This window comes from Pseudomonas sp. NPDC098747, assembly GCF_044760045.1.
Taxonomy (GTDB): Bacteria; Pseudomonadota; Gammaproteobacteria; order Pseudomonadales; family Pseudomonadaceae; genus Aquipseudomonas.
In genome coordinates, this window is sequence record NZ_JBIWAL010000001.1 from 126,878 (window position 1) to 183,203 (window position 56,326).

At 59.9% G+C, this 56,326-nt stretch carries 52 protein-coding genes, 1 pseudogene and 1 riboswitch (1 of these 54 only partly in view); of the genes and pseudogenes, 24 read left to right on the forward strand and 29 right to left on the reverse strand.

Annotated elements, in window-relative coordinates; all coding sequences use genetic code 11:
- From ACIQVE_RS00555 to ACIQVE_RS00570, 4 genes and pseudogenes are all read left to right on the forward strand, one after another.
- Positions 1-169, forward strand: a pseudogene (locus tag ACIQVE_RS00555) (ArsR family transcriptional regulator); the annotation flags it as partial.
- Positions 170-187: 18 nt separating this feature from the next.
- Complete coding sequence (metK, locus tag ACIQVE_RS00560) at positions 188-1,378, forward strand: methionine adenosyltransferase (RefSeq protein WP_042561496.1); 1,191 nt, start codon at positions 188-190, stop codon at positions 1,376-1,378.
- A gap of 209 nt (positions 1,379-1,587) precedes the next feature.
- The gene (gene ligB, locus ACIQVE_RS00565; protein ID WP_402803510.1) at positions 1,588-3,255 is read left to right on the forward strand and encodes an NAD-dependent DNA ligase LigB; all 1,668 of its coding nucleotides are present in this window, start codon (positions 1,588-1,590) and stop codon (positions 3,253-3,255) included.
- 96 nt (positions 3,256-3,351) lie between these two features.
- On the forward strand, positions 3,352-3,747 hold the full coding sequence (locus ACIQVE_RS00570) for a DUF1090 domain-containing protein (protein WP_402803512.1): 396 nt from the start codon (positions 3,352-3,354) through the stop codon (positions 3,745-3,747).
- 182 nt (positions 3,748-3,929) lie between these two features.
- Here ACIQVE_RS00570 and ACIQVE_RS00575 read toward each other — a convergent pair whose 3' ends face one another.
- Positions 3,930-4,379 carry a c-type cytochrome gene (locus tag ACIQVE_RS00575; protein ID WP_402803514.1) on the reverse strand — a complete coding sequence of 150 codons (450 nt, stop codon included), beginning with the start codon at positions 4,377-4,379 and terminating at the stop codon, positions 3,930-3,932.
- Between the two features lie 128 nt (positions 4,380-4,507).
- On the opposite strand from ACIQVE_RS00575, the gene ACIQVE_RS00580 reads away from it, so the two are divergent.
- The gene (locus ACIQVE_RS00580) at positions 4,508-5,686 is read left to right on the forward strand and encodes a murein transglycosylase A (protein WP_402803515.1); all 1,179 of its coding nucleotides are present in this window, start codon (positions 4,508-4,510) and stop codon (positions 5,684-5,686) included.
- A 75-nt stretch (positions 5,687-5,761) separates the two neighbouring features.
- On the opposite strand, the gene ACIQVE_RS00585 is transcribed toward ACIQVE_RS00580, so the two are convergent.
- Together ACIQVE_RS00585 and ACIQVE_RS00590 are read right to left on the reverse strand one after the other, a co-directional pair.
- The gene (locus ACIQVE_RS00585; RefSeq protein ID WP_402803517.1) at positions 5,762-6,145 is read right to left on the reverse strand and encodes an MAPEG family protein; all 384 of its coding nucleotides are present in this window, start codon (positions 6,143-6,145) and stop codon (positions 5,762-5,764) included.
- 38 nt (positions 6,146-6,183) lie between these two features.
- Positions 6,184-7,017, reverse strand: coding sequence for an EamA family transporter (locus tag ACIQVE_RS00590; RefSeq protein WP_402803519.1), 834 nt, complete (start codon positions 7,015-7,017; stop codon positions 6,184-6,186).
- Positions 7,018-7,216: 199 nt separating this feature from the next.
- Here ACIQVE_RS00590 and ACIQVE_RS00595 point away from each other — a divergent pair, with 199 nt between their 5' ends.
- Both ACIQVE_RS00595 and ACIQVE_RS00600 read left to right on the forward strand, forming a co-directional pair.
- Positions 7,217-8,386 carry an MFS transporter gene (locus ACIQVE_RS00595; RefSeq protein WP_402803520.1) on the forward strand — a complete coding sequence of 390 codons (1,170 nt, stop codon included), beginning with the start codon at positions 7,217-7,219 and terminating at the stop codon, positions 8,384-8,386.
- 289 nt (positions 8,387-8,675) lie between these two features.
- Entirely contained in the window at positions 8,676-9,938 is a 1,263-nt protein-coding gene (locus tag ACIQVE_RS00600) for a cation:proton antiporter (protein WP_402803522.1), read from the forward strand.
- Between the two features lie 52 nt (positions 9,939-9,990).
- Here ACIQVE_RS00600 and ACIQVE_RS00605 read toward each other — a convergent pair whose 3' ends face one another.
- The gene (locus tag ACIQVE_RS00605; RefSeq protein WP_402803525.1) at positions 9,991-11,274 is read right to left on the reverse strand and encodes an amidase; all 1,284 of its coding nucleotides are present in this window, start codon (positions 11,272-11,274) and stop codon (positions 9,991-9,993) included.
- A gap of 57 nt (positions 11,275-11,331) precedes the next feature.
- Complete coding sequence (locus ACIQVE_RS00610; protein WP_402803527.1) at positions 11,332-11,745, reverse strand: VOC family protein; 414 nt, start codon at positions 11,743-11,745, stop codon at positions 11,332-11,334.
- Between the two features lie 112 nt (positions 11,746-11,857).
- Here ACIQVE_RS00610 and ACIQVE_RS00615 point away from each other — a divergent pair, with 112 nt between their 5' ends.
- The gene (locus ACIQVE_RS00615; protein ID WP_402803528.1) at positions 11,858-12,733 is read left to right on the forward strand and encodes a LysR family transcriptional regulator; all 876 of its coding nucleotides are present in this window, start codon (positions 11,858-11,860) and stop codon (positions 12,731-12,733) included.
- Here ACIQVE_RS00615 and ACIQVE_RS00620 read toward each other — a convergent pair.
- On the reverse strand, positions 12,730-13,611 hold the full coding sequence (locus ACIQVE_RS00620) for a formate/nitrite transporter family protein (protein ID WP_402803530.1): 882 nt from the start codon (positions 13,609-13,611) through the stop codon (positions 12,730-12,732). The genes ACIQVE_RS00615 and ACIQVE_RS00620 overlap by 4 nt on opposite strands.
- Before the next feature lie 176 nt (positions 13,612-13,787).
- Positions 13,788-14,195: an acyl-CoA thioesterase gene (locus ACIQVE_RS00625; RefSeq protein ID WP_123454248.1), complete on the reverse strand. Its 408-nt coding sequence runs from the start codon at positions 14,193-14,195 to the stop codon at positions 13,788-13,790.
- A gap of 197 nt (positions 14,196-14,392) precedes the next feature.
- Positions 14,393-14,491, forward strand: a riboswitch (S-adenosyl-L-homocysteine riboswitch).
- A gap of 23 nt (positions 14,492-14,514) precedes the next feature.
- Here ACIQVE_RS00625 and ahcY point away from each other — a divergent pair.
- The 4 genes from ahcY (at position 14,515) to ACIQVE_RS00645 (ending at position 19,973) form a co-directional block, all read left to right on the forward strand.
- Positions 14,515-15,897 carry an adenosylhomocysteinase gene (gene ahcY, locus ACIQVE_RS00630; RefSeq protein WP_402803533.1) on the forward strand — a complete coding sequence of 461 codons (1,383 nt, stop codon included), beginning with the start codon at positions 14,515-14,517 and terminating at the stop codon, positions 15,895-15,897.
- 159 nt (positions 15,898-16,056) lie between these two features.
- On the forward strand, positions 16,057-16,902 hold the full coding sequence (gene metF / locus ACIQVE_RS00635; protein WP_402803534.1) for a methylenetetrahydrofolate reductase [NAD(P)H]: 846 nt from the start codon (positions 16,057-16,059) through the stop codon (positions 16,900-16,902).
- A 144-nt stretch (positions 16,903-17,046) separates the two neighbouring features.
- Positions 17,047-17,859: a substrate-binding periplasmic protein gene (locus ACIQVE_RS00640; RefSeq protein ID WP_402803536.1), complete on the forward strand. Its 813-nt coding sequence runs from the start codon at positions 17,047-17,049 to the stop codon at positions 17,857-17,859.
- A gap of 221 nt (positions 17,860-18,080) precedes the next feature.
- Entirely contained in the window at positions 18,081-19,973 is a 1,893-nt protein-coding gene (locus ACIQVE_RS00645; protein WP_402803538.1) for a DEAD/DEAH box helicase, read from the forward strand.
- A 250-nt stretch (positions 19,974-20,223) separates the two neighbouring features.
- Here ACIQVE_RS00645 and ACIQVE_RS00650 read toward each other — a convergent pair whose 3' ends face one another.
- Together ACIQVE_RS00650 and ACIQVE_RS00655 are read right to left on the reverse strand one after the other, a co-directional pair.
- Complete coding sequence (locus ACIQVE_RS00650; protein ID WP_402803539.1) at positions 20,224-20,802, reverse strand: YceI family protein; 579 nt, start codon at positions 20,800-20,802, stop codon at positions 20,224-20,226.
- A 31-nt stretch (positions 20,803-20,833) separates the two neighbouring features.
- Positions 20,834-21,385 carry a cytochrome b gene (locus ACIQVE_RS00655; protein ID WP_402803541.1) on the reverse strand — a complete coding sequence of 184 codons (552 nt, stop codon included), beginning with the start codon at positions 21,383-21,385 and terminating at the stop codon, positions 20,834-20,836.
- 310 nt (positions 21,386-21,695) lie between these two features.
- Between ACIQVE_RS00655 and ACIQVE_RS00660 the strand changes: the two genes are divergently transcribed.
- Positions 21,696-22,193, forward strand: a complete 498-nt coding sequence (locus ACIQVE_RS00660; protein WP_402803542.1) for a hypothetical protein — start codon at positions 21,696-21,698, stop codon at positions 22,191-22,193.
- A 369-nt stretch (positions 22,194-22,562) separates the two neighbouring features.
- On the opposite strand, the gene ACIQVE_RS00665 is transcribed toward ACIQVE_RS00660, so the two are convergent.
- Positions 22,563-24,326 (reverse strand): flavin monoamine oxidase family protein, encoded by a 1,764-nt coding sequence (locus ACIQVE_RS00665; protein ID WP_402803544.1) that lies wholly within the window; start codon positions 24,324-24,326, stop codon positions 22,563-22,565.
- A 221-nt stretch (positions 24,327-24,547) separates the two neighbouring features.
- Between ACIQVE_RS00665 and ACIQVE_RS00670 the strand changes: the two genes are divergently transcribed.
- Both ACIQVE_RS00670 and ACIQVE_RS00675 read left to right on the forward strand, forming a co-directional pair.
- Complete coding sequence (locus tag ACIQVE_RS00670) at positions 24,548-25,954, forward strand: adenosylmethionine--8-amino-7-oxononanoate transaminase (protein WP_402803546.1); 1,407 nt, start codon at positions 24,548-24,550, stop codon at positions 25,952-25,954.
- Between the two features lie 219 nt (positions 25,955-26,173).
- Positions 26,174-26,893: a 16S rRNA (uracil(1498)-N(3))-methyltransferase gene (locus tag ACIQVE_RS00675; protein WP_402803548.1), complete on the forward strand. Its 720-nt coding sequence runs from the start codon at positions 26,174-26,176 to the stop codon at positions 26,891-26,893.
- 121 nt (positions 26,894-27,014) lie between these two features.
- Here ACIQVE_RS00675 and ACIQVE_RS00680 read toward each other — a convergent pair whose 3' ends face one another.
- The 3 genes from ACIQVE_RS00680 to ACIQVE_RS00690 are packed head-to-tail and all read right to left on the reverse strand — an operon-like array spanning position 27,015 to position 29,549.
- Positions 27,015-27,917, reverse strand: coding sequence for a transporter substrate-binding domain-containing protein (locus ACIQVE_RS00680; protein ID WP_402803550.1), 903 nt, complete (start codon positions 27,915-27,917; stop codon positions 27,015-27,017).
- A gap of 30 nt (positions 27,918-27,947) precedes the next feature.
- Complete coding sequence (locus ACIQVE_RS00685; protein ID WP_402803551.1) at positions 27,948-28,298, reverse strand: RidA family protein; 351 nt, start codon at positions 28,296-28,298, stop codon at positions 27,948-27,950.
- Between the two features lie 12 nt (positions 28,299-28,310).
- Positions 28,311-29,549: a D-amino acid dehydrogenase gene (locus ACIQVE_RS00690; RefSeq protein ID WP_402803553.1), complete on the reverse strand. Its 1,239-nt coding sequence runs from the start codon at positions 29,547-29,549 to the stop codon at positions 28,311-28,313.
- A 108-nt stretch (positions 29,550-29,657) separates the two neighbouring features.
- On the opposite strand from ACIQVE_RS00690, the gene ACIQVE_RS00695 reads away from it, so the two are divergent.
- On the forward strand, positions 29,658-30,563 hold the full coding sequence (locus ACIQVE_RS00695; RefSeq protein WP_402803555.1) for a LysR family transcriptional regulator: 906 nt from the start codon (positions 29,658-29,660) through the stop codon (positions 30,561-30,563).
- Positions 30,564-30,581: 18 nt separating this feature from the next.
- On the opposite strand, the gene ACIQVE_RS00700 is transcribed toward ACIQVE_RS00695, so the two are convergent.
- Positions 30,582-31,199: a hemolysin III family protein gene (locus ACIQVE_RS00700; RefSeq protein WP_402803557.1), complete on the reverse strand. Its 618-nt coding sequence runs from the start codon at positions 31,197-31,199 to the stop codon at positions 30,582-30,584.
- A gap of 141 nt (positions 31,200-31,340) precedes the next feature.
- On the opposite strand from ACIQVE_RS00700, the gene ACIQVE_RS00705 reads away from it, so the two are divergent.
- The gene (locus ACIQVE_RS00705; protein WP_402803558.1) at positions 31,341-32,261 is read left to right on the forward strand and encodes a LysR substrate-binding domain-containing protein; all 921 of its coding nucleotides are present in this window, start codon (positions 31,341-31,343) and stop codon (positions 32,259-32,261) included.
- 221 nt (positions 32,262-32,482) lie between these two features.
- On the opposite strand, the gene madM is transcribed toward ACIQVE_RS00705, so the two are convergent.
- The 15 genes from madM to pilG form a co-directional block, all read right to left on the reverse strand.
- Positions 32,483-33,247 carry a malonate transporter subunit MadM gene (gene madM / locus ACIQVE_RS00710; RefSeq protein WP_402803560.1) on the reverse strand — a complete coding sequence of 255 codons (765 nt, stop codon included), beginning with the start codon at positions 33,245-33,247 and terminating at the stop codon, positions 32,483-32,485.
- 5 nt (positions 33,248-33,252) lie between these two features.
- Positions 33,253-33,645: a malonate transporter subunit MadL gene (gene madL / locus ACIQVE_RS00715; RefSeq protein WP_402803562.1), complete on the reverse strand. Its 393-nt coding sequence runs from the start codon at positions 33,643-33,645 to the stop codon at positions 33,253-33,255.
- A 65-nt stretch (positions 33,646-33,710) separates the two neighbouring features.
- Positions 33,711-34,631, reverse strand: coding sequence for a malonate decarboxylase subunit epsilon (gene mdcH / locus ACIQVE_RS00720; protein WP_402803564.1), 921 nt, complete (start codon positions 34,629-34,631; stop codon positions 33,711-33,713).
- Complete coding sequence (locus ACIQVE_RS00725; RefSeq protein WP_402803565.1) at positions 34,628-35,248, reverse strand: malonate decarboxylase holo-ACP synthase; 621 nt, start codon at positions 35,246-35,248, stop codon at positions 34,628-34,630. Before ACIQVE_RS00725 ends, mdcH begins: the two co-directional genes overlap by 4 nt.
- Complete coding sequence (gene mdcE, locus ACIQVE_RS00730) at positions 35,242-36,027, reverse strand: biotin-independent malonate decarboxylase subunit gamma (protein WP_402803566.1); 786 nt, start codon at positions 36,025-36,027, stop codon at positions 35,242-35,244. The genes ACIQVE_RS00725 and mdcE overlap by 7 nt, the downstream gene beginning before the upstream one ends.
- A complete protein-coding gene (locus ACIQVE_RS00735) occupies positions 36,024-36,875 on the reverse strand; it encodes a biotin-independent malonate decarboxylase subunit beta (protein WP_402803568.1) in 852 nt (283 codons plus the stop codon). The genes mdcE and ACIQVE_RS00735 overlap by 4 nt, the downstream gene beginning before the upstream one ends.
- Entirely contained in the window at positions 36,868-37,167 is a 300-nt protein-coding gene (locus ACIQVE_RS00740; protein WP_056786420.1) for a malonate decarboxylase subunit delta, read from the reverse strand. The genes ACIQVE_RS00735 and ACIQVE_RS00740 overlap by 8 nt, the downstream gene beginning before the upstream one ends.
- Positions 37,167-38,039: a triphosphoribosyl-dephospho-CoA synthase gene (locus tag ACIQVE_RS00745; RefSeq protein WP_402803570.1), complete on the reverse strand. Its 873-nt coding sequence runs from the start codon at positions 38,037-38,039 to the stop codon at positions 37,167-37,169. The genes ACIQVE_RS00740 and ACIQVE_RS00745 overlap by 1 nt, the downstream gene beginning before the upstream one ends.
- The gene (gene mdcA / locus ACIQVE_RS00750) at positions 38,039-39,709 is read right to left on the reverse strand and encodes a malonate decarboxylase subunit alpha (RefSeq protein ID WP_402803572.1); all 1,671 of its coding nucleotides are present in this window, start codon (positions 39,707-39,709) and stop codon (positions 38,039-38,041) included. Before mdcA ends, ACIQVE_RS00745 begins: the two co-directional genes overlap by 1 nt.
- A 321-nt stretch (positions 39,710-40,030) precedes the next feature.
- The gene (locus ACIQVE_RS00755; RefSeq protein ID WP_402803573.1) at positions 40,031-40,498 is read right to left on the reverse strand and encodes a chemotaxis protein CheW; all 468 of its coding nucleotides are present in this window, start codon (positions 40,496-40,498) and stop codon (positions 40,031-40,033) included.
- Positions 40,491-46,403, reverse strand: a complete 5,913-nt coding sequence (locus ACIQVE_RS00760; protein WP_402803575.1) for an Hpt domain-containing protein — start codon at positions 46,401-46,403, stop codon at positions 40,491-40,493. The genes ACIQVE_RS00755 and ACIQVE_RS00760 overlap by 8 nt, the downstream gene beginning before the upstream one ends.
- Positions 46,404-46,414: 11 nt before the next feature.
- On the reverse strand, positions 46,415-48,481 hold the full coding sequence (locus ACIQVE_RS00765; protein WP_402803576.1) for a methyl-accepting chemotaxis protein: 2,067 nt from the start codon (positions 48,479-48,481) through the stop codon (positions 46,415-46,417).
- A 375-nt stretch (positions 48,482-48,856) separates the two neighbouring features.
- A complete protein-coding gene (locus tag ACIQVE_RS00770) occupies positions 48,857-49,396 on the reverse strand; it encodes a chemotaxis protein CheW (RefSeq protein WP_402803578.1) in 540 nt (179 codons plus the stop codon).
- A gap of 10 nt (positions 49,397-49,406) precedes the next feature.
- On the reverse strand, positions 49,407-49,772 hold the full coding sequence (gene pilH, locus ACIQVE_RS00775) for a twitching motility response regulator PilH (protein ID WP_402803580.1): 366 nt from the start codon (positions 49,770-49,772) through the stop codon (positions 49,407-49,409).
- 60 nt (positions 49,773-49,832) lie between these two features.
- Positions 49,833-50,237: a twitching motility response regulator PilG gene (gene pilG / locus ACIQVE_RS00780; protein ID WP_116028398.1), complete on the reverse strand. Its 405-nt coding sequence runs from the start codon at positions 50,235-50,237 to the stop codon at positions 49,833-49,835.
- 225 nt (positions 50,238-50,462) lie between these two features.
- On the opposite strand from pilG, the gene gshB reads away from it, so the two are divergent.
- The 7 genes from gshB to ACIQVE_RS00815 all read left to right on the forward strand — a co-directional run.
- Positions 50,463-51,434 carry a glutathione synthase gene (gene gshB, locus ACIQVE_RS00785; protein WP_402803582.1) on the forward strand — a complete coding sequence of 324 codons (972 nt, stop codon included), beginning with the start codon at positions 50,463-50,465 and terminating at the stop codon, positions 51,432-51,434.
- Positions 51,435-51,541: 107 nt separating this feature from the next.
- Complete coding sequence (locus ACIQVE_RS00790; RefSeq protein WP_402803584.1) at positions 51,542-52,441, forward strand: TonB family protein; 900 nt, start codon at positions 51,542-51,544, stop codon at positions 52,439-52,441.
- Between the two features lie 303 nt (positions 52,442-52,744).
- Positions 52,745-53,317 (forward strand): YqgE/AlgH family protein, encoded by a 573-nt coding sequence (locus tag ACIQVE_RS00795; RefSeq protein ID WP_402803586.1) that lies wholly within the window; start codon positions 52,745-52,747, stop codon positions 53,315-53,317.
- Entirely contained in the window at positions 53,317-53,754 is a 438-nt protein-coding gene (gene ruvX / locus ACIQVE_RS00800) for a Holliday junction resolvase RuvX (protein WP_042561537.1), read from the forward strand. Before ACIQVE_RS00795 ends, ruvX begins: the two co-directional genes overlap by 1 nt.
- Before the next feature lie 80 nt (positions 53,755-53,834).
- Positions 53,835-54,341 (forward strand): bifunctional pyr operon transcriptional regulator/uracil phosphoribosyltransferase PyrR, encoded by a 507-nt coding sequence (pyrR, locus tag ACIQVE_RS00805; protein WP_064388083.1) that lies wholly within the window; start codon positions 53,835-53,837, stop codon positions 54,339-54,341.
- Positions 54,342-54,368: 27 nt separating this feature from the next.
- Positions 54,369-55,373 (forward strand): aspartate carbamoyltransferase catalytic subunit, encoded by a 1,005-nt coding sequence (locus ACIQVE_RS00810; RefSeq protein WP_007913665.1) that lies wholly within the window; start codon positions 54,369-54,371, stop codon positions 55,371-55,373.
- On the forward strand, positions 55,370-56,326 hold the 5' portion of the coding sequence (locus ACIQVE_RS00815) for a dihydroorotase (RefSeq protein ID WP_402803588.1). The gene runs 315 nt beyond the window's last position; 957 of the gene's 1,272 nt are visible here — the first part of the coding sequence; the start codon lies at positions 55,370-55,372; the stop codon falls past the right edge of the window. Before ACIQVE_RS00810 ends, ACIQVE_RS00815 begins: the two co-directional genes overlap by 4 nt.

Consider the following 56,326-nt stretch of genomic DNA (forward strand, 5'->3'; position numbering starts at 1 on the left):
GGAGGCCTGCGGTGATCTGTGGTTGGGGTTTGAACAGGACGATTTGGCCGGTTGGGCCACCGCTGCGGGACTCGTTCCCGGGGAAAGCCTCTATGTAGGCTTACGTAATGGTTTCCAGATCCAGGTCCGCCACTTTCAGCGACCGGCTGGCGACACTCACCATCGGTAAATTCAGGAAAACATCGAGATGAGCGAATACTCCCTCTTCACCTCCGAGTCCGTGTCCGAAGGGCACCCGGACAAAATCGCCGACCAGATTTCCGATGCGGTGCTGGACGCCATTATTGCTGAAGACAAGTTCGCCCGTGTGGCGTGCGAGACTCTGGTAAAGACCGGCGTTGCAATCATCGCCGGTGAAGTGACCACGTCGGCCTGGGTCGATCTGGAAGAAATCGTGCGTAACGTCATTCTGGACATCGGCTACAACAGCTCCGATGTCGGCTTCGACGGCGCCACTTGCGGTGTGATGAACATCATCGGCAAGCAGTCCCCAGACATCAACCAGGGTGTTGACCGTGCCAAGCCTGAAGATCAGGGCGCCGGCGACCAGGGCCTGATGTTCGGCTACGCCAGCAACGAAACCGACGTTTTGATGCCAGCCCCGATCACCTTCTCGCACCAACTCGTGCAGCGCCAGGCCGAAGCCCGTAAATCGGGTCTGCTGCCTTGGCTGCGCCCGGACGCCAAGTCGCAAGTGACTTGCCGTTACGAAGGCGGCAAGGTTGTCGGTATCGACGCTGTTGTTCTGTCGACCCAGCACAACCCAGACGTGTCGTACAAAGACCTGCGCGAAGGCGTAATGGAGCTGATCGTCAAGCACGTGCTGCCTGCCGAATTGCTGACCAAGGACACTCAGTTCCACATCAACCCGACTGGCCAGTTCATCATTGGCGGCCCGGTTGGCGACTGCGGTCTGACCGGTCGCAAGATCATCGTCGATAGCTACGGCGGCATGGCCCGTCACGGCGGCGGCGCGTTCTCCGGTAAAGATCCATCGAAGGTTGACCGTTCAGCTGCCTACGCTGGCCGTTACGTTGCCAAAAACATCGTCGCTGCCGGCCTGGCCGAGCGTTGCGAGATTCAGGTTTCCTACGCGATCGGTGTGGCCCAGCCTACGTCGATCTCGCTGAACACCTTCGGCACCGGCAAGATCAGCGACGATAAAATCGTCAAACTGGTGCGTGACGTGTTCGACCTGCGTCCATACGCGATCACCACCATGCTCGACCTGCTGCACCCGATGTACCAGGAAACTGCAGCCTACGGCCACTTCGGTCGTACTCCAGAAACCAAGACTGTTGGCGAAGACACCTTCACCACCTTCACCTGGGAAAAAACCGATCGCGCCGACGCCCTGCGTTCTGCTGCCGGCCTGTAATTCCCTGGCTGCATAAAAAGCCCCGCACGGTTAGCGCCGTGCGGGGTTTTTTTATGCCTACGCCAGACCTTGTGGGAGCGAGCTTGCTCGCGAAGAGGCCCGCACAGGCTACATCAATTTCAAATGGAAATACCCCGCAAAACACCCGCCCGACCTCGCTCAAAATCCTGACTAGCCTTGAGGAACACCCATGAGCAAGGACGCTCACGATGCGTTTGTTTTTGTTTGTTTTGCTGAACCTCATATACCTGACTGCCTATGCGTCTCAATGTCCGAACTGGGCCCTCAACCAAGCCCATAAGGAAATCACCACCCTGCAAAAACAGATCGACCAATGGGACGACGCCTATCACCGCGAAGGCCGTTCTTTGATCACTGACGAACTCTACGATCAATCGCACCTGCGACTTGGCGAGTGGCGACAGTGCTTCAAACTGCCAGCGCCCGCCGAGCCTTTGCGCACGGCGTCAGGCACTGTCGCGCACTCCATCGCCCATACCGGTCTGGACAAGCTGCATAAAGCCGAGGCCGTGGAGGCATGGCTGAAGGATCGCAAGGATGTCTGGGTGCAACCCAAAGTCGATGGCGTCGCCGTGACACTCATCTATCGCGCAGGCGTTTTGCAGCAGGCAATCAGTCGTGGGGACGGTGTCACCGGGCAAGACTGGACGGCATCAGCGCGCAACATCGACGCCATTCCTAAACGCCTGAAGCAGCCGCTGGATTTGCTGGTACAAGGTGAACTCTACTGGCGCTTGAACGAGCATGTTCAAGCACGCGCCGGCAGCGTCAACGCACGCGCTACCGTGGCAGGCCTGATGGGCCGAAAATCCCTGACTACAGAACAAGGTGCAGGCATCGGGTTGTACATCTGGGACTGGCCACAAGGGCCTGCGGATTTGCCTGAGCGGCTATCGACACTGGCGGCGCTGGGCTTCGCCACGACGGAGCCCTACAGCTATCCCATCCTGCAATTTGCAGAGGCGCAAAAGTGGCGCGAACACTGGTATGGCTCACCCCTGCCATTTGCCACTGATGGCATCGTTCTGCGCCAGAGTCAGCGCCCTCCCGCCGAACGCTGGCAGGCCCGCTCACCTTATTGGGCTATCGCCTGGAAGTATCCGTTTGCCCAGGCATTGGCCGAAGTACGCAAGGTCAATTTCAAGATCGGTCGCACCGGCCGCATTACGCCAGTACTCGAACTGGTACCCGTCATGCTCGACGACCGGGAGATCAAACGGGTCAGCGCCAGTTCACTCAAGCGCTGGCAGGCGCTGGATATCCGCCCCGGCGATCAGGTGGCAATCAGTCTGGCCGGCCTGACGATTCCGCGCCTCGACAGCGCTGTACTGCGCACCACCGAGCGCGCAGAAATCAATGTCCCGAATGCCAAAGATTTTCATGCCTTGAGTTGCTTGCAACCCACGCCCGGCTGCGAAAGCCAGTTTCTCGCACGCCTGACCTGGCTCAGCGGCAAGCAAGGTCTGGCCATGCAGAATGTCGGGCGCGGCACCTGGGAGAAACTTCTCGAAACAGGCCGCCTGAACCACCTGCTGGATTGGTTGACCCTCGACGAGCCAGAGCTTGCTAACATTGCCGGCTTCGGCGAACGCAGCAGCGCGCGCCTGATGCACAGCTTCCGCAGCGCCCGCCAACGGCCGTTCGCACAATGGCTCAAGGCACTGGGTCTGCCGCCAACGGGCGGGGCGAAACTTCCTGACTCGTGGCACGCACTGGCACAACGTGATACCGAACAATGGCACGGAGAAGCCGGCATCGGCCCCGGTCGCGCAGCACAATTGAGCGCATTCTTCCGTGACCCGCAGGTGCTAGCCTTGAGTGAAATTTTACACGCCGCCGGAATCGACGGTTTCTGAACACGCAGTCCCGGCTCACCGGGAACCCAACGGTCGCCGAGACGCTCCAACAGCGCAGTGCCTCCCGACCCGATTGCCTTTGCACATGGAGCTTTTATGAAATTTTTCGCACCACTCGCCCTGCTCACTCTTTGCGGCGTCCTGGCCGCTCCCGTGATGGCTGCCGAAGACGCTCCCGGCCTGACCGGCTGTGCGGCCAAGAAGCAGGGCATCGTGAACCAGATCGAGCAGGCCAAATCGCGCGGCAACGCCGATCAGCAGGCAGGTCTGGAAACCGCTCTGCGTGAAGTCACTGAACATTGCACTGACGCGGGCCTGAAAAAGGAACGCGAGAACAAGGTCCTCGAGGCAAAGCATGAGGTGAGCCAGCGCCAGGCCGACCTCGACAAGGCCATGAAGAAAGGTGATCCAGAGAGGATCGACAAGCGCAAGAACAAGCTCGCCGAATCGCGTAAAGAGCTGCAAGACGCGCTGGACCAGATCGACAAGTAATTGATGACCCTGTGGCGAGGGGATTCAGCGAAACGTCGCACCGCCCCGTTCGGCGGCGAAGCCGTCGCAAATCCGGCTGATCGGGTCTGACTGAAAAAACTCGGTTGTGTGGTTTTGGGGCTGCTTCGCAGCCCAACGGGGATAAATCCCCTCGCCACAGGATTACTCAGCAGTCTTGAAGGTCAATGATCGCGAAACTCTTTATGGCAAGCGCTGCAGGCATCTTCGACCTTCTGCACCGCCGGCCTCAGGTTGCTGGCCTTGTAAGGCTGGACTTTGCTGGCGATCACCAATTCAGCGGTGGCCGCTTCAAGGTTACGGGCCATTTCCTGGAAGCGTGCCTGTTTTTGCCAGACATCGTCTTTGGCACTGGTGTGATCTTCTTCGCGCACTTGCGGGAAATGTTTCCACGGCTCATGGGACAACGTATCGAGCTTCACCGCGCCTTCGGCAAACTTCGGCCCGTCGAACGGAATGCGTCCACGCAACATGCCGCCCAGGTCTTCGCCGGTCTTGAGCATCTGCTTGAAGATCGCCTTGCGTTGGCCCAGCGGAGAATTCGGATCGACACCGCCACAGGCGGACAGGGTCAGACAGGCCAGCAATACAACAGCAATTCTTTTAAGAGTCATGGTGGCTTCAAGTCACGGAAATCGGCGGCCAGTATCCTCGCGTCACCGACAAACACCAATAGCCCTATTAAAAATACGGGTTGCCGGAGCGCATGGAGCACTCGGGCAACCGGCACAGGAATCACTCCATGAACAGCCGTTTCAAGGCCTGGCGTCATCCGCTGATCGCCACTCTTCCAATGCTGGCGATTCTCGCCGGTTGCACCGGTGGCGACAGCGACAAGCCGAAAACCCATGCGCTGGCCACTTACTCCAGCGCGACGTGGGAAGCACTGCCAGCGGTGTCAGATAGCGATCTGGTCGCAGGCTTCGGCTCGTGGCGCAGCGCTTGCACCCGCCTCAAGGCTGATGCAGTCTGGGGGCCGACCTGCGCCGCAGCAGCCAACGTGCCGCAGAGCGCTAGCGAGATACGCGCCTTCCTCAAACAGAACCTCGATGTCTACGGCCTGCGGGCTGAGAACGACAATCCCAACGGTTTGATCACCGGCTACTACGAACCGGTGTACCCCGGCAGCCTGACGCCGACCGATGTAGCGAATGTGCCGGTTTACGGCGTACCCGAGGACATGATCATTGTCTCGCTCGACAGCATTTATCCTGAGCTGAAAGGCAAACGCCTGCGCGGTCGACTTGAAGGGCGGGTGCTCAAGCCCTACGACGATTCGGCGACTATCCAAAGCAAAGGCGTGAACGCGCCCGTGGTTGCCTACCTCACCGATCCAATGAACCTGCAGTTCCTGCAGATCCAGGGCTCCGGGCGAATTCAGACCCAGGACGGCAAGCAGCTACGCATTGCCTACGCCGACCAGAACGGCCACCCGTACCGGCCAATTGGTCGCTGGCTGGTCGAGCAAGGCGAACTGAAGAAAGAAGACGTAACGATGGGCGCGATCAGCAACTGGGCCAAGGCCAATCCGTCACGTATCCCGGAACTACTCGCCAGCAACCCGAGCTATGTATTTTTCACCCGCAACCCGGACAGCAACGAAGGTCCGCGCGGTTCGCTGAACGTGCCGCTGACTGCCGGCTACAGTGCGGCGGTGGATCGCAAGGTGATTCCGTTGGGCAGCCTGTTGTGGCTGTCGACGACGCGCCCCGATGGCACGGCGCTGGTTCGCCCGGTAGCGGCGCAGGACACCGGTGGCGCGATTGCCGGTGAGGTGCGTGCGGATCTGTTCTGGGGCACCGGTGAAGCGGCCGGGCAATTGGCCGGCGACATGAAACAACAAGGGCAGATCTGGATGCTCTGGCCTAAAGGTGCCCCGCTACCGCAAGTGCCGCAGGTGGCGGATACGCAGAAGAAGTAATCTTTGAGATCATCGCGGGCTATTGGATAGTCATCGCGGGCTTGCCCGCGATGAGGCCAACCAAAACACCAGTTATCAGGCTGACACAACAAAGAAACTGATGATCAAGCCAATCCCCACAAACCACACCAGCGACCGCATGATCGCCCAATCCGCCAGGTAGCAAATGATGTAGAGCAGGCGACTGGTGATAAACAGCACCGCCAGCACATTCACCGTCACCAACTCCGCCGTCCCAACCAGATGCGCAACAATGACAGCCACGGCGAACGCCGGCATCACCTCGAAACTGTTCAGTTGCGCGGCATGTGCGCGCCTGGCCAAACCGTTAAGGCTTTCCATGAAGTCCCGCGGATCATGATTGTCACTCAGCCTGTAGCCGCCCACAGCCTTGGCTACACCCGTGCAGATATAGGGCAAAAAGATCGCGATCAACACACACCACAGAGCCACCGTCATAAAGCCATCCTTTTTCGAGTTATAGAATTCGCGAGCCGTCAGAACTTCATCACCAGTATGCCGATCAGCACCAGCCCACAAGCTAAGAGCCGCGGTCGACCGAAAGGTTCTTTGAGGTAGCGAATGCCGAACAGCACCACCAGAATCACGCTGATCTCGCGCAACGCCGCTGCTTCGGCAATCGAGCCCAACTGCATCGCCCACAGCACCAGAGCGTAGCTGAACAACACGCAGAACCCGACCGTCAGCCCCAGCCTCCACTGCTCACGCCAGAACTGCATAAACGCCGGGCGTTTGGCGACCCACGCCAGCAACGGAAACGGCCAAGCGCTGAGCAGCGTGACCCAGACCAGATAATCCAGCGGATGCGACCAGCGCCGCAGCGCCTGACCGTCGATGTAGGTGTAGCAGCCGATGCACAGCCCGATCAGTGCGACCACCGGCAACATCGACCACGGCAAATGTTTGCCGCCGCCACCCTGCCACAGCAGACACGCCATGCCGAAAGGAATCAGCATGATCCCGAAGATCTGCTGCGTGGTGAGCACTTCACCGGCAAAGATCAGGGTCAGTGCCAGCACCACCAGCGGCGACAAACCGCGCATCAACGGATAGACCAGCCCGAGATCGCCAACGCGATAAGCCTGAATCAACAGATAGCGATAGAGCAGTTCGAACGCTGCCGAAGCGAGAATCCACGGCCAGATTTCCAGCGGCGGCAAGTTCACGAAGGGCACCGCGATGGCAACAAACAGCAGCGCCACGGTGTCCATGCACGCCACCACCAGCAGCCGTTCGGCACTGAACTTGATCAGGGTATTCCACGCCGCATGCAGCAGCGCCGCTACCAACACCAGAGCTGTCGCCAGCACGTTTCACTCCTTATTTTTATAGTCAGATTATTGATTCTCGATGTGTCAGCAGCTGTTTATACTGCAAGCGACCACGCCGCACTCAGTTGCGCACAGACTAATTCCAATAATTGCTGCCTGCCCCGCTCTCTTTCGAGAACGGTCGTCGGCCTGCGTATGCCTGATCAAAGCGTCAAGACTACCGACAGAGACCTTGCGCATGCCACTCGCCTTGTTTGCACTCGCTGTTGCCGCATTCGGCATCGGCACCACTGAATTCGTGATCATGGGCCTGCTGCCCGACGTCGCCCGCGACCTCGCGGTAAGCATTCCCCACGCCGGCCTGCTGATCACCGGTTACGCCCTGGGCGTGGTATTCGGTGCGCCGATCCTCGCCATTGGCACCGCCAACATGCCGCGTAAAGCCACACTGCTGGGCATGACGCTGATGTTCATCCTCGGCAACGTGCTCTGCGCACTGGCGCCGAACTACGCCACGCTGATGGCCGCTCGCGTGGTCACGGCGCTGTGTCACGGCGCGTTCTTCGGCATCGGTTCGGTGGTCGCCGCCGGCCTGGTCGCGCCGAACAAACGCGCCCAGGCGATAGCGATGATGTTCACCGGTCTGACCCTGGCCAACGTGCTCGGTGTGCCGCTGGGCACTGCACTCGGGCAATACGCCGGTTGGCGCTCGACGTTCTGGGCGGTGTCGGTGATCGGTGTTTTCGCCGCACTCGCACAATGGTTGTGGTTGCCCAAACACATCCCGATGGACAAGGCCAACCTCGCCAGCGAGTTCAAAGTGCTGGGCAAAATCAATGTGCTGTTGGCGCTGGGCATGAGTGTGCTGGCGTCGACCAGCCTGTTCAGTGTCTTCACTTACATCGCGCCGATCCTGCAGGACATCACTGGCGTCAGTCCGCACGGTGTGACGGTGATGCTGTTGCTGTTCGGCGTCGGCCTGACCGGTGGCAGCATGCTCGGCGGACGTCTGGCCGACAGTCGTTTGCTGCCGTCGTTGGTGGGCGTGGCAATGGCAGTGGTGGTGATTCTGGCGGCGTTCACCCAGACCAGTCACTCGGTGATTCCGGCGGCAATCACGCTGGTGCTGTGGGGGATCTTTGCTTTCGCGCTGTGCCCGATTCTGCAACTGCTGATCATCGATCAGGCCCATGAAGCACCGAACCTCGGCTCGACGCTGAACCAGAGTGCGTTCAACCTCGGCAACGCTGCCGGTGCCTGGATTGGCGGGCTGGTGGTGGCGAGCGGTGCCGATCTTGCGCAGTTGCCGTGGACCGGGGCGCTGGTGGGTGTGTTGACGGTGCTGACGGCGCTTTGGTTTATCTATCTGCAACGTCGTGAGGCTGCTGCGGTCAATGTGTCTGGCTGATTGTGTTGTGCCAGAAAGAGCCCTCACCCTAACCCTCTCCCAAAGGGAGAGGGGACTGACCGAGGTGTTTGCTCGGCATACATTGACCTGAAACTGCGAGTCGAACTCAGGCTTGAAAAGCCTGAAGATCTGCTCCCTTTCCCCCTCTCCCTCAGGGAGAGGGCTGGGCTGAGGGGGCTCTTGATCCAATCAAAGCATCAACTGTGTCCCCACCATCATTCAGCCCATCAAACCCCCGCACAAAAAAACCAGTGCGCTTTCTTCCCACCCCACATCCAAAGGACCCCGGATGCTTGAACTCGTTGCCGCTTTCATCTGCCTCACCACCCTCCTCACCTTCGTCAACTTCCGTTTCATCGGCCTGCCGCCGACCATCGGCGTGATGGTCACCGCGTTGCTGTTTTCCCTGCTGCTGCAAGGCTTGAGCGTGCTCGGCTATCCCGGCCTGGAGGAACGCGTACAGCAACTGATCGGCCAGATCGACTTCGGCGATCTGCTGATGAACTGGATGCTGTCTTTCCTGCTTTTCGCCGGTGCCTTGCACGTAAACCTGAACGATCTGCGCAGCTATCGCTGGCCCATCGGCCTGCTGGCGACCTTTGGTGTGTTGATTGCCACAGCGGTAATCGGCAGCCTCGCCTATTACATCTTTGCCCTGTTCGGCTGGCACGTGAGCTTCCTCTACTGTTTGCTCTTCGGCGCGCTGATTTCCCCGACCGACCCGATCGCGGTGCTCGGTGTATTACGTACCGCCAATGCGTCGAAACCGCTGAAAACCACCATCGTCGGTGAGTCGCTGTTCAACGACGGCACCGCCGTCGTGGTGTTCACCGTGTTGCTGGGCATCGCCCAACTCGGCGAAACCCCGACTGTCAGTGCCACGGCCATGCTGTTTGTCCATGAAGCCGTTGGCGGCGTAGTGTTCGGTGGGCTGATCGGTTATCTGGTTTACCTGATGATCAAGAGCATCGAGCAGCACCAGATCGAAGTGATGCTAACTCTCGCGCTGGTGATCGGTGGTTCGGCGCTGGCGTCCGAACTTCACGTTTCCGCACCGATTGCGATGGTGGTTGCCGGTCTGATCATCGGCAACCTGGGGCGCAATCTGGCGATGAACGACATGACACGCAAATACCTCGATGGCTTCTGGGAGTTGCTCGACGACATGCTCAATGCGCTGCTGTTTGCGCTGATCGGCATGGAACTGTTGCTGTTGCCATTCAACTGGCTGCACGTGGCGGCGGCGAGTTTACTGGCGGTGGCGATTCTGCTCTCGCGCCTGCTTACCGTGGCGCCGGCAATTCTGCTGCTACGGCGCTGGCGCACAGTGCCGAGCGGCACGATCCGGGTGCTGACCTGGGGCGGATTGCGTGGTGGGGTCTCGGTCGCGCTAGCACTGTCGCTGCCACTGGGAGAGGAGCGTGACTTGCTGCTGAGCATCACTTACATCGTGGTGTTGTCATCGATTCTGATACAAGGCCTGACCATTGGCCGGGTTGTCCGCGGCGTCACTGGCCAGCAAGAAGTCCGCGCTGCGAATCCCGCGCACTGACGCATCAATGGGGCGCCGTCGTGTAGCTACCTCCACGACGGCGCCGCTTCAATTAGCTGCCAGCCCGCAACACAGCATCAACCTGCTCCGCAGCGTGTAACAGATTGCTGTCGTCTCTAAACTCTCCGATCATTTGCAGGCCAACGGGTAACGCCCCGGCATTGCGAACGAGCGGGAGGTTAATTTGAGGCAAGCCAAACGCCATCCAGAACTTGCTGAAATCAGAAGGTCCGGTTGCGCCAAGACCCAATGGGGCGACGATGCCACAGCTCGCACCCAAGATGGCGTCGAAAGGCTGGAATAGCGCTTCCAAAACAGGGGCCAACTTTGCCAAGCGTTTCTTTGCCGCTGACTCTTGCTCCCAGGTCGTCAAACGGGCGCGTTCGACCATGGCTAATAACTCTTCACTGAGTTTGTCCGGATGCATCTGCAGTTCTTTGGAAAGTGATCGGGCGCCCTCGCAATCGTTTATCAGCAGATGGTCATCAAACACCGCCGCAAATTCCTCGGGCAGCAACACCTCGCTCACTGGATGTCCCGCCAATCGCAGATCTTCAACAGCAGCGCCCAGTGATTGGGCGACGTCCGCATTTACTTGATCCCAACGCGCCGTACGACAGAAGCCGAACGAGCACAACTTACGTTCATGAGCACGCTTCGGAAAACCGGGGATCAGGACTTGCGCCATCAGCTCCAGATCACGCACGGAACGGCCATACCAACCCACCGTGTCGAAACTCGGCGCTAAGGGTTTGACCCCTTCTAGAGAAACCAATCCATACGAAGGTTTGAAAGCATAGAGCCCGCAATAGGACGCCGGTTTGATCAATGATCCGGCTGTCTGCGTCCCCAACGCGATCGGAAAAAATCCGGCCGCCATCCCCGCTGCCGATCCGGCACTTGAGCTTCCAGGCGTTCTGGCAAGATCATGTGGATTGCGGGTTGGGCCGGTATGCATGTAAGCGAATTCGGTGGTATGGGTCTTGCCCATGATGACTGCGCCGGCCTGGCGCAGAAGCGACACGACATGGGCGTCACGCGAAGGACGATTGTCCTCATAAATCGGCGAGTAAAAACGGGTGGGATGATCGGCAGTGTCATAGACGTCTTTGATCCCCACGGGCACACCTGCCAGAAGGCCTTTCGCATTACTCTTTTTTAATTGGCAAGCCTGACTGCGCACCCCGTCCGGATCGAAGGAAACGAACGCATTTATGCTGCGCTCTTGCGCTTCGACACATTCAAGAAAGTGCTCGGCTACTGTCTCTGCGATCACGGCATCCGCACGAACCATTTCTGAAATGGCGGTGGCGTCAGTTTTATTAAAATTGTGCATATCGCTCCTTGGACTTCCTTCGAAAGACACTTGATGGAAGTGCGCTGTTTGGAAGTTTCAAGTTGCATACACTGACTGCAAATCATTGAAGCCTTTTATCTCGATAGGATTTCCGGCGGGGTCCAGAAAGAACATCGTTGCTTGCTCACCCGGTTCTCCTGGAAAACGAATGTTTGGCGCAAGAACAAATTCCACCTGGCCGTTGATCAACCTGTCCTTCAATGCAATCCAGTCCGACATCTGGAGTATCACGCCAAGATGGGGCATCGGCACGTTGTGCTCGCCTACCTTTCCGGTGTTAGTCACCGCAAAAGGTTCGCCCAGATGCAACGACAATTGATGCCCGAAAAAGTTGAAATCAACCCAGGTATCGGTGCTGCGCCCTTCCACACATCCCAGCAAATCACCATAAAACTGGCGGGAAATCTCCAAATCGCGGACGTGAAAAGCCAAGTGAAAAATCGACTGCATAGGTAGCTCCTGAACATCGCCGGAAGTTGAAAATCACTCACTGGGTTGAAGACTGTGCGCTTCTCATCAAAAGAGATAGCATGTAATTTTTACGCTATCGAAAGTATTTCTTATGGATACGCGTTATCTGAAGAGCCTCATCACCGTCGTGGAATGTGGCTCCATCGCACACGCCGCCCGCGTGGAAGGGTTGACGGCAGCGGCGATCAGTCAGCGAATTCTCGCGCTCGAACGCCAGCTCGGCTTTGAGCTGCTGTCTCGCGTCGGGCACGCCGCCAAGCCGAGTCACGCCTGTCTTGGTTTATTGCCCAGGGCTAAACGCATCCTTCGCGAGATTGCATTGCTGGCGGGAGATGCCGACGTGGGAGGGCTGACGGGACAGTTGAGAATAGGCGCTATCTCGACTGTGCTGACCGGTCTGCTACCTGGTGCATTGCGCGCACTGACTGAGTTGGCGCCGGGGCTGACGCCGGTCATCGTGCCTGGTACATCGCGTTCGTTGTATCAGGCGCTGCTCGCAGGAGAGGTCGACGCGGCCATTTTGGTAGTTCCACCGTTCGAATTGCCCAAAGCCTTGCAGGTGGTATCACTGCGTAAAGAGCCTCTGGTGTTTCTGTCGAAGGAAAAACCCTTCGCCAGCATCCCGGCTCAACTGATGACCCAACCGTACATCCGCTACGATCCTGACTCGTGGGGCGGGCGGCATGCCGAGCATTATCTGGCGGACAACGGCTTACTGCCGGCGCCGCTGGTCGATCTGGATGCTCTGGAGACCATTGCCATGCTCGTGACTGAAGGACTTGGCGTGAGCCTTGTGCCTTATTGGTCTGGCTTCGAACACTGGGGCCAAAAGTGTGCTGTGGCCCCGGTTGGCAATGATCGCTATGACAGAGAGATTGCACTGATCAGCCATGTTCAGACTGACCGGCCCAATATGATGAGCGCTTTGCGCAACGTACTTTCACCAGATACGCCTGAGCGGATTTAGTCCGGCCTGGATTCGGCAGGATCTTTTTCAGGGCTGCCGGATTTCGGTGGCCCGCTCTCACTGCGAATCTGCGCATGGCTGATCAGGCCGAAGATAAAGCTGCCACCGATGATGTTCCCGGCCAGAGTAGGCCCAGCGAAAATCAGCCAGAAGTCCTTCCACGGCAACTCGCCGGCGAACACCAGATAGGACACCTCTGCGGACCCGACCACAATGTGCGTGAAATCTCCCAGCGCCATGAAGTAGGTGATGAGGATGATGATCCACATCTTGGCGCTTTCCATGGACGGGATCATCCAGACCATGGTGGCGATCATCCAGCCTGAAATGATGCCTTTGGCGAACATTTTCCCGGCATCGTTTTCCATCACCTTGCGGCCAATTTCGAGGAAGGCGTGGTCGGTCTTGGTGTCGAAGATCGGCAGTTCCAGCATCACATAAGCCACCAGAATCGTGCCGCAAAGATTGCCGACCAGCACCACCGCCCAGAGACGGATCAGCCGCCCGAAATTGTTCAGCGTCGGTTTGGTCATGACCGGTAGCACGGCGGTCAGGGTGTTTTCGGTGAACAGTTGCTGGCGGGCGAGGATCACCGCGAGGAAGCCTGCGCAGTAGCCGAAACTGGCAATCACCTTGAACTCGTCGCCGTCGGGCAACCGCGAAGTAAGCAGCCCCATACCCATCAGCGACAGGCCCATGGTCAGGCCTGCGGCGAGTGCCGACCACCACAGCGCGGCGATGCTGCGCTCCAGTTCCTGGTCGCCCTGTGAGCGGATGATTTCATGCAGAACAGCTGCGCGGGGCGGCTGGTTTTTCTCGACTTCGTGCTGCTCTTTGGCCGAGAGATCGGGGGTCTTGCCGTCGGTGGGCGTGGTCATGGCTTGGGAACCGGTGGGGGTGTCGTTTATCTACGACATTCGCCGTTCACAGCTGTTCACTACCGGGCTGAAGTATGTGGTGATCACCCAATCGCCTTCGCGAGCAAGCTCGCTCCCACAGATTTTGCGCAGGCCCTGTGGGAGCGAGCTTGCTCGCGTAGGTAGCGCCGCCAATCTCAATCAGCGATCGCCGCGTTATCCTGGAACTGATCCTTGACGTACTTGATCTCGGTCCGCCCGTGCGGTGCTGGCAGGCCGTCTTCACCGAGGTTTACGAAAACCATCTTCTCGACAGTCAGAATGCTCTTGCGGGTGATCTTGTTGCGCACTTCGCAAGTCAGGGTGATGGAGGTGCGGCCGAACTCGGTGGCGGTGATGCCCAGTTCGATGATGTCGCCCTGACGCGAAGCACTGACGAAGTTGATTTCGGAAATGTACTTGGTCACCACGCGCTGATTGCCCAACTGGACGATGGCGTAGATTGCCGCCTCCTCGTCGATCCAGCGCAGCAGACTGCCGCCGAACAGGGTGCCGTTGGGGTTGAGGTCTTCGGGTTTTACCCATTTGCGGGTGTGGAAATTCATGTTCACTCCTGAGCGCTTGCCGAAAGATGGACGGTATCTTGGCAGACCGAGCGGTCATGCTCCATGACGCTTCTACTATGGTCGCTATTAACGATCTTCATCCAGCCGACAGAAACCCTTTGGAAGATCAGTCCAGACGGCTATAATCGCCACCGTTTCAAAACGGTAACGTTCACTTGCTACCGTTTTCCCGCCACCTGTCCGAGGGGCGCTGCAGCAGGTTCAACCTGTCAGGCTCGGATGGGGCGTTGACTGGCCTAGGCCGGACACTAAACGCACAACGGCGCCCATTCGCATACATTACGAATGGAGGCTCTTCATGAGCGCTGTTATCACGCCTGCAGATTTTAACGATTACAAAGTTGCCGACATGTCCCTGGCTGCCTGGGGCCGTCGCGAAACCATCATCGCGGAATCGGAAATGCCGGCTCTGATGGGGCTGCGTCGCAAGTACTCCGGCGAACAGCCGTTGAAAGGCGCCAAGATCCTCGGCTGCATTCACATGACCATTCAGACTGCCGTGCTGATCGAAACCCTGGTTGCTCTGGGTGCCGAAGTACGCTGGTCGTCCTGCAACATTTTCTCGACTCAGGACCAGGCCGCTGCCGCTATCGCTGCTGCCGGCATCCCGGTTTTCGCCTGGAAAGGCGAAACTGAAGAAGAGTACGAGTGGTGCCTCGAGCAGACCATCCTGAAAGATGGCCAGCCATGGGATGCCAACATGATCCTCGACGACGGCGGCGATCTGACCCAGCTGCTGCACGACAAGTACCCACAGGTTCTGGATCGCGTTCACGGCGTGACCGAAGAAACCACCACCGGCGTACACCGTCTGCTGGACATGCTGGCCAAGGGCGAACTGAAAATCCCGGCCATCAACGTCAACGACTCGGTGACCAAGTCCAAGAACGACAACAAGTACGGCTGCCGTCACAGCCTGAACGACGCGATCAAGCGCGGTACCGACCACCTGTTGTCCGGCAAGCAAGCGCTGGTAATCGGTTACGGTGACGTGGGCAAGGGCTCCGCGCAGTCCCTGCGTCAGGAAGGCATGATCGTTAAAGTGTCCGAAGTCGACCCGATCTGCGCCATGCAAGCCTGCATGGACGGCTACGAACTGGTTTCGCCGTTCATCGACGGTATCAACGATGGTTCCGAAGCCAGCATCGACAAAGCGCTGCTGGGCAAGATCGACCTGATCGTGACCACCACCGGTAACGTCAATGTTTGCGATTCGAACATGCTCAAAGCCCTGAAGAAGCGCGCCGTTGTCTGCAACATCGGTCACTTCGACAACGAAATCGACACCGCTTTCATGCGCAAGAACTGGGCATGGGAAGAAGTGAAGCCACAGGTACACAAGATCCATCGTACCGGCCCGGGTGCTTTCGACGCACAGAACGACGACTATCTGATCCTGCTGGCCGAAGGCCGTTTGGTGAACCTGGGCAACGCTACCGGTCACCCAAGCCGCATCATGGACGGTTCGTTCGCCAACCAGGTTCTGGCGCAGATCTTCCTGTTCGACCAGAAAGCCGAGCGCCTGACTGTTGAAGTACTGCCGAAGAAACTCGACGAAGAAGTGGCCCTGGAAATGGTTCGCGGCTTCGGCGGCGTGGTCACTCAACTGACCAAGCAACAGGCTGACTACATCGGCGTTACCGTCGAAGGCCCGTTCAAGCCGCACGCTTACCGCTACTGATAAGCCCTGGCTGCTCGCTCTCCCTGTGGGAGCGAGCCTGCTCGCGAAGGCGATTGAACATTCAACACCCGTGTTGTCTGACCTACCGCCTTCGCGAGCAAGCTCGCTCCCACATGGGAATGCAGCACCTCGAAGGTTCTTGTTTCCAAGGGTATGACCATGTCCCAAGACCGTCGCTACAGCTTCGAGTTCTTCCCGACCAAGACCGATGCTGGGCATGAAAAACTGCTCGCCACTGCCCGTCAGTTGGCCATTTACAAGCCTGACTTCTTTTCCTGCACCTACGGCGCTGGTGGTTCGACGCGTGATCGCACCCTCAACACCGTTTTGCAACTGGAAAGCGAAGTCAAAGTACCGGCCGCACCGCACCTGTCGTGCGTCGGCGACAGCAAGGACGACCTGCGCGGCCTGCTGAACGAATACAAAGCCGCCGGCATCAAGCGCATTGTTGCCCTGCGTGGCGACTTGCCGTCTGGCATGGGCATGACCAGCGGTGAGCTGCGTCACGCCAATGAACTGGTTGAATTCATTCGTGAAGAAACCGGCGACCATTTCCACATCGAAGTCGCCGCTTACCCGGAGATGCATCCGCAAGCGCGCAACTACGAAGACGATCTCGCCAATTTCGTGCGCAAGGCCCGCGCCGGCGCCGACAGCGCAATCACCCAGTACTTCTTCAACGCCGACAGCTACTTCTACTTTGTCGACCGTTTGCAGGCGCTGGGCGTGGATATTCCGGTGGTGCCGGGGATCATGCCGATCACCAACTACAGCAAACTCGCGCGCTTCTCCGACGCCTGCGGTGCGGAAATCCCGCGCTGGATTCGCAAGCAGCTGGAAGCCTATGGCGATGACACGCAAAGCATTCAGCGCTTTGGTGAGCAGGTCGTCAGCGAGATGTGCGAACGCCTGTTGCAGGGCGGCGCACCGGGGCTGCACTTCTACTCCATGAACCAGGCTGAACCTAGCCTGGCGATCTGGAATAACCTGAAGTTGCCGCGCTAAGCGTTAAGAAAGATCAAAAGATCGCAGTCTTCGACAGCGCCTACAGGGGTTGTCGGTGCTGCGATTTTTTGCTTTTAAAGGCCCGAGACAGAGCTTGTGCAGCAGTTTCTGGCTCTTTGTGGTTTCTCGTCGTAATCTCAAGCCATGCCTTTGATCACACAGTTATTCGCCGTGCTGGTTTTTGCTTGCCTGAGCGTCGCTGCTCGAGGCGAGAAGCTGCGTATTGTCACCGAGCCGTGGGCACCTTACGTCTTTGAAGAGAACGGCAAGAACCTCGGTCTGGACTACGAAACCACCGCCATTGTGTTCAAGCGCCTGGGCATTGAAGTCGAGTGGCAGTTCCTGCCGTGGAAGCGCTGCCTGTCGATGCTGGAGACCGGCCAGGCCGACGGTGCGCTGGACATCTTTCACAGTGAGGAGCGTGACGCCACCCTGCTCTACCCCAGCGAGCCGCTGTCGGATGTCGAGTTCGTGATGTTCTACGCCAATGACCGGCCACACCCGTTCAGTAAACTCGAAGATCTCAAAGGCCTGACCATCGGCACCTCGCCGGGTTATCTGTACAGCCCAGATTTCAGCGAATCGAACCTGTTTACTCGCGAGCCTGCACCGACCCACGAAGCCAACTTCGGCAAACTCGTGCGGGGACGCATCGATTTGTTGATCACTGATCGCCGCGTCGGCCAGCACTTGCTCGATGAGTTGAATATTCGCGATCTGATCAGCGAAAACCCCAAGGTTATTAGCCGTCAGAGCCAATTTCTTGCGGTTCGACGCAATGCCGGGATGGATTTGCTGGTGCAGCGTTTCGGCGCCGAACTCAAGCGTTTCAAGCGCGAACCGGCCTACGCCGAGCTGAGCGCGCGCTATGGCGCGGCCCCCGGCAAGACTGCGCCGCAGAGTAATGCCTCAGCGAGCAATAAAACCGTTGAGCAGCATGAAAGCATCGCGCAGTGATTGCTCTGTTATACTCCGGCGTTCCCGCCAGGCTCACGCCCGGACGCCCGGAACCGTAACAGGCCTCTCGACCCGCTACAGCGCAGCTTTCAGCCCGCGCGAGCACTCCAGACGTGCCTTTGGAACCGCAGCAGGACCGGACGGGATTGCGTCCTCTTAAACGTGATTCGCGCCAGGCAAGATTCCCATTGGGCCAAGCCCTAACTAAAACAGGATTACTCATGTCCTTTGCTTCCCTCGGTCTCTCCGAGGCTTTAGTCCGCGCCATCGAAGATGCGGGCTATACCGAGCCTACTCCGGTGCAACAGCGGGCTATTCCCGCCGTGTTGCAAGGTCGCGACCTGATGGTTGCGGCACAGACAGGTACTGGTAAAACCGGCGGTTTCGCCCTTCCGATCCTGGAGCGGTTGTTCCCCAACGGTCACCCGGACAAATCCCAGCGTCACGGCCCGCGCCAACCGCGCGTATTGGTCCTGACCCCGACCCGCGAACTCGCGGCCCAGGTTCACGAGAGCTTCAAGATCTACGCCCGTGACCTGAAATTCGTCAGCGCCTGCATCTTCGGTGGCGTCGGCACGAACCCGCAGGTTCAGGCCATGTCCCGTGGTGTTGACGTACTGGTGGCGTGCCCGGGTCGTTTGCTCGACTTGTGCGGCCAGGGCAGCGTCGATCTGTCCCACGTTGAAATCCTCGTCCTCGACGAAGCCGACCGCATGCTCGACATGGGCTTCGTTCACGATGTGAAGAAAGTCCTCGCACGTCTGCCGTCCAAGCGTCAGAACCTGCTGTTTTCGGCGACGTTCTCCAAAGACATCACCGACCTCGCCGGCAAGCTGCTGCACAACCCGGAACGCATCGAAGTCACGCCGCCGAACACCACGGTCGAGCGCATCGAACAACGCGTATTCCGTCTGCCGGCCAGCCACAAGCGTGCGCTGCTGGCTCACCTGATCACCGCCGGCGCGTGGGAACAGGTGCTGGTGTTCACCCGCACCAAGCACGGCGCCAACCGTCTGGCCGAGTACCTCGACAAGCACGGTCTGCCGGCTGTCGCGATTCACGGCAACAAGAGCCAGAACGCTCGCACCAAAGCCTTGGCCGACTTCAAGGCTGGCGAAGTGCGCATTCTGGTGGCCACCGATATCGCCGCGCGCGGTCTGGACATCGACCAGTTGCCACACGTGGTCAACTTCGAACTGCCGAACGTCGATGAAGACTATGTGCACCGTATCGGCCGTACTGGCCGTGCCGGTCGTTCGGGCGAGGCGATCTCGCTGGTTGCGCCGGACGAAGAAAAGCTGCTGAAAAGCATCGAGCGCATGACCAAGCAGAAGATTGCCGATGGCAACCTGATGGGCTTCGACTCGAGCACCATTGAAGCCGAGAAGCCGGAAGTACGTGAACGTCCGGACGTGCGCAACCCGCGCAATCCTCGTGGCCCGCGCGGCGACGGTCCGAATGGCGGCGGCGGTGGCGGCGGTCGTAAAGACAAAGGCAAAGAAAAGAGCAAGGAAAAGCCAGCCGGCGAACGCGGCGAGCGTCCAGCCCGTCCGCAGAAGCCTCGCGAAGGCACTCCGGCCCGTGAACAACGCCCGAGCCAGCCGACACGCGCTGCGTCTGATCGCGCCCCGGACGAGTTCCTCGACGACGATGTGGATAACTTCGGTAACCGCGTTGACTACGTGCCTAAGCCAGCCCCAGCCGGCGGTCGCGGCCGTCGTCCAGGCGTACCGGCTCAAGGTGCAGGCGCAGGCACGGGTTCCGGCGCGCCACGCGGCGGTCAGTCGCAAGGTCGCCAGAACGGCCCGCGCAACACCAACGGTTCGAGCACCGGCACACCGCCAGCCAAGCGTAGCGGTCCACGTAATGGTGCACCGCGTGAAGGTCAGTCGGGTCGTCGCGACGACTCCGCCTCGTCCTCGCGCAACCGCCGCCCGGCCCGTGATGATCAACCACGTACCGAGTCAGCAGCCGTGCAGACCCCGCGCAGCAATGGTCCGAAGATCATGCACAAGGAGTCGAAAGCCGACCGCTTCCCGACACCTGAGCAACTCGATCAACTGCCAAGCCGTCCGCGTGGCGAAAAACCAGCCTTGCTGACTCGCAATCGCTGATTTGATGCCGCAATGAAAAATGCCCCGGTTCGCAAGAGCCGGGGCATTTTTATGAACAATGCATAACCCTGTGGGAGCGGGCTTGCCCGCGATGAGGCTGGTACAGTCAGCGGTGATGTTGTTTGAACTGACGCCATCGCGGGCAAGCCCGCTCCCACAGGTTTTTGTGCAAATAGCCGAACAAAGTGTGAGGCAATAAAAAACGCCCCCGGCCTTTCGACCGGGGGCGTTTTTGTGTGGCTTGCGAAAATTACTTCGCTTTCACACCTTCCAGCGAGATGTCCAGATCAACGGTTTGCGAGGAAGGGCCTGGGCCTTTGATCCCGAAATCGTTCAGGTTGAGGGTGGTCTTGGCGTTGAAGCCAGCACGCTCGCCGCCCCACGGATCCTTGCCTTCGCCGTTGAACGTGGCCTTGAAGGTCACAGGCTTGGTCACGCCGTGCATAGTCAGGTCGCCGGTCACGTCAGCAGTCTTTTCACCGGTGGATTTAACGGCGGTGGAGACGAACTTGGCGTCAGCGAATTTGCCCACGTCCAGGAAGTCTTTGCTGGCGATGTGCTTGTCACGTTCAGCATGGTTCGACCACAGGCTGGCGGTTTTCACGTCAACGGCGATCTTGCTGGCTTCAGGCTTTGCCGAATCCCAGGAGAAAGTACCGTCGAAGTCCTTGAACGTACCGTGGATGAAGCTGTAGCCCAGGTGGCTGATTTTCCAGTCAACGAAGGCATGCTGGCCTTCCTTGTCAATTTTGTAGTCCGCTGCCATGGCCTGACCAGCCGAGAGCAGTGCAGAACCGATTGCCAGAGCGGCCAGAGTTTTTTTCAACATGCTTTCTTTTCCTTTGAGTCGAGGTTGAACTTCAGGCTTTGCGACCGAGCATTCGAGTGAGGGTCGCATCACGATCGATAAAGTGGTGCTTCATTGCTGCCAACGCATGGAGACCGGAGAAAATTACCAGCGCCCACGCCAGCCAGAGATGAATCACCCCAGCGGTATCTGCCTGATCCGGTAGCCCGGAAACCAGTGCAGGAACTTCAAACAGGCCAAACACCGGGATCCCGACACCGTCTGCGGTGGAAATCAGGTAACCGGCGAGCATCACAGCGAACAGCGCAAGATACAGAAACCCGTGGCCGAATTTAGCGCCGATGCGGGTCATGCGGCTGTAGCTTTGCAGCGATGGCGGCGGTGGGCTGATAAAACGCCACAACACCCGCAACACCATCACACCGAGCAGCACCAGGCCGATGCTCTTGTGCAGATCCGGCGCGTCTTTGCGCCAGCTGCTGTAGTAATCCAGCCCGACCATCCACAGGCCCAGCGCGAACAGTCCGAAGACCACCAACGCCACGCCCCAGTGCATGAAGATGCTGACCCAACCATAGCGCGAAGAAGAGTTACGTAGCTGCATTGCCCAAATCCTGTGAGAACTGCGAACCAAGACTAGCGAGTTATCTATCGAATTAAAGCGGAAAATTTTGCTTTGAAATATCGAGAAATACGATCAAGAGTCTGGAAGTGGCGTGTTAAGGAAAGATTAAAGGTGATTTTCTCGTGGGATGCTCGAGATCGGTAGCCGTGCAGCACGTGTGAATATGTATTGGTGGCTGTTACGAAAAGTCGCCAGTAGCGAAGTTTTCAATCAATACATATGTATCTCTGACCGACCGCTTGAACCTGTTCAGATGAAGACCCAATCAATCATCGAAAAGGTGCAACACATGGCTCTTCGTTATACCGCCTTTCAAGCAAGTGGCTCGTCTGATTTACCTCCGAACCAGACAATGACTCCGGGGCAATACCTTCAATCGGAGAATGGCCGATTTCGTTTAGTTCTGCAGAGCGATGGAAATCTGGTGATAAGGGAAGGTGAGTCGCTAGTCTGGATCGCAGATAGCAACCAACCTTACAGCGCAACTTTGCGTCCGAAAAAAATGCGCGAGCCTCTGCAGCTTGTCGTCAGTAATAGCGGATTCCTCTACGACCCCTCCAGACGCCGGCTCTGGATCGCTGAAAGTACTCACAGCAGCGATAAATCGCTGTGGTACAACACCTTCATGTCTATTCAGGATGATGGGAATCTAGTCATTTACGATCAGCGCACGGGTGTTCTGCGTTGGGCGCGTTTTGGTTTTGCTCCGGGGAGGAACAAGAAACCCAAGCAGCGGTGGCTCAGGCACTTGCCTGACGGGATGGAGTTCTTCAAGTGGGAGTTTTAACAGCCTCGCTTCGCCGGTTGTTTAGTTATGAAGAACCGACGGCGGCTGTAAACAATCAGCGGCATATGGATCTATCTGGCATTTATGAGCAAGTTCAGGACCAACGCCACCCGGAAAGAAGCGTCCATTGGCACAGCCGATAAGTGTGATTAACAGAAGTATTACCGCGAGCGTTTTCATGAGACATCTCCAATTTCCTGAAGCATAAAGTTGGAGCCCTGGCACCCGCCATCATCGGGTTCTGATTATTTTGTGGGAAGTCTCCTGTGCAGCGGTAGGCCGCTGGAATGCACTGTTTTGCGCGGGGCAGCGCACGCTGAGAGCAAAAAAAGCGCGGCATACGCCGCGCTTTTTCGTTCACACCCAGCCTTACTGCGCCTTGGTCTCGGTCGTTGCCGCAGGTTTCGCCGCTGGCTTCTTCGTCGGTTCAGCCTTTTTTACCGCCGGTTTGACCGGAGCTTTTTTCGCTTCGGTTTTGGCCGCAGGCTTCTTCGCGGCTGGCTTGGCCGCTGCTTTCTTCGCAGGCTCCGCTTTTACCGGGGCAGCTGGCTTCGGTGCTTCCACCGGAGCAGGCGCAGGTGCCGGGGTTGGCGCTGGAGCCACTGGTGTTTGCGCCGGCTCTGGCGCTTTCACAGGTTCTGGCTTCTTCTCGTCATCCGAACCCCCGAACAGGTTGCTGAAGAAGTTGCCCTTCTTCGCTGCCACGGCACCTGCCGCGCCCGCCGCTGCTGCGGCCGGGATCACTTTAGCCGGTTCGAACGACTTGCCTGCCGCCAGATCTTCAACCTGGCTGGCCGCACGCTGACCGGTGCGCAGTGCGCCTTCCAGAGTGCCCGGATACAAGGTGTCGGTATGTTCGCCGGCGAACGCTACGCGCTGCAGCGGACGTTCCCAGATACGCCAGAACTTGCTGATCTGGCCCGGGCCGTAAGCCAGGTAGGCGCCGCCCATCGACGGGTCGGTGCTGTAGCGACGGATCTCATAACCGGTGAACGAGCCACGGGCCTGTGGATAAAACGCGTGCAGACGGATCAGCACCTGATCGGCCATCTGCTTGTCGCCAAATGCCTGCATCACGCGAGCATTGTCGCCGGACAGGTTGATCACCACGTTGGCGCCGCCCTTCAGCGCGGGCTCGATCCACAACATGCCCAAGCCTGTGTTGCTGTAGATCTCGCCGGACATGCGCGACTTGCTTTCCCACACTGGCGTCTTGAACTTCAGCATGATCTGGTCGCGCCAACCGTAGTTGGTGCCCTTGATCGCCGCCAGACGCTGGGCATCCAGCGCCGGGGTCAGCTGAATCTTGTTCAACGCACGCAGCGGTACTGCCAACACAACGTAATCGGCCTGGTAACCGACGCTGCCGACCTTGACGGTCACGCCGTCCTTGTCCTGGCTGATGGCCGACACGGGCGAATTGGTCTTGATGGTTTTGATCTGTTTGACGAACGCTTGGGCCAGCACCTGGCTGCCGCCGACCAGACGCGAAGCACGCAGGTCACGGTCGGAGACGCCGCGATACACGCGGTTCTGCTGAGCGAAGTACAGCAGCGACAGGCGCGAAGGCTCGTCGTAGTGGGTGCGGATGTCCTGGTTGATCAACTGACGCGCAGTGGCGGGCAGATTCTGTTTGTCGAGCCAGTTCGACACGGTGATCTGATCCAGTGCGTGCAGGGTGCTGGTCGCCGTCGGATTCTGCGGATCGTCGATCGAGCGCGCCAGATCGTCGAGGGTTTTCTGGTAGCGCTTCAAGGCATCGGCGGTGGCTGGTTGCTTGGTCGCCAGGTCGGCGGCGGAGAAGTACTCGCCGTCGATCAGATAACCCGGCGTACGCACGAATTCCGGTGCCGGTGTGGTGCCGAGCTTGAACGTCGAGACATACTTGTTCAGCACCGGCTGAGTCTTGTCGTTGCCTATCCACTCGCTGGTGGCCATGCCCGAGCGACCGCCCAAGCCTGGTTTGGCTTCAAGCAGCGTGACCTGCCAGCCTTTGTTTTGCAGTTCGTAAGCGGCCGTCAGGCCCGACAGGCCGCCGCCGATCACGATTGCGGTTTTATCCTTGGCCAGCGCAGTCACGCTGAACAGCCCCAACATCACCAGCGCACAGGCGCGCAGCCAACCGACAGACATTCAGCGAACTCCGGAAATACACAGAAAAAAGCAGTTGTGCGGGCCAGACGACCCTAAGAACCGCGAAGAATACGTTAGCCATCAAAACGCCGCCAGCGACGTCTATCGACTCATACAAAGTAGCTCAATCGACACAATGGGTTGTCCCCGCGCGATGCATTGCATAGGCTTGCGCGATTGTTTGCCCGCGCCTGTCGCGAGCCGCCTCGAGGAGACTGTAAATGGGCCTGAATAACCAGTGGATGCAACGCGATCTCGCGGTGTTGTGGCATCCCTGCACCCAGATGAAAGACCACGAACAGCTGCCGCTGATTCCGATCAAGCGCGGCGAAGGCGTCTGGCTCGAAGACTTCGAAGGCAAGCGCTACCTCGACGCGGTCAGCTCCTGGTGGGTCAACGTGTTCGGCCACGCCAACCCGCGCATCAACCAGCGAATCAAGGATCAGGTCGATCAACTGGAGCACGTGATTCTCGCCGGCTTCAGCCATCAGCCGGTGATTGAGCTGTCCGAGCGTCTGGTGAAGATGACGCCGGAAGGCCTGAATCGAGTGTTCTACGCCGATAACGGTTCGTCCTGCATCGAAGTTGCGCTGAAAATGAGCTTTCACTACTGGCTCAACCGCGGACAGCCTGCCAAAAAGCGCTTCGTCACCCTGACCAACAGCTACCACGGCGAAACCATGGCGGCGATGGCGGTCGGCGACGTGCCGCTGTTCACCGAGACCTACAAAGCCCTGCTGATGGACACCATCAAAGTGCCGAGCCCGGATTGCTACGGGCGCCCCGAAGGCATGAGCTGGGAAGAACACTCACGCAACATGTTCGCCGCCATGGAACAGACTTTGGCAGATAACCATGACAGCGTTGCGGCAGTGATTGTCGAGCCGCTGATCCAGGGCGCTGGCGGCATGCGCATGTATCACCCGGTGTACCTCAAGCTGCTGCGCGAAGCCTGCGACCGTTACGGCGTGCACCTGATCCTCGACGAAATTGCCGTCGGATTCGGTCGCACCGGCACGATGTTCGCCTGCGAGCAGGCCGGCATCCGTCCGGATTTCCTCTGCCTGTCCAAGGCCCTGACCGGCGGCTACCTGCCGCTGGCCGCGTGCCTGACCACCGACGATGTCTACAGCGCGTTCTACGACGACTATCCAACCCTGCGCGCCTTCCTGCACTCGCACAGCTACACCGGCAACCCGCTGGCGTGTGCGGCGGCGTTGGCGACGCTGGATATCTTCGAGCATGACAACGTGATCGAGAACAACAAGGCACTCGCTCAGCGCATGGCTTCGGCGACGGCGCATCTGGTCGATCACCCGAACGTCAGTGAAGTGCGTCAGACCGGCATGGTCCTGGCGATCGAGATGGTCAAGGATAAAGCCACGAAAGAGGCCTACCCTTGGCAGGAGCGCCGCGGCCTGAAGGTGTTCCAGCATGCGCTGGAGCGTGGCGCGCTGCTGCGTCCGCTCGGTAGTGTGGTGTATTTCCTGCCGCCGTATGTGATCACCCCGGAGCAGATCGACTTCCTCGCCGAAGTCGCCAGCGAAGGCATCGACATTGCCACGCGTGACAGCGTCAGCGTGGCCGTGCCAAAGGATTTCCATCCCGGCTTCCGTGATCCGGGCTGATTCCCTGATGATTCAGCCCACCCCCTGTGGCGAGGGGATTTATCCCCGTTGGGTGGCGCAGCCGCCCCAAAATCTGCAATCGCGGTGAATCCGATGTACCGCGTGCAGTGATTTCACGACTGCTGCGCAGACGAACGGGGATAAATCCCCTCGCCACAAAGGCAGTCATCAATAGTCAGTAACCACAGCAATTCTGATCCAATTTTTTAGAGACCCACCATGAGACTGTCCCGCTTCTTTATCGACGCCCCGCTAAGCACCGGCCAACACGAACTGCCGGAGGCCCAGGCGCATTACATCAGCCGCGTGCTGCGCATGGCCGAGGGCGATGCGGTGCAAATGTTCGACGGTTCGGGTCATGAGTTTCGCGGCTCCTTGCTGGAAGTCGGCAAGAAACGCGTGGTGGTGCAGATCGACGAGCAGTTCGCCGGGCAGATCGAATCACCGCTGCACATCCATCTCGGCCAAGGCCTGTCCCGCGGCGAGCGGATGGACTGGGCGATCCAGAAAGCCACCGAACTGGGCGTGAATGAAATCACCCCGATCTTCAGCGATCGCTGTGAAGTTCGCCTCAAAGACGAGCGCGCTGATAAACGCCTGCAGCATTGGCGTCAGGTGGCGATCAGTGCGTGTGAGCAATGTGGTCGTTCGCGGGTCCCGGTGATTCATCCGCCGGTACTGCTGGCGGACTGGATCAAGCAGACCGAAGCCGAGCTGAAACTGGTGCTGCACCCGGTGGCCGAGCCGCTGGTGAGCCATGCCAAACCGGCGACGCTGGCGTTTCTGATCGGGCCTGAGGGCGGGTTGTCCGAGGCCGAGGTCGAGCAGGCCAAAGGCAATGGTTTTCAGGCTGCGCGCTTGGGGCCGCGAGTGTTGCGCACCGAGACGGCGCCGGTGGTTGCGCTGGCGGTGGCCCAACAACTTTGGGGTGATTTCTAAGGCCCCATCGCTAGCAGGTTAGCTCCCACATTGGCTCTCCAGTGAACATGAAACCAATGCACACTCGAGATCCAATGTGGGAGCCAGCCTGCTGGCGATCAGCAACACCGAGGTCTGGAACTTACTGCACCGGATCACTGGTTGGCTTGGCAATAATCGCCTTCAACTCGCTGGTCATCGGAAACTCCAGATTCAAACCCTTCGGCGGAATCGGCTGTTCGAACCAGCGCTGGTAAATCCCGTTGATCTCGCCCGAACTGTACAAATCAGCCAGCGCACCGTTGACCAGCGCTAGGAACTGCGGATCATCCTTGCGCACCATGCAGCTATAGATTTCCCGCGACTGCTGCTCTCCCACCACCACCCAGTTATGCGGATCGCGCGACTTGGCCCGCTCGCCGTAAAGCAGTGCATCGTCCATATAGAACGCCACCGCCCGCCCGGTTTGCAGCATTTGGAACGCTTCACCATGATCCTTGGCACTGATCACGAACATGTTCAGATTGTGGTCGAGGTTATAGCTCTTCAGATAGCGTTCGTTGGTGGTCCCGGCGGTGGTCACCACGTTCTTGCCGCGCAGGTCGGCGAAGCTTTTGATGCCGCTATCCTTGGCGGTCAGCAACTGACCTTTGACGTAGATGAAACCGTAGGAAAACGACACCTGTTTCTGCCGCTCGGCGGTTACGCCAGTGGAGCCGCATTCGAGGTCGACCGTGCCGTTCTGCACCAGCGGAATGCGCGTCTGTGACGTTACCAGGTTGTACTTCACCTTGAGATCCGGCAGCGCCAGTTGCTGGCGGATACGCTCGACAATTTTGCCCGCCAGATCCACCGAATACCCCATCGGCTTGCCAGTGTGATCACCCACGTAAGAGAACGGCACCGAGGCATCGCGATAGCCCAGGGTGATGCTCTTGGCACTGGCGATTTTGCCGAGAGCGCCGGTCAAAGGCGCTTCATTGGCCTGGGCCTGACTGCCGATCAGCAGCCCCAAAGTACAGGCAAGCAACGTGATTTTTTGCATTGTTATTCTCCGTTGTGGGTATCAATTGTTTTAGCGCCGCGCCGCAATGACGGTGATTTCCACCAGCACCTGTGGGCGTGCCAGTTCGGCTTGCAGCGTAGTGCGGCTCGGCGCCTTGCCCGGCGTCAACCACGCGGACCAGACTTCGTTCATCGCGGCGAAATCGGTAGTGATGTCTTTCAGGTAAATCGTTGCACTGAGCAGATGATCCTTGTCGCTGCCCGCTTCGGCCAGCAGTGCATCGATTTTGGCCAGCACTTCGCGGGTTTGATTGCCGGCGTCGATTGCGTCGCCCGGCACCTGACCGGAAAGGAAAACCAGATCGCTAAAGATCACGGAGCCGGACAGGCGCGGGTTGGTGTGCAGACGCTGGATGGTCATGGTTGAGTCCTCTCAGAGATGTGAATTGAAACCGCGCATATCGATCGAAGGGCGTTGCTGGCCGATCAGTTCGCTGAGCAATTGCCCGCTGCCGCTGGCCAGGGTGAAACCCAGTGCGCCGTGACCAAGGTTCAGCCACAGATTGCGATAAGCCGTCGCACCCAGTAGCGGCACGCCAGTCGGGGTTGCCGGGCGCATGCCAGCCCACTCGATGGCGGCGTCGTAATTGCCGGCCTCAGGAAAAGTGTCGCGGGCCTGACGTTTGATCAGCGCCAGCCGTTCGGGGTCGACCGCTGGATCGAAACCGACGATGTCGACCATCGCCGCCACACGCAATTGTTCACCGATGCGCGCGTAGACAATCTTGCGGTCGTAGTCAGTGATGCTTATGTCCGGCGCGCGGTGTTCGCTGCCGATCGGCACGGTCAGGCTGTAGCCCTTCAGCGGATACAGCGGCAGACGCAGACCGGGCAGCGCCAGCAATGGGCTGCGATGGCCGGCGGCGATGACCAGTTGCTCGACAGGCATTGTTTCGTTGCCCAACTCGATAGCCGTGACCGCGCCGTTGCTGTGAGAGATCCCGGTCACCGCTTGGCCGAGTCGAAACTCGCAGCGCCCGGAGGCCTGCAATCGCGCGGCCAGTTGCTCGCAGAATCCGTGGCAATCGCCAACCTCTTCGTCTGGCGTATAGATCGCGCCAACAAACGGCGCATCGGCCAGCGCCGGTTCCAGTTGCGCGCATTCGCTGGCGGACAACACCCGCTGTTGTTGCGGATCGGCCAGGCCTTTGCGGGCATGGTCAAAACTGCCGGTCTTACGGAACGTCACCAGTTTGCCGTTACGCCGCCAGTGAAAGTCGGCCAGCCCGTCATCTTCGCGCCAGCGCTTCAGCGTGCCTTGGCTGAACGTCGCCAGTCGCAACAGATGCGCAGCGTTTTCACGGTTGACGCAAGTGCGGCACGCGGCAAGAAACGACGCCATCCAGCGCCACTGCGCCGGATCCAGACGCGGGCGCAGCTTGAGCGGTGAATCGCCGCGCAGCATCCAGCCAATCGCTTGCATCGGCACGCCGGCATCAGCCAGCGGCGCGACATAGCGGTACGACAACTGGCCACCATTGGCGAAACTGGTCTCGCTGCCGAGCGACTCCCGCGCCTCGACCACCGTCACCTCAAAGCCGTCGCGCACCAGCGCATATGCCGTTGCCAGGCCAATAACGCCACCGCCGATGATGCAAACATGCTGAGCCATTGCTGCCCCTGAACTCTGGTAAAGACCAGACCGAGGTTAGAGCCAGGTGACAGCCGCCGAACAATGAATAAAGATGCTCATCCCATAAACAAAGGTTATGGACTCGCCATGCGTCTACGTCACATCGAGATTTTCCAGGCCATCCGCCAGACCGGTTCGGTCAGCGGCGCTGCGCAGTTGCTGCACGTCTCGCAACCGGCAGTGACCAAGGTCTTGCAACACGCCGAGCAGCAGTTGGGTTTTCCGCTGTTTCTGCGGGTACGCGGCAAGTTGCAGGTCACCCCGGAAGCGCTGGAACTGGAGCGCGAAGTCGACAAGGTCACGGAAAGCCTGCAAGGCGTGCGGCGCCTGGCCCAGAGTTTGCGCCGCGAGCCGGGGCACAGTTTGCGTATCGGTGCGACGCCGGCGCTGGCACTGGCGTTGTTGCCGCCAGCGATTCATGAGTGGACGACGCGCTACCCGGACATCGTCTGTGAGCTGTCCAGCGCCCACAGCCGTGAGCTGATGCAGAATTTGTTGATGCGTGAGGTGGATGTCGCGCTGACACTACAGTTGCCCGATCATCCGGGGCTCAAAGCGCAGCCCTTGGCGTGCGGAGTGCTGGTGGCATTGGCGCCGAAAGATTTCTGGCCGGCGCAAGATGCGGGTAAACCATTGCCGCTGATGGCGTTGGCGGGGGCGCCGTTGATTGGCTTGTCCAGTGCCGATCCATTGGCGGCAAGGCTCGACAGTTATCTGGAAGCGGTCGAGCCGCCGCCTCGTACCCGCATCGCCGTGCAAACGTATTCACTGGCACGCGCAATGGTGGAGTCCGGGGCGGGCGTGGCCGTGATCGACCCGTTCACCGCACTGGGCGCTTCTTCGGTAACCACAACCATCCGCCCACTGTCCCCGCCATTGCCGATCACGCTTTACGCAGTCACCCGCGCCAGTGAACCCTCACCGCATACCCTGAATGATCTGCTGAAGATTTTCAGCGATCGAGCGCAGAAACAGCTGGATGGCCTCAGCTAACAATTGGCGCGACACGGTCTACAGCACGTAAAACATAATCGCGACAAAGTGCAGCAGACTCCCCGCGATCACGAACAAATGCCAGATCCCGTGGGCATGCCGTAGCCGATGATCCAGGGCAAAAAAGATAATCCCCACGGTGTACAACACCCCGCCCGTCGCCAGCCAGGCAAATCCGGTTGCGCCCAACGCCGCCAGCAACGGATTGACCGCCACCAATACGATCCAGCCCATCACCGCATAGATCACGATGGACAGAATCCGCGCCTCGGAGCGCGGTTTGATTTCTTGCAAAATGCCAATCAGCGCCAGCCCCCAGACAATCCCGAACAGCGTCCAGCCCCACACTCCGCGCAACGTCACCAGGCAAAACGGCGTGTAACTGCCGGCGATCAGCAGATAGATCGAAAAGTGATCAACCTTCTTCATGATCTCTTTCTTGCGCCCGCGCACGCTGTGGTACACGGTCGATGCGCTGTACAACACCAGCAGGGTAAACGCGTAAATCGCCACACTGACAATCTTCCATGGACTGCCATCGAGGCAGGCGATCACCAGCATCCACACACCGCCGATAAAAGCCGCCACTGCCCCGACCAAATGCGTCCAGGCGTTCAATCGTTCTCCGTGATACATCTATTGCTCACCTCAAAATTCGTTACCGCCGCGCGCAAGGCTCGGGCCTTGAGCGTAAAAGCGCAATGTTTCTGTTAAGCGCGACCTGCGCACAACTCGGTAATTGGGCACAATCGGCCGATACCAAAAAGAGTCCGCGCCATGCTCATCGACGAAGAGTTGACCCTGAAAAAACTCGAGGTGTTCCTCGCTTTCATGCGCACCGGCAACCTCGCCCGCGCCGCTGCCGAGTTGCAGACCAGCAACGTCAGCGTGCACCGCGCGATTCATTCGCTGGAAAGCGCCCTGCGCTGCCCGCTGTTCAAACACGAAGGACGCAACCTGACGCCGCTGGAAAGCGCCTACGTACTGGAAGAGCGCGCGCAGAAGCTGATCCAGGACGTGGTCGAAAGCGTACGCCTGACCCGCGAGGCCGCCGGGTTCTCCGCCGAACGCTTCAAACTCGGCTCGCTGTATTCGCTGACCGTGAAGACGGTGCCGCAGCTGATCATGGGCCTGAAAATCCGCCGCAGCGAACTCAACATCGACCTGATTCTCGGCTCGAACATCGACCTGATCTACAAGCTCAAGAACATGGAAGTCGACGCGATTTTAGTGTCGCTGGACGACAGCATCAACGACCCGGATTGCGAGCAGATTGCGCTGTTTTCCGATGACATCTTCCTCGCGACGCCCGCAGATTCAAGGTTCGCCCAGCGCAGCGAAGTCGATCTGGCCGAGGTGCGTGATGAAACTTTTATCACCCTGACCCAAGGCTTTGCCACGCATCAGGACGGTAATCGGGTGTTCAAGCAGGCAGGGTTCGAGCCGAAGGTGGCGATGCAGGTGAATGACATCTTCACGCTGCTGAGCATGGTCAGTTCGGGGGTGGGTTATGCGTTGCTGCCGGGGAGGATTGCGGCGGTGTATGAGAATCGGGTGAAGCTGATTCCATTGCAGGAAAAGTATCGGTTGCAGCAGCACATTGGTGTGGTGTTCTTGAAGGCCAAGGAGCGCGATCCGAATTTGCTCGCGTTGTTGGCGGAGTGTCGGATGTATGCCAATCGCCAGGCTGGGGTTTGACTGGGAGCAGATCAAGATCAAGAGCTACCCCCTCACCCCAGCCCTCCCGAAACGTCGGACCGCCCCCAAGGGGGCGAGGGGGAAAGGGAGCAGATCTTCATGCTTTTCAAACCTGAGCTCGACACAGGTGTTTCAGGTCGATGTATAGCGCCAAAACTACTCGGTCAGTCCCCTCTCCCTCCGGGAGAGGGTTAGGGTGAGGGCTGCTTTTTGGGTCGACGCTAGCCCACCAACCCACGCATCAGCAGATACAACAGCGAAGGCCCAAGCAAACACCCAAGCGCGGTATAGAACGCCGCCGTCAGACAACCGTAAGGCACCAACTTCGGATCCGTCGCCGCCAGCCCCCCGGCCACGCCGCTGGAAGTGCCCATCAACCCACCGAAGATCACTGCACTTCGCGGGTTGTTCAAGCCGATCATCGGCGCCACGAACGGCGTCATCACCATCACCAGAATCGCCTTGATCAACCCAGCTGCAATCGACAACGCCATGACTTCCGAGCTGGCGCCAATCGCCGCCCCGGTCACCGGGCCGACAATGTAAGTCACCGCTCCCGCGCCGATGGTGGTCAGGCTCACCGCGTCGGTATAACCGAACGCCATCGCCACCCCTACCCCGGCAACAAACGACGTCCCGACCCCGACAAACAGCGCCAGCACACCGACAAACCCAGCACGTTTGAGTTCATCAACACTCACCCCGAACGCCGTGGCAACAATGGCGAAATCTCGCAACATCGCGCCGCCCAGCAAACCGATACCGGACAACAGAGGGATATCCACCACCCCCTTCTGCCCACCAGTCAGCGCCCCGCCGACATACGACAGCACCAGTCCCAGAAGAATGGCGATGGCCGAGCCGTGCAACCGGCTCTTGGTGAAGGTGTTGGACATCCAGTAGGACACCCACATGGTCAGGCCGACAATCAGAAAACCGCTGATCAGGCCGTAGCCAGTGATGACTTTCATCATTGATTCGTACATGGCGATTACCCCGCAGTCTTGGCTGGAGCAATCGGCGCCGGGTCCTTGTTGCCGAGGCGCACCAGCACCGGCACCAGGGCAAAGGCAATCACCACCGCGAGCGTCCCGGCGAGAATCGCCATCGGCCCGCCCTTCAGCGCGCCGTAAACGTTTTGCTGCGCCGCCATGGCGACCACGATCGGAATGTAGATCGCACTCCAGAACTCGACACCCTGTTCGGTCTTGCCCTTGAGCCAGCCAGTCTTGTTCAGATAACTGCCCAGCCCGATCAACAGCAGCATTGCAATACCGACGCCGCCGACATTGGCCGGTACGCCGATCAGCTTGCCCAGCAGTTCACCGAACCAGACACCCACCAGCGTGCAAAAGGCCAGAAACGCCACACCGTAAATAATCATTGTTGTAGTCCTCAAAGTGCATCGTCGAATGTTGTTTTTGTTGTTCGAAGCTTGAGTCGGTGGTTTTAGAGTGGGCGGCTTCCCTCCTCACGCAATAGCGCCTGCAGGGTGTCGAGGCGAGCACTGTCGAAGGCAGTGACGGTGCCCTGCTCGAACACCCGGCGCGCCAGCCCGGTCAGCACCGCGCCGGGCGGCAGTTCGATCTGTAGACGCACGCCGCGCTCGTAGGCGCTTTGCACGGTGCCGCGCCAATCCACCACGCGGCACATGTTGAAAGCGAGGTCGTCGCGCAGGGCATCGACCTTAGTCACCGGGCGAGCGCGGCTGCCGCTCAGGTAAGCAATCTGCGGGGTTTTCATTTCAACCTTGGCAAAAGCTTCGGCGAGGATTTGCGCTGGTTTTTCCAGCAATGGACAGTGCGACGGCACGCTCACCGCCAGACGTTTCGCCAGCCCCGCGCCACGGCTGCGCGCCAACTCCGCGACCGCTTGCATCGCGATGTCGCTGCCGGCAATCACCACTTGGTTATCGGCGTTGATGTTGGCCAGATAAACCGGTGTTTCCGCGCTGTGAACCTGCGCCAGCAACGCTTCGACTGTGGACAATTGCAGGCCGATAATCGCGGTCATACCAAAGCCCTGTGGATAAGCCTGCTGCATCAACTCACCGCGAAGGCTGACCAGATGCAAGGCATCGCAGAAGCTCAGGGCACCCGCCACCACCGCTGCGGGGTACGCGCCGATGGACAAACCTGCGACGTAATCCGCCGTCAGTCCGTCCTGCAACAACTGCCGCGAAGCTGCTGTGCCTGCGATCAGCAGGCATAGCTGAACCGCCCTCGTCGTGCGCAACGCTTCGGCTGAGTCGAGGAGCAAAACGTCTTCGCCGAGCACATCGCTGGCCTCGGCCAAGGTTTCCCGAGGCAAACGCTGGAGCATGCCCGGTTGCTGCGCGCCCTGGCCGGGGAACACCAAAAGGCTGCTCACGCTGCCAACTCCTGCGGGTTCCACGGGTCGGCAACCAGACACGCTTGATGAGCATTTTTCAACAGTACCCGCGCTGAGGATCCGGCCCATTCGCGCAGGGCCACTGCGCCGAACGGCGTCTGCAACTGCATGTCGACCCGGCACGTTACCTGATCGAAAAGTTCTACCAGTTTGCGCGCCTGATTACGCGCCAACAGTTGCGGCGCGCGCAGGATCAGATCGAGATCGCTGCCCTCGTTCATCACCACAAAACCACTGGCCAATTCAAACCCGGCACTGCCGCTGACACCCCAGACCCAACCGCAATCATCGAGCATCGGTCGCAGATGTCTGAGCGCGCGCACAGCGGCCAAGTCGCGATTACTGTCGACATTGCAAAGCGCTTCGGGGTTGACCCGACAGGCAATCGAATCGACCGCCATAAACGCCGCTAGACGCTGCTCGCGCAACATTCCGCGCACGCCCACCGCCACGAAACCCTCAGCGCTCAACGCCCGACGCACCACCACCGGTTGCCCGGCGCTGAGCGATTCGATCGCCCAGCGCGGCGCATCCGCCGGCAACTGCTCAGGCGTCATGCCCCAGAGCAGGTCGTGGGCAAGAGGCATGTTCACCACTGCGCCCTCAGCAGTTCGCGTACGCGGCTGGAAGCTTCACGATTCTTCGCACCGAGACGACCGCTCAGATCATTGCCGCTGACATCGTTGATCGCTTGGCTCAGGCATTCAATCACCCGCGCCAGATCCTCCGCCGTCGGCTGTTCAATCTGCTGCACCGACAAAGTTTCCCAGAGCAAGCCTAGGCTGGCATAGCTGTCGATGTCATAAGCCATCGGCGGCACGCTGGCGGCCAAAGCTTCAAGTTCTTCGACACTGCGCAACGTTACCCGCGCAGCCGAGGCCTTACCCATCGCATGCACCATCACACCGGGATCACGCAGGGCAATCAGTCGGTTGGCCTGATAACCGTGGGCAAGGAACGCCCCGGACATCGCTTTGCCCACCAGAAGCGCAATCACCGGATGCCCGGCCAAACGTGCGCGGGCATAACTGTCCGCAGCACCGGCCAGGGCCTGATGGATGCCGAGGGCTTCCTCGCGTCGGCCATAGGCCTGGCTAGGCACATCGACGATGGCAATCAATGAGCGTTTCTGTGGTTTGTCGCGGTCGGCAGTGATCGCGTCATCCACCGCTTTTGCCAAACCCCAGCCTTCCAGTAAACCGACCTCGCCATTGCGGGCGCGAGGGAAACGATTGTCCGGGTCAGCCACCACGGCGATAAAACGCCCGAGTTCGCCATCGGCAACTTTCAGCGATGGCGGTAGCCCCTCGATCTCAACAGCGCCAGCGCTCAAAGCGTTGAACCAGTTCAAACCGCGCACGGAATAACCACTCATGAGCGCTCTCCTTGGTACAGATCGCGAACCACCGAAGGCTCGATTTGCTTGTCAGTGTCCAGGCTCGCCAGACGTTGCAGGAACCACTCGGCACGCTGACTGCGCGGCTGCGTCGGCAACCCCTGGTGCAACAAATCGCCGACTTGCTGCCGAATTTTCGCCACATCATCGGCGACATAACGATCCACCAACCCACTGGCAAACCGTTGTTCGCCACCGGTCAGGCTCCAGATAAAAGGCCGGTCGCGGGAGTCGTATTCCTCGATCCCGGCTTCCTGCTCGATCACCTGCGGGCCGTTCAAACCAAGGCGCGCTTCCTGAGTCACCAATAGATAACTGCACAGTGCAGCGGCGATCGACATGCCGCCAAAACAACCGACGCTACCCGCGACCACACCGACTACCGGTTGGTACTGTTGCAAGTCGACAATCGCCGCGTGAATATCGGCAATCGCCGCCAGGCCGAGATTGGCTTCCTGCAAACGTACGCCACCGGTTTCCAGCAGCAACACGGCACGGGTCGGGATGCCTTTGCGGTTGTCCTCGGCGGCCAGTTCCAGCGCACCGGCAATCTTCGCCCCGCCGACTTCGCCGAGACTGCCGCCCTGAAACGCGCCTTCGATGGCGGCGATAACCACCGGCAAACCGTCGACGTTGCCCTTGGCGATCACCACGCCGTCATCGGCCTGCGGCACCACGCCCTGGCGTTCGAGCCACGGCGACATGACGCGTTGAAACGGATCGAGCAATTCGCGAAAGGTGCCGGCATCGAGCAAGGCTTTCGCCCGTTGCCGTGCGCCGAGTTCAACGAAGCTGTGCTTGTGCAGAAGCGCTGCGTTGTCAGTCATGGCCGATCTCCTCGAAACCTTGTTCCAGACGCAAGCGCACCACGCCCGGCGTCGCGCCGAAATCGTGGATATCGATGGCCATGGCGGGCGGCGTGGTGCCGTCGAACATCCGCGCAAACAGATGCTGCCAGCGCTGCTGCGCGCCGTTGACCGAGGTCTGCACATTGATCGTCAACTTGCCGGCGAGCCCCGGTTCGATCAGCACTTCCAGATCGCCCGAGCCAACACAGCCGACCAGTGCGCGCCCACGTGGCGGCTGCCCGGCGGGGAATTCAAACGATAGGCTTTCCATCAAAATGCTCCCTGAAAGTTGTCGTCGCGCTCGATTCGGTCGAGCAATAACGTGGCGGCGAGCAAGTCGGCGGCACCACCGGGCGAGGCATTCAATGCGATGAGTTGTTGATCCAGTTCATGCAGTCGGCGGCGGCCGGTGAGGCTGGCGCTGCCGCCGGCATCGAGCACTGCTTGCGCGCCTTGCTGCATAGCTTGCAGCCCCTCTTCACCCGCGCGATAGAGCACGCAGGTGTCAGCGAGGTCAGTCATGATCGCCAGCAATGCGTCGAGCCGGGCGTTCTGTTCGCCGTGTCCGGCAGTGCGGCTTTTTTTCAGTTGCGGCAAGCCGCGTTGCAGCACGGATGGAAAACCGAGTTGCGCTTCTTCACGAGCACCGCGTGCGCCATAGCGCAGGGCGACTTGGGCGCCGTGGCTCAGCGGGCGAGGTGCGTAGCGATCATCGAGCAACGCCAGACGTGCGGCTCTTACGGCGACCGAGTTGACGCCAGAGGATTTCGATTCCAGCGCGGCGGAGGTTACCAACAGGCCCAAAGCCCAGATCGCGCCGCGATGGGTATTCACGCCGCAGGTTGTAGCGAGCATCGCTTGCTCGCCTTCACGGCCAATCCGACCGATGTTTTCGCGTAGCGTCAGATTGATTTCGCCGATTTCCAGAGCGGCTTCGGCCATCTCCTTGAACGCCGGCCACAACGACAACGCCGAAGCATGCATCAGGCCCAGGTGCAGATCGGTGTGCGCGCCGTTGCCGCGACGATCCACCAGCGCCGGTTTTGGCGACAGATCCGCTTCGTCGATCAATGCGTCGACCGCCAGGTCCGCCAGTCGCTCGGCCAGAGAAAGCGGTTTCGTTTGCAGGTTGAATGCGTGCATTACCAGCTCCTGAACTTGGCGGGCGGGTTGTAGAGGCCACCGGACCACTCGACCAGATCGGCCACGCTTTTCGCCGCCAGCAGTTCGCGGGTGGCGTCGGTGCGGCGGATGCCGAGGTCTTCGGGCAAGGCAATCAGGCCTTCGCGGCGCATGCGTTCGGTGTCTTTCGGGTTGTGGCGCAGGCCGATGGTGGTGACGCCCGCGACCGCAGCGATCATCGCTTGGCGCTCTTCCAACGAACGCGCCTTATAGAGGTAAGCGATGCCTTCTTCGGTCAGCAGGTGGGTGACGTCGTCGCCGTAGATCATGATCGGCGCCAGCGGCATGCCACTCTTCTTCGCCACTTCCACCGCGTCGAGGGTTTCTACGAAGGTTGGTTTACCGCCCTCCTGGAAAGTCTCGACCATTTGCACCACGAGTTTCCTGCCGCGTTCGAGCATTGGTTGCTGCGAGTCGTCATGGCGCATGTCCAGCCACGCGGGCGTGCCATGGCGGCGACCGCGCGGGTCGTGGCCCATGTTCGGCGCGCCACCGAAACCGGCCAATCGCCCACGCGTAACCGTGGATGAATGGCCGTCGCCATCGACCTGCAACGTCGCGCCAATAAACAGATCCACCGCGTACTGTCCGGCCAATTGGCAGAACATCCGGTTGGAACGCAGCGAGCCGTCACGACCGGTGAAGAACACGTCTGGCCGGGCGGCGATGTAGTTTTCCATGCCCAGTTCGGTGCCGAAGCAATGCACGCTTTCAACCCAACCACTTTCAATCGCCGGGATCAGCGTCGGGTGCGGATTGAGCGTCCAGTTGCGGCAGATCTTGCCTTTGAGGCCGAGCGATTCGCCGTAGGTCGGCAGGATCAATTCGATGGCCGCGGTGTTGAAACCGATGCCATGGTTGAGCGACTGCACGTTGTGTTTTTCGTAGATGCCGCGAATCGCCATCATCGCCATCAACACATGCACAGGCTTGATGTGGCGTGGGTCGCGGGTGAACAGCGGCTCGATGTAGAACGGCTTGTCGGCCACCACCACAAAATCGACCCATGACGCCGGAATGTCCACGCGCGGTAGCTCGCTGACGTCGTCGACCAATTGATTGACCTGGACGATGACGATGCCGTCACTGAACGCCGCCGGTTCGATCAGCGCCGGGGTGTCTTCGGTGCTCGGGCCGGTGTAAATGTTGCCGGCGCGGTCGGCCATGAACCCGGCCGAGAGCACGACGTTGGGGATCAGGTCCACCACCAGTCGTGCGTAGAGTTCGATGTAGGTGTGGATCGCGCCGATTTCCAGCAAGCCATCTTCGAGCAACTGGCTGATGCGCAGGCTTTGGGTGCCGGCGAAGGAGAAATCGAGCTTGCGGGCGATGCCGCGTTCGAACAAGTCCAGATGCTCGGAGCGGCCGACGCTGGGCATGATCATGTGCAAATCGTGGAGCTTTTCGGGGTCAGCCTTGGCCAGCGAGCGAGAGAGGAAATCCGCCTGTTTCTGGTTATTGCCCTCCAGCACCACACGGTCGCCGGGCAGGATCAGCGCTTCAAGCGCGGCGACGATCTTGTCGGTGGGCAACACCACACCGTCGGCCAGCCCGCGCACCTTATCGAGGCGGCGCTGCTTCTGATCGCGCCGCCGCGTCCAGCGCGAGTCGGGGGAAATTATTGTTGTCATGCTCACTCCACGGGGTTCGCTGTCGTGGAGCTAAGTTAGGCGTGTGGAATGGGTCCATCAATCAAGCAGAGTGGTGAATCGTTACGGTTGGCGTAACGATCAAGAGCACCCTCACCCTAGCCCTCTCCCGGAGGGAGAGGGGACTGATTGGGGGATGCTGGAGAAGTACACCGACCTGAATGTGCTGTGATGAATCCATAATCGACTTGGTTTTTCAGGTCGATATAAAACGCGTTACACCTCGGTCGGCCCCCTCTCCCTCCGGGAGAGGGCTGGGGTGAGGGGTCGCGTCACCACAACATCAAAGCCTTGCACCAGCAATTAAACCAACTCAGCCTCCACCAACAACCTCTCCAACCCCAACAAATCCGGCACCTTCGCCACTTGCTCACCCACCTGAACCGCTGCCTGTTCCAGCGCGCACAACGGCACATCGACATAGCTCAACTGGCTATCGAGTTTGTACGAACGCGGAATCCCCTGCACTAGCAAGGCAATGAACTTGAGTTCCGGCAACCCACCCAAGGCGTTGAGAATCACAATCCGCGCCCGCTCGCCAATAACAACCTTCTGCCCGCACGCCGACTCGAAACTCAGCAGCGGAATCTGCCGCTCCCGCCACGTCACTCGCCCCAGATACCACGGCGGCGTATCCAGGTCGAAGGCGCTGGTCTGATAGTCAATCAGCTCAGCCACGGTCACGTTAGGCAGAATCAGATTGCGGTCCGCCAGCGGCAGCAACAGGCCGGTGAGTTGGCTGCTGCGCGCATTGTGCCGGCGCTTATGCATGTTTCTTGCTCCAATGGGCAATGCTTTCGAGCAGCACCGATTCCTGGTACGGCTTGCCGAGGTAGTCGTTGACGCCGATGGCCATGGCGCGGTCGCGGTGTTTCTGGCCGGTGCGCGAGGTGATCATGATGATCGGCAGGTGTTGCAGGCGTTCGTCGTTGCGCACTTGGGTGGCGACTTCGAAGCCGTCCATGCGCGGCATTTCGATGTCGAGCAGCATCAGGTCGGGCATGTGCTCTTCGAGCAGGAGCATGGCGTCGACGCCGTCCTTGGCGGTCAGTACGTTCATGCCGTGGCGTTCGAGCAATCGGCTGGTGACCTTGCGCACCGTGACCGAGTCGTCGACCACCATCACCAGCAGCGGTTTCTGCGGTTCGCTGTCGATTTCCGGGAGCGTCGGCTGCTGTCTGATTCGCGCCTGCATCGCGCGGATCGGCGCGAGCAAATCAAGAATCAGCACCACCCGACCATCACCCAGAATCGTCGCGCCGGACACGCCCTGCACCGCCGCGAACTGCGCGCCGAGGCTCTTCACCACAATCTCGCGAGTGCCGGCCATGGCATCGACCTGCACTGCAATGTGCCGGTCGTTGTAATGCACCAGCAGCACCGGCAATGGCAGATTCTGGCCGAGCAGTTTCGGCCGTGGCGAGGTTTTCAGCAGTTCGCCCAGATAGCACAACTCATAGCGTTGGCCGCCATATTGATAAGTCGGTGGGTCGAGACGGAAATGCCCTTCGAGGTCATTCGGCAAGACGCGGACGATGCCTTCAATGGTGTTCAGCGGAATCGCGTATTGATCCTCAGCGCACTGCACCATCAATGCGCGATTGACCGACACGGTGAACGGCAACCGAATGCGGAAATGCACGCCCTGCCCCGGCACCGAGTCGATGCTCATGGTGCCACCCAGTTGACGGACTTCTTCGTGAACCACGTCCATGCCGACACCACGCCCGGAAATCTGGGTGATTTTTTCGGCGGTGGAGAACCCCGGCTGAAGGATGAACTGCAACACGTCGCGGTCGCTGATCTCGGCTTCCGGCGCCAGCAAGCCACGCTTGATCGCCTTGCGCCGCACGGCTTCCAAGGGCACGCCAGCGCCGTCGTCGCGAATGTCGAAAACGATGTCGCCACCCTCTCGCGACAGGTCGAGGCTGATTTGCCCTTGCACCGGTTTCCCCGCGGCCAGGCGCACCTCAGTGGATTCCAGACCGTGGTCGACGGCGTTGCGCAGCATGTGTTCCAACGGCGCGGCCATGCGTTCGAGAACGTTGCGATCCATCTCGCCTTCGGCATTGCCGACGATGAAGGCGACATCCTTGTTCAGCTCTTCAGCTACCTGACGGACGATGCGTTTGAGGCGCGGCAACATGCGCTCGAACGGCACCATGCGCGTACGCATCAGGCCTTCCTGCAATTCAGTGTTGATCCGCCCCTGTTGCTGCAACAGGTTCTCGGCGTCGTGGTTGCGGCGGTCGAGGGTTTCCTTGAGGTCGAGCAAGTCCGAGGCGGATTCGAACAGCGCTCGCGACAGTTGCTGCAACTGCGAATGGCGGTCCATTTCCAGCGGATCGAATTCTTCGTAACCGAGGCGCTCGGCGTCGACCTGCTGACGGCTGAGAATCCGCCCCTGAGTTTCGGTGTCGAGGCGACGCAATTGATCGCGCATACGCTCGATGGTGGTTTCCATCTCGTTAAGCGCAATCTGTGCGTCGTTGACTTGCTGTTCGATACGCCCGCGGAAAATCGAGGTTTCCCCCGCCAGATTGACCAGTTCGTCGAGCAATTCGGCGGAGACTTTGACCATGTCCGCGCCGGCGTCGGCGGCAGGTGGTGCGGTCTCTGTCTTGACCGCAAGCGGCAACAGCGGCGGGGTTTCCAGCGTCGCCGGATGACTGAAATTCTTAATCGCGTTGATCAGCCGATCGGCCGGCGGGCACGGTTGCCCGGCGCGCACGGCATCGAGCATTTGCGCCAGTCGGTCATGGCCGCGCTGGACCAGTGCGAACAACTCGGCCGACGCTTGCAGCGTGCCGGCGGAAAGACTCTCGTAAAGGTATTCCAGCTCGTGGGCGAGGTCGCCGATCGGGCCGATCTCGACCATCCGCGCGCCGCCCTTGAGGGTGTGCAGATCGCGCAGCAGGGTTTCCACTTCCTGCCGATTGCCAGGCTCAGCCTGCCAGCGCAGCAGCGCAGCACCGGAGTTTTCGATGATGTCGAAACCTTCTTCGAGGAAGATTTCCAACAGTTCGGGATCGTGCCCTGCACCTTCGTGCTCAGTGGCCGGTTGCATCGTTTCTAGACTGGAGGTCGAGCCTTGGCGAAACTGGCGGATCGACTCGATCAGTTCCTGCGCCGGGTTCAGCGGCTGATGGTTTTGCAGCTGTTCCAGCAGCAGCGCCAAACTCTCGTGGCTCTTGTGCAGCAAGCGGCCGAGGGCTTCGCTGTGGTTGTGGCGCCGATCGACAAGACCTTCGTAGAGGCTTTCCAGCTCTTGGGCCAGATCACCAATGGCTTCGACTTCGGCCATCCGCGCGCCGCCCTTGAGGGTGTGCAAATCGCGCTGCAACGAGGACAGTGGCGCGACGTTGTCCGGATCCTTCAGCCAACGCTGCAACGCTTGCCCGGCGCTGTCGAGAATGTCCACCGCCTCTTCGAGGAAGATCTCGACGATCTCGTCGTCCGGCGCAGGCGTCGACGTGGATTGTGCAAGCTCAGCGGTCGCGGCGCCCAGTTCGCGGATGCTCAAGGTGCGGCTGCCGTCGCTGCGGATCAGGCCCATGGACGACGGATCGAGACTTTCATCTAGCAGGTCGTGAAGCGCACGAATCCGCTCAGGCTGCGGCGTGACTTCCTGGCCGGCGGCCAGCTCGTCGAGCATATTTATCAGCGCTTCGTGGGCGTTCTGCGCCTCGTGGAAGAACCGGTCGCTGACCGCCAGACTGCTTTCTTCCACGGCGCCATACAGGTCGAGCAAGGCTTCGCACAACACATCGACCGGCAGCAGATCCGCCAGGTGCGCGCCTTCGCCGAGGGTAGTCAGTTCATCCAGCAACGCGCTGAGTTCCTGGCGCTCACCGGGGTGTTGCTGCCAGCGCTGCAAGAGGCTTTCAGCGTCGAGCAGGATGTCCATGCCTTGCGCGAGGAAGTTGTTGATGAGTTGCGGATCACGCTTGATCCGCAGGCCGGTGTTCGGCGCATTGAGGATCGATTCCAGACGCTCGGCGAGCAGCGCATCGGTGCGTTTGATCAGTGATTGCGCGCCGACAATCGGCGCCAGCGGATCGTGCTTGAGCTGACGCAAACCGACACGGAACAGGCCCTCGGCTTCGAGGAGCAATTCCACTTCATCGAGGTCGAGCGGCAGTTGATGCGCCTTGAACTCTCGGGCCAGTTGATCGAGCGGCGCGGCCAGTTCGGCAATCGGCAACACACCGGCCATCGATGCGCTGCCCTTGAGGGTGTGTAAGGCGCGCTGCAATTCGTCGCTGGCTTGCAGCGGCACGTGTTCAGCGGCCTGATCGAGAAAGCGGTTGAGGCTGGCGAGATGGGTTTCGGCTTCGTTGCGGAAGATCTCCAGCAACAAGGGATCGAGCGCCGCGACGTCATCCACGTCCTCGGCGGCCAGCGGTTCGTCACCCTTGGCCAACGCATGGGCGCGCGCGGCGAGTTGATCGACATCGCTGCGCTGACGCTGGCGGTGGGTGGCGAATTCGCTGATCAGTTCCGGCAGCAGCAACACCGTGTCGGTCAGCAGTTGCCGGACCACCGAACCGGGTTCGACACTCTGCTCCAATACGCGGTTGAGCAGATTTTCCACGGCCCACGCCAGTTCACCAAGGATCAGCGCACGCACCATGCGGCCGCTGCCTTTCAAGGTGTGGAAGGCGCGGCGCAGTTCGGTCAGTGCGGTGTGATCCTGCGGATTGGCCGACCAGCGCGGCAAGTATTCGTGGAGGACTTCGAGGACCTCGTCGGTTTCTTCGAGGAACACTTCGCGCAGTTCGTCATCCACCGGTTCTTCGTCCGCCGGGGGCGGCATTAGGCTGCCGGGCGTTATCCGCGCGGGCGGGTTGAGCGCCGACACCGGGCTGGCCAGAACCTCGGCCAGCGACTGCACGGTTTGCGGGTCGTCCAGCGCTTGCAAGTCCTGCATGACCAGCGCTTCGCTGGGGCTGAGCACGTCGTCGAGCACCGGCACATATTGCTCGCCGGGCTGCTCGTCGGGAAAGAAACCGAGGCTGGCGAGGCTCTTCTGTGCGATATCCAGCAGCTGTTCGCCGGGCGCCAGCGGGTCGTCGGTCAAGCGTTCCAGATAGTACTCAAGACTGCTGATGACATCGGCGAGGTTGTCCAACTGCTCCCAACCCGGTTCATGCGGATCGAGTAACAGGTGTTCGCGGATAAAACCGTTGCAGGCTTCGACCAGACTCGCCGCACGCGCAAGCGGAATCATCGCCAACGCCCCACGCACCTGAGTCAGCAGCGCCGGTAGTGGTTGCAGGTGCTGGCGGTCCCAGTCGGCGTCAATGTAGTCGACGATCATGTCCTTGGCCTGTTGCAGGCAGATGCGTGCTTCCTTGATCACGATCTGATGAATCTGCGTCAGGTCGGTGGTCGGCAGGCGCGCGTCTTCCGGGCTTTCCGGTTCGACGGTGCCGACCATCCCGGCCAGTGTCGCTTCGACGTAGAGCAAGGCACCGGCGACGTCCATCAGGACGGCGTCATTCGGTTCGCGCTGGCCTTGGGCGATGCTCAAGACCACCGCCAATTGGTCGATGATCACTTTTCGCGGCTGGCCGAAACCGAGCACTGCCAAGGTGTCGGCGATCTGCCGCAGCGGCGCCAGCAAACTTTCCAGATCGGACGTATGTTGACGGTCGCTGCGCACGAACAGGTCGAGCCGCTCCTTGACCCGCACCAGTTCTTCGCACAGCGCCGCCAGCACCGAGCGCATCGCATCGCGGTCGGGGCCGGCCAGGCGCGCGCGTTCTTCGTCGACCATCGCGCTGTCGGGCAAAGCGTCGTCCAGCGAATAGCGATCTTTCATGGTCAGCATCTGCCCGGTGGGATGTACGGCTTTGGCAATATATAACAACAGGCTTTTCAGCAACTCCGCCGGGGGCGGCTGATTGAGTCCGCGCAGGCCTTGTTCGAGCAGGCGCTTGAGCTCCTTGTCGGCATCCTTGAACAGGCTGCGCAGTGCCGGGCTGTTGGCGATTACGCCTTCGCGCATGCCTTCGACCAGTGCCGATGCAACTTGCCACAACGGACTCAACGGCGCATCGCCACTCAGTGCTTCGAGACGGCTGAAGACCTTGGCCAGATAATCGAGGTGAGACTGATCATCCTGTTCACGCAGCAACCCGACCAGGGCCATTTGCAGCATCTGGCGCAACTTGCGCAGTACGTTCGGCAGTTCGGCCGGTTCCAGCAGCGCCAGCGCCTCTTCACTCAGCGGCGCCAGTTCCGGCAGTTGCGGGCTGAACAGGCTGGTTTCCGAAAGCAGACATTCCCCGCGAGCGCTGCGCAAATCATTGATCAACGGCAAGACCACCAGCGGCAGGTCGCGACGGGCGCTCTGCACACGGTCGAGGTAAATCGGTAATTGTCCCAAGGCTTGCAGCAGCAAGTGCAGGGCTTCGTCGCGATGGCTGACGCGCTCGTGCTGGAGGGCTTCAACCAGATGTTCCATTTCTTCGGCCAACAAAGCTGCGCCGTAGAACTCGACCATCTGCAAACTGCCGTGGACCTGATGGATGTAAGCCAGGCACTCGTCCAGCCCGGGAAAGGCCTGCGGATCATCGAGCACGGCTTCGATCGCCTGATGCGCCTGTTTCAGCGTTTCGGCAATTTCGCCCTTGACCCATTCGAGGGCCACGTAATCGTGCCGATCACCCATAACCGCTCCAATCACACTTTATCCGTCGCCGACGCGGACGCGGACGCCGCCGGCAAGGTGAAACCGGATACCGAACGGCGCAACTGACTGGCCATTTTCGCCAGGTTGCCGATGCTTTCGGCGGTGGCCGTGGAGCCGGACGACGTCTGCGAGGTGATCTGCTGGATCACGTTCATGGTCAGGGAAATCTGCCCGGCGGAAGACGTCTGCTGCTGCGCCGCGTTGGAGATACTTTGAATCAGCGCCGCGAGGGTCTTGGATACGCCTTCGATTTCTTCCAGCGCCACACCGGCATCCTGCGCCAGTCGCGCGCCGCGCACCACTTCGGTGGTGGTCTGTTCCATCGAAATGACGGCTTCGTTGGTGTCGGTCTGAATCGCCCGCACCAGAGTTTCGATCTGGCGGGTGGCGGCGGACGAGCGCTCGGCCAGGCGCTGCACTTCGTCGGCAACCACAGCAAAACCGCGCCCGGCATCGCCGGCCATCGACGCCTGAATCGCCGCGTTGAGGGCGAGGATATTGGTCTGGTCGGCAATGTCGTCGATCAGGCTGACGATGTCGCCGATTTCCTGAGACGACTCACCGAGACGCTTGATGCGTTTGGCGGTGTCTTGAATCTGTTCGCGAATGTTGTCCATGCCGTGGATGGTGTTGTGCACCACCTCGTTGCCCTTGTTGGCGATTTCCACGGAGCGCTCGGCCACTGCCGAGGATTCGGCAGCGTTGGCCGAGACCTGATCGATGGACTGAGCCATGTCGCTGATCGCCGTCGAGGCTTCGGAAATCTGCTGCGCCTGATGTTCCGAGGCCTGGGCCAGGTGCATGGCGGTGGCCTGGGTTTCCTGCACGGCGGCGGCGACCTGGCCGGCAGTGAGGTTGATGGTCGCTACCAGATCGCGCAGTTGGTCGACGGAATAGTTGATCGAGTCGGCAATGGTGCCGGTGAAGTCTTCGGTCACCGAGGCGGTCACGGTGAGGTCGCCATCGGCGAGGTCTTCGATTTCGTCGAGCAGACGCATGATCGCGTTCTGGTTACGTTCGTTCTTCTCCGCGGTTTCGCGCAGTTGGCGATTGGTCTCGCGCACCATCACCAGACCGATGAGGATGATCGAGGCCAGCGCCAGCAAGCCGAGCACGTAGCCGCCGATGGTGTCGGTGCTGCGCCCGCCGGCGAGGTTTTCGAAACCGTTGGCCAGGTGCGAGGCTTCGTCGAGCAGGGTTTGCGAGAGGCTGAAGATGTTGCTGGCCGACTCACGGACCTTGAACAGCTCCGGCGAGGTTTCGAGGATTTCATCAACGGAGCCGGAGACGAACTGGAACAGTTCGGAGATTTCACTCAAGCGAGCACGGGCATCGCGGTCTTCAACCTGGCTGATTTTCAACGTCGGATTGCCCTGCAGCATGCCGTTGAGCACTTGGCCAAAACGCGTGGCATCACGCCCAAAGGCATCGGCGGCTTGTTGCGAATTTTCGTCGCCAGCGAGCACGGTGTTGACCGCGCCGAGGATGCGCTCAGCCAACAACGACTGACGCTGAGCCATCGCCACTTGCGCTGCGGGGGCGCCGCGCTGGAGGAGAATCTCGACGACTTTTTCGTATTCGATCTGCAACTGCGGCACGGTTTCGGCCAGCGTCGCGGCGACTTGATGCAGCGACAGCACGGTCTGTTCGGTGGAGAGAATGGCGTCGGTGTTTTTCAGCAGGCGCTCCCAATCGAGCTGCACGGCGCGCATTTCCGGGCGTACGGTGGACGGCGCCGGTGGCAGGCCAGTGACCGGGTCGCCTTTTTTCAGGTAACCCCAGCGCTGGGCGAAATCGTTGCGGGCGTCACTCAACAATTTGAACGCGGCAGCCTTGCCGGCAGCGGCTTCGGTGGCGTTCTTGGCGATGCGTTGCGAGAGCACGCGCAGTTCACCGGCGTGGCCGATGTACTGTTTATCGTAGTTCGCCTGGGTGTTGAGGTACGCGAAGTTGGCGAACAGCAGCATGATGAACACGATCAGTGCGATAAACAGCACGATGATCTGCGAGCGACTGCGCGATCCTTCTGCTGGCTTGCCTGTTTTTGCTTTTGTCATCGGTCCTCGCCTGTTTGAAGCTCTCCGAAGCACCTGTGGGAGCTAGCTTGGTGTGAGGGGGCGCTGTGGTGATGGGTGCTTATTATGAGGGGATTATGTGGCGAGGGGATTTATCCCCGTTGGGTCGCGTAGCGGCCCCAAAATCTGCAATGCCTGACCATCGTCAGCGCATGCGATTTTTTGCGACTGCTTCGCAGCCGAACGGGGATAAATCCCCTCGCCACAGGATTATCTCACCTACAAATCCCCTCACCCAGAAATCCCCGCACCCAACAAATCCCCTCACCACAAAAGCCCTTCACCACAGGATCCTCTGAACCCCAGAATCCCTTCATCACAGAGTTGATTCCCACAATGGGTTCTCTGTTGTTGCGGTTATATCGCGACGCTCATGAACACCGGGGATTTGGCCAGCGCAAACAAACTGAATACCCGCCAGTTCTGCTCGCGCCGGAAATAGCCTTTGACGAACTCGGCCTTCGAGCCCTGGCGTTTGCTGATCGACAGCGGTTCAAAACTGTCCTGCTCGAAATGCTGCAAGCCGATGACTTCATCGACCATCAACCCGGCAAACACATCCTCATGGTCGACCACCAATACCCGCCGCTGTTTGCGTAACGGTGACAGTTCATGCCCGAAGAAACCGCACAGATCCATGATCGGCAGCAAGCGCCCACGCAGGTTAGCCACACCCTTGACCCACGGCTTGACGCCGGGCAATTGGGTGAACCGCGGCTCGTGCAGCACTTCGCTGACTTCGCCCATCGGCGCGACATACCAGTGTTCGCCGAGGCGAAAACCGATACCGCTCCAGCGATCCTGGCGCGCCGGTTGTGACGGCAGATCCGCCGCCAGCAAGCGGCAGCGCTGGTCGATCTGCCAAAGCAGTTCGAACGCAGTCAGCGATTCGCTCATGGCTGCGCGATCAACCGTTCAGCACGTTGTTCAGGGTTTTTATCAGGGTGTCTTCGTCGACCGGTTTGGTCAGGTAGTCCTTGGCGCCCTGGCGGGTGCCCCAGACCTTGTCGGTTTCCTGATCCTTGGTGGTGATGATGATCACCGGGATATGCCCGGTTTCCGGATCCTTGGTCAACTGACGGGTCGCCTGAAAACCATTGAGGCCGGGCATGACGATGTCCATCAGCACAGCATCAGGTTTTTCCTGACGGGCCAGTGCCACGCCGTCGGCGCCGTTTTCGGCTTTGAGCACTACATGGCCGTGCTTTTCGAGCATGCCGGTCAGTTTGTACATTTCAGTCGGCGAATCATCGACGATCAGGATACGTGCCATGGTCTTCCCCATTTTTCTTGTCGACATCCGGCCCGCTGGCCGAGCGTCTCAGTGCGTTTCTTACTGCGGCAAAACGGCGGCGAAGCCCGGAACATGGGCCTGAATCGCGCTGAGCAGTTCTTCCTTGCTGAAAGGCTTGGTCAGAAATTGATCGGAACCGACAATCCGCCCCTTGGCCTTGTCGAACAACCCGTCCCGGGACGACAGCATGATCACCGGCGTGGCCTTGAACGCACTGTTGTTCTTGATTAAAGCGCAGGTCTGATAACCATCCAGACGCGGCATCATGATGTCGACAAAAATGATCCCGGGGTGGTTGTCGGCGATCTTCGCCAAAGCGTCGAAACCGTCGATCGCCGTGATGACTTCGCAACCGACATTCTTCAACAAGGTTTCGGCGGTACGGCGAATCGTTTTCGAGTCGTCGATCACCATGACCTTCAAGGCGCTGGACTGCTGTTCCATAAGAGGGCTCTACCGTCGCCTTTGCGAATCAAATTGTCCGTTTTGCTATCAGTAATGGCGCCAAACCCTTGATGCTCAAGGGCCAGCACGATATGCCAGCCTTTTTAGCACAGTCTCCAGATGCAATCTATCGACGGGTTTTCCCTTGACCGAAAACCCTGCCGGCGCCACTCTGGCGGCACTTTTTTCATACCGATCCGGTAGCCAATTTTCGAGGAAAACCCAATGAGCGTTCGCGTCGGGATTGTCATGGACCCTATCGCCAGCATCTCCTATAAAAAGGATAGCTCGCTGGCCATGCTGCTGGCCGCGCAGAAGCGCGGCTGGGAACTGTTTTATATGGAACAGCGCGACCTGTATCAGGGTGAAGGTCAGGCGCGGGCGCGCATGAAGCCGCTGAAAGTCTTCGCCAACCCGGAAAAATGGTTCGAACTGGACGCCGAACAGGACATCCCGCTGAGCGATCTGGACGTGATCCTGATGCGCAAGGATCCGCCGTTCGATATGGAGTTCGTTTACTCCACCTACCTGCTTGAACAGGCTGAAACTGCCGGTGTGCTGGTGGTCAACAAGCCGCAGAGCCTGCGCGACTGCAACGAAAAGCTGTTCGCCACGCTGTTTCCGCAGTGCACGCCGCCCACCGTGGTCAGCCGCCGCGCCGACGTATTGCGCGAATTTGCCGCGAAACACGGCGATGTCATCCTTAAACCGCTGGACGGCATGGGCGGCACGTCGATCTTCCGTCACCGCGTTGGCGATCCGAACCTGTCGGTGATTCTGGAAACCCTGACCGCCCTCGGCGGCCAGCAGATCATGGGCCAGGCCTATCTGCCAGCGATCAAGGACGGCGACAAGCGCATCCTGATGATTGACGGCGAGCCGGTGGATTATTGCCTGGCGCGGATTCCGGCCCAAGGCGAAACCCGTGGCAACCTCGCCGCTGGTGGTCGTGGCGAAGCGCGTCCGCTGACCGACAAGGATCGCTGGATCGCCGCTCAGGTCGGCCCGACCTTGCGTGAAAAAGGCCTGCTGTTCGTCGGCCTGGATGTGATCGGCGAAAGCCTCACCGAAATCAACGTCACCAGCCCGACCTGCATCCGTGAAATCGACAACGCCTTCGGCACCGACATTGGCGGGATGCTGATGGATGCTATCGACAAGAAGCTGCAAGCGGCCGGCAAAAAGCCACAAGCTTGATGCACGTCACATGCAGCTTGTCGCTTGAAGCGTGAAGCCCAAGGCGTGAAACCAACATTGCGTTATGATGCGCAGCCTCTGAAAAACGCGATGTTGGTTTTTTTGTCATGACCCTCCCGTCCGATCTACCCGCTGAACTCGCCCATCGTGGTGTGCGCCCGGCCGATCGCCTCGGATTTACCCTATTCCTTGCCGCGCTGATTCATTTGGCGCTGCTGCTCGGCGTCGGGTTCACGATGGTCGAGCCGAAACAGATCAGCAAAACCCTGGAAATCACCCTGGCCACGTTCAAGAGCGAGAAAAAGCCCGAAAAGGCAGACTTTCTCGCTCAGGAACACCAGGAAGGCAGCGGCACGCTGGACAAGAAGGCGATTCCGAAGACCACCGAGATCGCGCCGTTTCAGGACAATCAGGTCAAAAAAGTCACGCCGCCACCGGCCGCCAAGCCGCAGGTGCAGGAAGCCGCGCCCAAGGCTGCCGTGACCACGGTTGCACCGACGCCGAAAAAAGCCCCGACCAAGAAAGAAGAAGCCAAAACCGAAGTCAAACCGTCGGTCGACGCGCCGACGTTCGACAGCTCGCAGCTGTCCAGCGACATCGCCAGCCTCGAAGCGGAACTGGCCAAGGAACAACAGCTGTACGCCAAGCGCCCGCGAATCCACCGTTTGAGCGCCGCTTCGACCATGCGCGACAAGGGTGCCTGGTACAAAGACGATTGGCGCAAAAAGGTCGAACGCATCGGCAACCTCAATTACCCCGAGGAAGCCCGGCGCAAGCAGATCTACGGCAATTTGCGCCTGATGGTGTCGATAAACCGCGATGGCTCGCTGTATGAAGTGCTGGTGCTGGAATCGTCCGGCCAGCCGCTGCTGGATCAGGCCGCGCAGCGCATCGTCCGACTGGCGGCGCCGTTTGCACCGTTTACCGGGGATCTGTCGGATATCGACCGACTGGAAATCATCCGCACCTGGAAATTCGCCCGGGGCGACAAGCTCTCCAGTAACTGAACATTTGCGCGAAACATTTGCGGTGATGAGATTTCTGTGTAAACGGGATTCCTGTGCTGATGGGATTCATTGTGGTGATTAGATCTATTGTGGCGAGGGGATTTATCCCCGTTGGGGCGCGAAGCGGCCCTGAATCCAGTGGCAAGTTATGTCTGACACACCGTGCGCGCAGGTTTAGCGACTGCTTCGCAGCCGAACGGGGATAAATCCCCTCGCCACAAAAGCCCATTCCATCGTTGGAGCAGTTTTGTTGTAAGCATCCCCAGCTTGTCAGTTTGCCCCTTGAACGCCACACTAGCGCACATGAAAAACGTCAGCCCAAGCTACCTCAAGCATCAATTCCTGATCGCCATGCCGCACATGGCCGACCCGAACTTTGCCCATACCTTGACCTACATCGTCGAGCACACGGCCAATGGCGCTATGGGGATTGTGGTCAATCGACCGCAAGAGCTGAATCTGGCTGACATTCTTGAGCAACTGCGCCCTGACATCGAGCCGCCCGCACTGTGCCAGCACGTGCCGATCTTCATTGGCGGCCCGGTACAGACCGATCGCGGTTTTGTCCTGCACCCGGCGGGCAAGACCTTCCAGGCCACCGCAGAGCTTGAGGGCGACCTGGCACTGTCCACCTCGCAGGACGTGCTGTTCGCCATCGCTGACGGCATGGGGCCGGCAAAAAGCCTGATCGCCCTCGGTTACGCCGGTTGGGAAGCCGGGCAATTGGAGGCCGAAATGGCCGACAACGCCTGGCTGACCTGCCCGTACGAAGCCGACATCCTCTTCAACACCAGCAGTGAGCTGCGTCTGGAAGCGGCAGCCAAGCACTTGGGGATCAACCTCAACCTGCTGACCAGCCAGGCGGGGCACGCCTGATGGCCCTGCGCCTGATTCTCGGCTTCGACTACGGCACCAAACAGATCGGCGTTGCCGTCGGTCAGGTGATCACCGGCCAAGCCCGCGAGCTGTGCACCTTGAAAGCGCAGAACGGTGTGCCCGACTGGAACCAGGTCGAAGCGCTTATAAAGGAATGGAAACCAGACGCCGTCGTCGTCGGCCTGCCGTTGAACATGGACGGCACACCCAGCGACATGTGCGTGCGCGCCGAGAAATTCGCCCGGCGTCTCAACGGCCGCTACAACCTGCCCTTCTATACCCACGATGAACGCCTGACGACTTTCGAAGCCAAAGGCGAGCGCCTGGCGCGTGGCGGTCAGAAGGGCAGTTACCGCGACAACCCGGTGGACGCCATCGCTGCCGCTCTGCTGTTGCAGGGCTGGCTCGATGAAAACACTGCATTGTTTGAATCCTGACAAGCGCTTCGGCGCTTTTCTTTTGAGTTAACACCCGAGTTTCGTCCAAGGACGCCACTCGACCCCAAGAAGGAACAACCATGAGCCTGCCAAATCCCGCCGATCTGATCAGCCAGATGGCAACCCGCCTCAAGGCGCACCTTGCCCAGCGTGACATCAGCGAACCACGTTACATCGGTATCCGTACCGGCGGCATCTGGGTCGCGCAGGCGCTGCTCAAGGAGCTGGGCAGCGACGCACCGCTGGGCACGCTGGATGTCTCCTTTTACCGCGACGACTTCAGCCAGAACGGCCTGCACCCGCAAGTGCGCCCGTCCGCCCTGCCCTTTGAGATCGAAGGCCAGCATCTGGTGCTGATCGATGACGTACTGATGAGCGGCCGCACCATCCGCGCCGCCATGAACGAATTGTTCGACTACGGCCGCCCGGCCAGCGTGACGCTGGTGTGCCTGCTCGACCTGGACGCCGGCGAGCTGCCGATCCGCCCGAACGTGGTTGGCGCGACCCTGTCACTGGCCGCTCACGAGCGCGTGAAGCTCTCCGGTCCCGAGCCGCTGACGCTTGAACTGCAAGATTTCAACCTTTAATCCGCCCTATTGAGAGTCCCCCTCGCGATGACGCCTCTAGATACCAAGCGCCCGCTGCAGCTCAATGATCAGGGCCAGCTGCGCCACTTCCTCTCGCTCGACGGCCTACGCCGCGAGTTGCTGACGGAAATCCTCGACACTGCCGACTCGTTCCTCGAAGTCGGCGCCCGGGCGGTGAAGAAAGTCCCGTTGTTGCGCGGCAAGACCGTGTGCAACGTGTTCTTCGAAAACTCCACCCGCACCCGCACCACCTTCGAACTGGCGGCCCAGCGGCTGTCGGCGGACGTGATCACCCTGAACGTGTCGACCTCGTCGGCGAGTAAAGGTGAAACGCTGCTCGACACCCTGCGCAACCTCGAAGCGATGGCCGCCGACATGTTCGTCGTGCGCCACGGTGACTCGGGCGCTGCGCATTTCATCGCCGAGCATGTTTGCCCACAGGTGGCGATTATCAATGGCGGCGACGGCCGTCACGCGCACCCGACACAAGGCATGCTCGACATGCTGACGATTCGTCGGCACAAGGGCGGTTTCGAAAACCTCTCGGTGGCCATCGTCGGCGACATCCTGCACTCGCGGGTAGCGCGCTCGAACATGCTCGCGCTGAAGACCCTCGGTTGCCCGGACATCCGCGTGATCGCGCCGAAGACCTTGCTGCCGATCGGCATCGAGCAATACGGCGTCAAGGTCTACACCGACATGACCGAAGGCCTGAAAGACGTCGACGTGGTGATCATGCTGCGCCTGCAACGTGAGCGCATGACCGGCGGTCTGCTGCCGAGCGAGGGCGAGTTCTACCGCCTGTTCGGCCTGACCACCGCGCGTCTGGCCGGGGCCAAACCCGATTGCATCGTCATGCACCCGGGGCCGATCAACCGTGGCGTGGAAATCGAGTCAGCGGTGGCCGATGGCCCGCACTCGGTGATACTCAATCAGGTCACCTACGGCATCGCGATTCGTATGGCCGTGCTGTCCATGGCCATGAGCGGGCAGACAGCCCAGCGCCAATTCGAGCAGGAGAACGCCCAGTGAAGCTCAGCATTCTCAGCGCACGCGTCATCGATCCAAGCAGTGGCCTGGATCAAATCACCGACATTCACGTTGAAGCCTGCAAGATCATTGCCCTCGGCGCGGCGCCGGCCGGTTTCAGCGCAGTAGAAACCATTGATGCCACAGGCCTTGTGGCCGCTCCGGGGCTGGTCGACTTGAATGTTGCTCTGCGCGAGCCGGGCTACAGCCGCAAGGGCAGCATCGCCAGCGAAACCCGCGCCGCCGCAGCCGGTGGCGTGACCAGCCTGTGCTGCCCGCCGCACACCAAACCGGTGCTCGACACCTCCGCCGTGACCGAACTGATCCTCGACCGCGCCCGCGAAGCCGGCAACACCAAGGTGTTCCCGATCGGCGCGCTGAGCAAAGGTCTGGACGGTGAGCAGCTCGCCGAACTGGTCGCGCTGCGTGACGCCGGTTGTGTGGCGTTCGGCAATGGCCTGGAGAGTTTCCGCAACACCCGCACCCTGTGCCGGGCGCTGGATTACGCGGCGACGTTCGACCTGACGGTGATCTTCAACTCGCAGGATCACGATCTGGCTGAAGGTGGCCTGGCCCATGAAGGCGCCGTGGCCAGTTTCCTCGGTCTGCCGGGCATTCCGGAAACCGCTGAAACCGTGGCGCTGGCTCGCGACCTGTTGCTGGTCGAGCAAACCGGCGTGCGCGCGCACTTCAGCCAACTGACCAGCGCTCGCGGTGTTGCGCTGATTGCTCAGGCCCAGGCCCGTGGCTTGAGGGTGACAGCGGATGTGGCGCTGTATCAACTGATCCTGACCGACGAAGCGCTGATCGACTTCAGCAGCCTCTATCACGTACAGCCGCCGCTACGCACCCGCGCTGACCGCGATGGCCTGCGTGAAGCAGTGAAATCTGGGGTGATCTCGGCGATTTCCAGCCATCACCAACCCCATGAGCGTGACGCCAAACTGGCGCCGTTC

Excerpts from the sequence above, each read along its gene's own strand:
- ACIQVE_RS00610 (WP_402803527.1), bottom strand. The coding sequence starts at position 11,745 with ATGCAGTCGATTTTTCACTTGGCTTTTCACGTCCGCGATTTGGAGATT.
- ACIQVE_RS00685 (WP_402803551.1), bottom strand. The coding sequence starts at position 28,298 with ATGACCATCCAGCGTCTGCACACCAACCCGCGCCTGTCCGGCTCCGTG.
- ACIQVE_RS00695 (WP_402803555.1), top strand. The coding sequence starts at position 29,658 with ATGCGTCTACGTCACATCGAGATTTTCCAGGCCATCCGCCAGACCGGT.
- ACIQVE_RS00620 (WP_402803530.1), bottom strand. The coding sequence starts at position 13,611 with ATGACCACGCCCACCGACGGCAAGACCCCCGATCTCTCGGCCAAAGAG.
- madL (WP_402803562.1), bottom strand. The coding sequence starts at position 33,645 with ATGATTATTTACGGTGTGGCGTTTCTGGCCTTTTGCACGCTGGTGGGT.
- ACIQVE_RS00615 (WP_402803528.1), top strand. The coding sequence starts at position 11,858 with ATGGATACGCGTTATCTGAAGAGCCTCATCACCGTCGTGGAATGTGGC.
- ACIQVE_RS00575 (WP_402803514.1), bottom strand. The coding sequence starts at position 4,379 with ATGACTCTTAAAAGAATTGCTGTTGTATTGCTGGCCTGTCTGACCCTG.
- ACIQVE_RS00765 (WP_402803576.1), bottom strand. The coding sequence starts at position 48,481 with ATGACAAAAGCAAAAACAGGCAAGCCAGCAGAAGGATCGCGCAGTCGC.
- ACIQVE_RS00700 (WP_402803557.1), bottom strand. The coding sequence starts at position 31,199 with ATGTATCACGGAGAACGATTGAACGCCTGGACGCATTTGGTCGGGGCA.
- ACIQVE_RS00655 (WP_402803541.1), bottom strand. The coding sequence starts at position 21,385 with ATGCAGCTACGTAACTCTTCTTCGCGCTATGGTTGGGTCAGCATCTTC.
- ACIQVE_RS00585 (WP_402803517.1), bottom strand. The coding sequence starts at position 6,145 with ATGACGGTGGCTCTGTGGTGTGTGTTGATCGCGATCTTTTTGCCCTAT.
- ACIQVE_RS00810 (WP_007913665.1), top strand. The coding sequence starts at position 54,369 with ATGACGCCTCTAGATACCAAGCGCCCGCTGCAGCTCAATGATCAGGGC.
- ACIQVE_RS00660 (WP_402803542.1), top strand. The coding sequence starts at position 21,696 with ATGGCTCTTCGTTATACCGCCTTTCAAGCAAGTGGCTCGTCTGATTTA.
- ACIQVE_RS00580 (WP_402803515.1), top strand. The coding sequence starts at position 4,508 with ATGAACAGCCGTTTCAAGGCCTGGCGTCATCCGCTGATCGCCACTCTT.
- ACIQVE_RS00740 (WP_056786420.1), bottom strand. The coding sequence starts at position 37,167 with ATGGAAAGCCTATCGTTTGAATTCCCCGCCGGGCAGCCGCCACGTGGG.
- ACIQVE_RS00705 (WP_402803558.1), top strand. The coding sequence starts at position 31,341 with ATGCTCATCGACGAAGAGTTGACCCTGAAAAAACTCGAGGTGTTCCTC.
- mdcA (WP_402803572.1), bottom strand. The coding sequence starts at position 39,709 with ATGACAACAATAATTTCCCCCGACTCGCGCTGGACGCGGCGGCGCGAT.
- ACIQVE_RS00665 (WP_402803544.1), bottom strand. The coding sequence starts at position 24,326 with ATGTCTGTCGGTTGGCTGCGCGCCTGTGCGCTGGTGATGTTGGGGCTG.
- pyrR (WP_064388083.1), top strand. The coding sequence starts at position 53,835 with ATGAGCCTGCCAAATCCCGCCGATCTGATCAGCCAGATGGCAACCCGC.
- metK (WP_042561496.1), top strand. The coding sequence starts at position 188 with ATGAGCGAATACTCCCTCTTCACCTCCGAGTCCGTGTCCGAAGGGCAC.
- ACIQVE_RS00760 (WP_402803575.1), bottom strand. The coding sequence starts at position 46,403 with ATGGGTGATCGGCACGATTACGTGGCCCTCGAATGGGTCAAGGGCGAA.
- ACIQVE_RS00645 (WP_402803538.1), top strand. The coding sequence starts at position 18,081 with ATGTCCTTTGCTTCCCTCGGTCTCTCCGAGGCTTTAGTCCGCGCCATC.
- ruvX (WP_042561537.1), top strand. The coding sequence starts at position 53,317 with ATGGCCCTGCGCCTGATTCTCGGCTTCGACTACGGCACCAAACAGATC.
- metF (WP_402803534.1), top strand. The coding sequence starts at position 16,057 with ATGTCCCAAGACCGTCGCTACAGCTTCGAGTTCTTCCCGACCAAGACC.
- ACIQVE_RS00650 (WP_402803539.1), bottom strand. The coding sequence starts at position 20,802 with ATGTTGAAAAAAACTCTGGCCGCTCTGGCAATCGGTTCTGCACTGCTC.
- mdcE (WP_402803566.1), bottom strand. The coding sequence starts at position 36,027 with ATGAGTGGTTATTCCGTGCGCGGTTTGAACTGGTTCAACGCTTTGAGC.
- ACIQVE_RS00605 (WP_402803525.1), bottom strand. The coding sequence starts at position 11,274 with ATGCACAATTTTAATAAAACTGACGCCACCGCCATTTCAGAAATGGTT.
- ACIQVE_RS00570 (WP_402803512.1), top strand. The coding sequence starts at position 3,352 with ATGAAATTTTTCGCACCACTCGCCCTGCTCACTCTTTGCGGCGTCCTG.
- pilG (WP_116028398.1), bottom strand. The coding sequence starts at position 50,237 with ATGGAACAGCAGTCCAGCGCCTTGAAGGTCATGGTGATCGACGACTCG.
- pilH (WP_402803580.1), bottom strand. The coding sequence starts at position 49,772 with ATGGCACGTATCCTGATCGTCGATGATTCGCCGACTGAAATGTACAAA.
- ACIQVE_RS00770 (WP_402803578.1), bottom strand. The coding sequence starts at position 49,396 with ATGAGCGAATCGCTGACTGCGTTCGAACTGCTTTGGCAGATCGACCAG.
- madM (WP_402803560.1), bottom strand. The coding sequence starts at position 33,247 with ATGTACGAATCAATGATGAAAGTCATCACTGGCTACGGCCTGATCAGC.
- ahcY (WP_402803533.1), top strand. The coding sequence starts at position 14,515 with ATGAGCGCTGTTATCACGCCTGCAGATTTTAACGATTACAAAGTTGCC.
- ACIQVE_RS00790 (WP_402803584.1), top strand. The coding sequence starts at position 51,542 with ATGACCCTCCCGTCCGATCTACCCGCTGAACTCGCCCATCGTGGTGTG.
- ACIQVE_RS00675 (WP_402803548.1), top strand. The coding sequence starts at position 26,174 with ATGAGACTGTCCCGCTTCTTTATCGACGCCCCGCTAAGCACCGGCCAA.
- ACIQVE_RS00680 (WP_402803550.1), bottom strand. The coding sequence starts at position 27,917 with ATGCAAAAAATCACGTTGCTTGCCTGTACTTTGGGGCTGCTGATCGGC.
- ACIQVE_RS00690 (WP_402803553.1), bottom strand. The coding sequence starts at position 29,549 with ATGGCTCAGCATGTTTGCATCATCGGCGGTGGCGTTATTGGCCTGGCA.
- ACIQVE_RS00735 (WP_402803568.1), bottom strand. The coding sequence starts at position 36,875 with ATGACTGACAACGCAGCGCTTCTGCACAAGCACAGCTTCGTTGAACTC.
- ACIQVE_RS00745 (WP_402803570.1), bottom strand. The coding sequence starts at position 38,039 with ATGCACGCATTCAACCTGCAAACGAAACCGCTTTCTCTGGCCGAGCGA.
- ACIQVE_RS00625 (WP_123454248.1), bottom strand. The coding sequence starts at position 14,195 with ATGAATTTCCACACCCGCAAATGGGTAAAACCCGAAGACCTCAACCCC.
- ligB (WP_402803510.1), top strand. The coding sequence starts at position 1,588 with ATGCGTTTGTTTTTGTTTGTTTTGCTGAACCTCATATACCTGACTGCC.
- ACIQVE_RS00755 (WP_402803573.1), bottom strand. The coding sequence starts at position 40,498 with ATGCATAAGCGCCGGCACAATGCGCGCAGCAGCCAACTCACCGGCCTG.
- ACIQVE_RS00795 (WP_402803586.1), top strand. The coding sequence starts at position 52,745 with ATGAAAAACGTCAGCCCAAGCTACCTCAAGCATCAATTCCTGATCGCC.
- ACIQVE_RS00640 (WP_402803536.1), top strand. The coding sequence starts at position 17,047 with ATGCCTTTGATCACACAGTTATTCGCCGTGCTGGTTTTTGCTTGCCTG.
- ACIQVE_RS00600 (WP_402803522.1), top strand. The coding sequence starts at position 8,676 with ATGCTTGAACTCGTTGCCGCTTTCATCTGCCTCACCACCCTCCTCACC.
- ACIQVE_RS00595 (WP_402803520.1), top strand. The coding sequence starts at position 7,217 with ATGCCACTCGCCTTGTTTGCACTCGCTGTTGCCGCATTCGGCATCGGC.
- gshB (WP_402803582.1), top strand. The coding sequence starts at position 50,463 with ATGAGCGTTCGCGTCGGGATTGTCATGGACCCTATCGCCAGCATCTCC.
- ACIQVE_RS00670 (WP_402803546.1), top strand. The coding sequence starts at position 24,548 with ATGGGCCTGAATAACCAGTGGATGCAACGCGATCTCGCGGTGTTGTGG.